We start from the raw sequence: 56,157 nt of genomic DNA, 5'->3' as shown, positions 1-56,157 counted from the left end.
GCAGTTCAAATGCGAATAATGCGCGTGGACTATCCTCAGGGTTGAGCTCGACGGACTTCGGCATGGCCAGGCCCCCTGTGTTTCTACAGGCGTTTCTACAGATTCTGTCCACATGTTGAAGAACTAAATGGCCTACCGAGCGTAGCCAGTCATCGGCATGCTTGGAAGCCCCAAGCAATCGAGAGAGTGGTAGTAGGCCATGGCTCCGGAGCTCGAACTACCCAAAAGGATTCCGCGCCAGCAAAGACGCCCGATTCAGCCTGATCAGGCGCAAATCGCCCTGAAAGGGGCCAGTGACCTTCAGCTGGCGCTCATGGATTACGACATCGAGTCGACCGTCTACTCGGGGGCCGGTATCGCGATGGTCTTCCTGGGAGACGACCTGATCGTCTGGACGGACGCCGAGGTCGGGTTCATGTGGTGGGGCGGCCACATGATCAGCCGCCACCGTCGCAAGTACTCCTTCAGCCCTCTCACCGACATCACCTCAACAGCTCAGAGGGTCGCCATGCGCTTCGCCGAGACGTACGCGACCCATGAGCACGCGTTGACCATCGCCCGAAAGCTGACCGAGGTCAGCTCCCAAGACCCGCTGAGCATCAGCGGTCATGCGATCTTCAGGGGTGATCGCACGACGCTGATAGCGCCCGTCTGATGTACGCCGGCCTTTCGTGGGCAGCCTCGAACCTGCCGGCCAGTCCAGCCATCCACGAGGCCGCACGCGCAGCCTGCGCGGTAGTTCGCCGAAGCGTGGAACTGGAGCGACCTCGCGCGCCACGCAAGGGTCACTTCCACGTCTGGGCCACCTGGGGCCTCGGTCGTGACGACATCGACGGAATCCTCCAGATGACCGGAGAGCCGCCGCTCACCGACGAAGAATGGGATCTGGCGAATGAACTCTGGCGAGCCGGTTACGGCGACACTCGCGACCGCCGGACCGGTGTCGGCGACGCGAGCGGCCACGGACGTCGAGAACCTGAAGACCATCGCCCGTGAGCTGGGTTCGTCGCTAAAGGTGAATCTCCGTGAGCCGGAACCCGTCGAGGGTCGGGCGCTCCTAGCGTCGCCGAAGTTTCAGACGCCAGAGCTCCAGATCCTTGGAGGTGACCAGGCGATTTGGGCGACCGTGGTCATCCGTGACTTCCCCGACACGCAGGACGTGACGTTCTTCGTCGTATCGCGGATGGACGTCAACGTGGTCCCGATTCGCTGGCCGCTGCGTGAGGTCGGCGAGGTCGTCTCCTTCCTCCGGGGCCGCGAAGTGATCCGGCAGCGGCAGGCCCAGTTCCTCTAGGCCTCGCTGGCCCCTCTGTGCCCACCCGAAGGCTTACCAGACGACCCCTCGTGCACGAACAGCGATCGTGAGGCGAGGCCGTACGCGGGCGAACGAGGGAGGCAACGCATACCGGGCGTGCCGGGGGCGGGCGAGCGAAGCGAGAGCGCCGGTTGCGTGGACGACCGCGCCCGCGAGGCTACGAGCCCAAGACCACGGCCTGAAGGACGAATTGTGGCCGCTTGCCGGTGTGCTGCGGCACCCCGGCTCCCCCTGATCGGGCGGCTCGCTCAGTCCGCCGGTGAATCGAAAGGGACGGGAGGAGGTGGGAGAGGGCGCGGTCACCAGATCACCTCTTGAGAAGGCTCCGGATTCGGCGGTCGCATCCAGCCGTAGCCCTTCTTGGCCTCGGGGGACGGTTTGGCCAGCACCAGCCAGTCGCACTCGGTCACCACCTGGCCGGGCTGACCTCCCTGGCCTCGGACCCGGAAGTAGGGGTCGAAGACGTCCGGCTCCTTGGGGCGGGGGTTGTAGGAGATGCAGGTCAGGCCGCGCAGGGACGGTGAGGAGTTCACCGCCTGGACGTGACCGCGTACCCAGGCGTGGACGGTGCGCTGTCCGATCCGCTTGACCCGGCGGTGCCCGGCCTCGGAGACGATGAGCTTGGCGCGGGTGACCGTCACGTCGTCCAGGTGGGCGATGACGTGGCCCTTGTGCGGGCCGGTGAGCGCGGTCACGCTCCACAGGTGCGTGCGGAGGTTGAAGTGGATCTGGAAGTAGCCGCCGAGGAGATCTGGCGGGTCCATCAGTTCTTTCATGCGCTTTCCCCGCGTAGGTGGGCGGAGAGATCGAAGTCGCAGTACGGGCACGAGTCGTCGTCGCAGAAGCGGGCCTCGATGATGGTGCCGCCACCGCGTTTGCCCGCGCTGATGGTGATGGTGTTGTGCCCGTGGATGTGGAAGGTGACGTCGGGAGTGGGACCGCGCAGGTCGGTATGGGTCATGTGGGTACTCCTGGGCGGGTCAATGGTCGAGGGGTGGAATGGTGAGGGTTGAGTGATTGCGCCACCAGCGGGCGATGCGGGGTCGCATGGGCTCGGGCGGCAGGATCTCCAGGTCTGCGGTGGGTGAGCCCGGCAGGGGGCGGAGCTGGATCGCGAGGGTGCGCGTGCGTGCGGGTGTAAGCCGGTGGTAGCGGTAGATCCAGGTGGTATCGAAGGCGCGGCTGGTCGCGAGGATCCGGGCGGGACCGGGTGACGGCGTGGCCAGGTGTGTCCAGTGCTCGTCCAGGAGTTGCAGGAGGAGACCGCGTAGCAGGTTCACCGCGGTCATTGACACCTCCGGGGGGAATCCCCGCGTGCACAGCTCGGGGAGACCGAAGCGGCTCAGCCCCCATGTCTCGGCTTTCAACGTCTCGCCGGTGCTGTCGCCCTGGGTGAGGAAGACAGTCACCCAGTGGTCGGCGGCGTGGAAGACCTCGCCCTCCTGGTCGAGGCGGTGGGCGTCGGGCACGATGTGGTGCGCCGCCATATCGGCCAGCACTCCGCGGGTATTGGCGGCCAGTACGCGGGCGATCATGCGAGACAGCTGGGCGGTCCGTGGCTGCTGCCCGGCGGGCGCCGCCACGGTGATGATCTGGTGGAAGCGGGCGGCAGCCAGCATCTGGAGCTGATCGTCGGGGCCGGCGAGGTCGGCCAGTTCCTCACGCCAACCGGACTCGGCCGCGGGCACCGTCTCCAGCTCCACCTTCGAAGAGCGCAGCAAGGTGAGCGCGTCGGCGGCGAGCGGGTGACCTTCGGCGTGGAGGCGTACGAGCTGGCCGGCGACCAGGTGGGCGGGCCGGCTGACGTTCAGGTCGGTCGCGACCACGAAGTGGCTGCGGACGTTGGCCGGGATATCGAGGGTGAACTGATCCATGGGCGTGTCTCCTTGGTGGAGGGGATGAAGAGGCGGGAGAACGGCGAGAGCGCCCGGCGGAAGCTGTCGCGGGCGCTCTCGGCAAGGGCCGACGCTGAGGCGTCGGGGTGATCACAGGGGCTGGCCTGGGTGCCGCCTGGCGAGGTCGACGTGTGGGGTGAACCCTTCGGTGTAGGTGAGGACCACCAGGTTCTGGCATGCCGTCAGCCCGTTGCGGAGGGTCTCCAGGAGGCCCGAACCGTTGAGCTCGCTGTCGAACACCACACCGGTCCCGGGCAGGTCAGACAGCCCGTTGTCCGCCACGTTCGACGCCAGTCGTCACAGGCAGGGTCCAAGCCCTGGGCGCAGACCGGCTCGTGCGGGTCCGCAGCGGTGCTGGTCGAGGTCAGATACACGCCATCGCCGTAGACGGCTCCAGCAGCGGGGAACGGCAAGGACGACTCCTGAAGACGAAGAGGAGGGACGACGTCGGCGAGGGCCGGTGCGAGCCGTCTCGCGCGGGCGACGGCCGCGCAGAGCGCCGAGTGGAGCGCCCGCAGCGGGCGAGGAACGAGCGCGCGAGGACGAACGACCTGGCGCGGCGGCCGGCGTCTGCGAGGCTCCGACGCCGGACCGCGCCGGTTACCGCTGTTCGCCGTCCTGGGTTGGCGTCGGGCCACGCGGCGTGATCGACGGTGTGGTCCAGAAGCTGGTCGCGGGTGGCGATGCTGGTTCATATGACGTCGTCGCCACCTGGCCAGGCGCCACCTGGCCAGGCGCCGTCAGGCGCCGCGCAGGTCTGGACGATGTACTCCTTGGCGGCCGGCCGTCGCCACAGCATCACCGCGCGGGTCTGCGAGCAGAGCACGCGCGGCTTCCCGCACGGCGGTATAGATCGGCAACACCGGAAGTTCCGCTGAGGTCATCACCGGTCAGGTGTGCGCCGCGTCGGCCGGAGGCCATCGGAGTCGAAGGGCTGGTGGTCATTGGGGTGCCCTTCTTGCGTTGATCAGGTCGGCGACGGTCTGGATGACGGTGAGCAGTTCGGCGTGGCTGAGGCGGGAGACGGTCAACGCGGCGTGGTCGCCATTGGCGGAGGATTCGGTGAACTCGACCGCGATGTGCAGCCCAGCCAGGTCGTAGGCGCTGGCCCGCTCGTAGCCGGGTGCGCGGCCTCGATCGGTGCCCTGCGACCAGGACAGGCCGTCGTCTCGGGGACCGCCGAGCCGGCGCTGCGCCGCGCGCAGGGTGCGCAGGCGCCTGGAGGTGAGGAGCTCGTCACGCCAGATGGCCTGTTCGAGCTTGCGGGTGTCCCGGCGAACCGCTGGCAGCAGACGCCGGACGATCTCGGCGGCCATCTGGGCGGAGGTCTTGGCCAGGGAGAACCGGATCGTGGGGCGTTCGAGCCCATAGCGGTAGGAGCGATGGTCACCGGGCAGTTCGTGAATGCCACAGACCGCGGCTTGGACCGGGCCGAGCGAGATCCGGAGCGCGACACCGTTGTGCTCGTGTAGCTCCCACCGATAGCCGTTGCCGTATCGGTCTTCGGCGATTGTCCACGAGCCGGGCAGCGCTTGGGCCAATGCCAGGAGCAACCCCCGCTGCTCGGCGTGCGAGAAGTGAGCGGAGCCAAGGTCACGAACGCTCATCGCCACCACCTCTCGGACGGGAAGGGGTGAACGCCGGGTCGATGGCCACGTGGTGCGTTCGGCCCTGGTCCGGCGGACGCGTGGCCTGCGGGAGGCTGGTCCACGCCACCGCGTTGCTGTCACGGCCGAACCGCTCGCCGGCGTGCCGCCGGGTCCGTGGCCCCGGCGCAGTGCCGCGCTGGCACCACGACGAGGCCATGGGAACCTCCGACTGGACAGCGGTCATGAGGTCCTCCGAGCGATAAAGCGGCCGATCAAGCCCAAACGAGGCGTTCGGCCGCGAGACGGGGAAGCGGGGTAGCTGATCGCGGGAGGGGCCGGGCAGTGCGGGCAGCGGATTTCGTCGCCGGTGATGGACCATCCGTCCTGCTGGGCGCTGAGCAGTGCTTCGGCCTCGTTGTAACTATCGGTGGTCGAGTCGTGAACCTCATCGCAAACGTCGCAGGCCACCTCGTAGACGATCCAGACGCGGAAGCTCATGCCGTCCTCCCGCCTGGGAGGCCGCGACGGGCCGTGCTCAGGACGTGATGGCCCCGTCGCCACCACCGTTGCGGCCGGACGGCGTTTACCGTGCGCTCGAACTCCTCGGCCGGCCGCTCGCCCTGGTACAGCAGCCCGGCCAACGCGAACTGGACGCTCTCGCGTGTACCGGCGCCCAGGGATGGGGCGATGAACTGCCGCGCCTCGACCGTCAGAGTCGCCAGGCGCAACCCGGTCGGCAGATCGAGCGTCACCAGCGCATCGGGCCGAGCTACTCCCGCCGCGCGGCGAGGACGGGAGAGCACGATCGGGCCGGTCCTCATGCGGTCACGCTCCAGGCGCCGTCGTGGAAGACCACCCAGCCCTGAGCGCCGGAGCCGGGCCGGTAGAAGTAGAACCCGTACCGGCCCTCCGGCTGGAGATACACCACAGCGCCGTCCTGCGGGCTCGTCGTGATCGCCTGGATGAGTGACGAGGTGAACGAGGTGTGCAAACCGGCCAGGGCGAGCAGGGCATCGAGCTCGGCGTCCCGGTCGAGTGGGCGGCCCTCGCTATCGCACCGCCGGTCGACGACATGCGCGTACTCCTCGCGCAGGAAGGTGACGCATTCGGCCAGCGCGTCTTGGAGGGTGAAGCCCATATGAACGGTGTACGTACGGCTCGGTTCGGTGTGCATTCGATCGATTCCTTTCATGTGAATTCCGATGGCGGCATAGCCCGGCAGGGCCGACTGCCATGCCGCTGCTGGGCGAGGGGTGCTGATGGGAAGGAGAGGAGGCTCACAGCGGGTGCGGCCATGGGCCCCGCGATTGCTCAGGGCGATGTGGCTTCTACGGGCCATGTCCCGGCCATGTCCGCCCGTTGCATGGCGAGGGTGAACGTGGCCCGGTGTCAGGCTGCGAACAGGGAGGTCTGGTCGACGAGCCTGGTCCACACGCCTGCGAAGCTCTTGCGCTGCTTGTCGTGGACACCGGCCGGGCCGACGCTCAGGAATTGCTCGGTGGTCGGGTAGCGGCCCACGTCCGGCGCGCGGATCTGGGCGCGCGTGATGGCGAACTCATCGGTCCGCGGTTCGGCCCTGTGGGTGCGGGCGAGGCGGTGCAACTCGCCTGCCATCTGGTCCCGGGTTCCTTCGGCGAGCGTTTTGACGCTTCGCCATGCGGTGCCCTTCTTGGTCGCGATGTGCCGGCGGGTCTGCTTATCCGTCGCGGGGTGATAGATGCGCCGCACGTCGTACAGGGCCCACGGCCCGCCGTGCAGCAGCTCTTCGGTGAGCGCGAGGACGTGGTGGAGCTGGTGGTCGATCGCGAACCGCAGGGCGCTGCCCCGGGAGAACAGCGTGGCACGGTGATTGAGGGCTATGGACCGGCGCTCCATGAGCAGGGCCAGAGCAGCGCCTTCCGGCTCTTTGCGCCACCTGTCGGCGAGATACTCGGGATCCGACAACGCGAACGGGCAGTACACGCAGCAACTTCTCGGCCACACCGTTGAGTAGATCTCGTGCAGGTAGCCGAGTGTGTCGGCGCGGGTCCACCCCCATTCAGCCAACGGGAACCGGGCCAGCCGCGACGAAGAGGCGTAGGTGGAGTCCTTGAGAATGCGGCCGCCTTCTTCTGCGGAGAACCCCAGTATGTGCTGGTAGGGTCGGCCGCCGAGATGGTCTTCTTTCCACCAGTCCAGCGGTTCTCCTTTGCTCTTGATCGAGCACGTACGCCTGTTGCCGGCGAACTGAGGCACGGTTCCGTTGCCCAGTTGCTCATCCCGCAGGCGCCAGGGGCCCGCCATGCGCATGTGCTGTGGCTGCCGCGAGTCGTCGAGCACCGCATACCGCGAAGCGGCGCGCTGACCTCCCCGGGAAAGCTGCACGTACCGGACCGAGAAATGCCGCATCAGCGGGAGAACGAACCTCTCCATGTGCTCGGCCGTCTCAGAGAACTCATCACCTGTCATGGCCGTCATCACGATCAGATCGTCTACGTCGAAATCGCGGGTCTGTGGTTCGAGCAGGAACCGAGTGAGCACCCCGACCGAGTCGACACCCATGCCGAGAGACAGGACGACCTTCCCCACCATTGACCTCCCTTCTTCCGTCGCTTCGGGGGGAAACGCCGAAGGCCGCAGCCTGTGCCCGGCTGCGGCCTTCGCGGCCGGGCAGCAGTCAGAACGGGGGCTCTGCCGCGTTCGTGCCGGCGCCGGCGGGGATGGGCGCACCCGTCCACGGATCCGAGGCCGGTGCCGCCGCCTGGGCGGTCCAAGGGTCGGAAGAGGACTGCGGCAGGTCGGCGGGAGAGTTCGGGACGGTGACGCGCTGGGCCTTGGTGACCTTGGCGGTGGCGTTGCCCAGGCAGGGGCCGATGTCCTCGGCGTCCAGTTCCACGACCGTCCGGCGCTCGCCGTCCGGCGTCTCGTAGGAACGCTGTTTGAGGCGCCCCCGTACGATGACCTTGTGGCCGCGCTGGAGGCTCTCGGCGACGTTCTCGCCTTGCAAACCCCAGATGTTGCAGGTGATGAACAGGGTTTCGGCGTCCTTCCACTCGCCGGTGGTGCCATCGCGAAACCGTGGTGTGGAGGCGACGCGGACGCTGGCCACGGCACGGCCCGAGGGGACGAAGCGAAGGTCGGGGTCGGCCACGAGGTTCCCGACGACGGTGATGGTGGTCTCGTTACTCACTGAGGTGCCCTTTCAGAAGAGGGGTGAGATGGTGGAGCGGCGGTCGGTCGGCCGCCAATGGGTGATCAATGACGCGACGGCGGTGGGTAGGTCGTCGACGTTGCCGAGGAAGGTGACCGGCCCGCCGCCGTGCAGCAGGTGGGCGCGGTCGGCGTAGGCGGCTATCGCCCATGCGCCGCTGGACAGCTGGGCGACGCCGCCCAGCGTCCCCTCCCGCCAGGTGCCCGAGCCGGGCGCTGCCCGTTTGTCCCGCCCAGCCGGACCAGGTAGGTGACCGCCAGTGCGTCGCGGACGGAGAGCAGAACGGCACGTACCAGTGGGTCGCCGGGTGAGTGGACGCCCCGTACGGAGGAGGTCATAGGCTGTTCCCCTGCGTCGCCGTCGGCGGTGCGGTGCCTGGGGCGTCGCAGGGGCCTTGCCGGCGCCGGTGGTCCTGGTGGCAGGAACGGTGGGCGCGGGGCGCCCAGGCCGCCAGCTCGCGGTAGACACTGCTGAGGGCGGGACCGGATCCGATCACCAGCAGGTCGGCGTGGCTGACCGGGCCGCGGCAGTACACACAGGTGGCCATCGGAACGCGGCCGCGGCTGGTGGGTTCGGTGGGCCACTCGCCCCAGCCGGGCATCCGGCCCTCCAGCATGAACTGATCGGCGCGCTCGAACGGAACCGCGCCGGGGATGCCGCGGGTGTAGGGGGTCTCCAGCCACACCGTGCCGCGGGCATGGTCGTAGATCCTCAACAGGGCCGTGTGCAGCCGGTCGGGATCGTGCCAGACCTCCGCGCGCCAACGATCGTGCATCTTGACGTGCAGGCGGCAGTCCGGCACGTACCACCATCCGGTGGTCGTGGCGCTGTCCGGTGCTCTGACCAGGTGATGGCCGTTGTAGGTGGTCAGCCGCACGACTCCGCCTCCTGAGCAGGACAGCGGTGCGCGGCGGCGGCCTCCAGCAGCGCATGCAGAAGATCACCTGCGGCGCGGATTCGGCTGCCGCAGCGCAGGCAGGCCAGCGCCGAGCCGCGGCGTCGGCGACCGGCTGCCGTGCGGATCTGGAACTGCGTGGGATCGAGCCTCAGCAGCCGAGCGGGGACACCGTCGACCAGGACGTGCAGCCGCTGCTCGCCCGCCTCGGTCCGCAGGTGCACATCAAGCACGACCGGATCGCGCGGGCCGTCGGCCTGCGTGTCCGCCGTGGCAGGGCGGCCGGCGTAGATGAACGCGACGACGTCACCGGCGTCGATGTAGATGATCAGCGTTCCGTCGTCACGCTCGAACCGTTGCACGGAGATCTCCCCGGCGCCGGGCTGAGCCCGGGACAGCAGCTCGGCCAGGCCACGGCTGGTGAAGGTCTCGGCCTCGTCTTCGCTCGGCGGGCGACTCAGGCAAGCTGGCTGAATGGAACGGACGCCGGAAGCCGCGGGGACGGCCTGGAGGTGACGCGTCATCATGGACCTTTCTACGTGTGTGAAGGGGGCGGGAAATGCGAGGGCCCCGCGTGGCGGAATGCCAAGCAGGGCTAGATGGTGCGGAGAAGGGGAGGCGTCAGCCGCGAGCGGCGTGCTGGAGGGCCTGCAGTGCGCGCGATTCCATCTCGTGTGCGGTGTCGGCGTCGGTGAGGGTTTGGGCGACCGAGGTGACCGCGTGCATCACGCCGCCGGCGGTGAGGTCGCCGCCCTTGATGAAGTGGCCCAGGATCGCGTCCTGCTGCTGGTCGGAGAAGCGGAGTTGCTGGGAGACGAGGTGGATGGTCTCGGCCGGGCGGACGATCGGGACTCCGGCCTTGGCCTCCATCGTGGTCACGATCTTCTGCACGTAGGCGGGGGTCATGAAGCGGCGGACGGCGTCGGTGGTCTTGGCGGTGATGAGCTCCAGGTTCTTCTGGTGGGTCTGTCCGCTCCAGTCGATGACCCCTTCGTCGAGCTTGCCGCCCAGGTGCACGGCCCGGTGGGAGTCGGCGGTGATGGTGTGGCCGTTGTCGCAGACCTGGAACACGATCCGCGGGGTGATCGCGGCGGCTCCGCACCCGGTCTCGGAGTTGGTGATCACGAACCCGGCCCAGACCACCGGGTTGGCCGCGCCCTCCGCGCCGGTGAACGGACTTCGGTAGCCCTCCAGCAGCTTGGGCGCCAGGACCTGGACGGCCGGAGAGTAGACCCGCACGTACATCCGCTGCTCGGTCAGGTCGCAGCCCTGGATCGTGATCGGCACCCCGGCCTGCTCCACACCGTCCAGCGCGGCGGTGAGCACGTCCAGATGGTCGACCCGCTTGTAGGAGTCCGACAGCAGCGCCCGCGCGATGCCGGGTCCGCCGCCTGATCCTCGGAACCCGCGGATCAGGAACTTGTGGTCGCGCGGTACGCGGTCCAGCCAGCCGTTGACGTTCACGTCCCACAGGTCGATCGCCTCGTCACGGCATTTCCGCAGGTAAGGCAGGTTGATCTTGAGCTTCTCGGCGATGCCCTTCTCGCACGTGGCGGTCGGCCGGTAGACGCCGTCGGTGCTGGTGACACCGGTCGGGGTCAGGATGGGCTCGGTGCCGGAGATGATCAGGCGACCGCGTTCAGCGCGCAGCGCGGTGGGCGGGGCGACGACGTCGACCTTGCGGCCTTGCTGGTCGCGCAGCAGCGTCACCAGGTCCTTCAGATCGGCGTGCCGGGTCGTGAGCACCTCGGCTGGTGCAGGCGTGGTCATGGACGCTGGTCCCTTCCGGTCCGGGGGAGGACGGAGGGCCCGCCCTCCCGGCGGAAGAGCTCCATGCGTCGGCCGCCCGCGGAGGGCAACCCGGCGGTCCGGCGTGGACAAGATGTTTTCCGACGAAGGAGGAAAAGATCTCTGTCCCGGCCGGAACGAGCGCAGCGAGAGCCGGGTTGCCCTCCGCCAGGACGACGCAACACCAAAACCGCCCGGGAGGGCACAGCCCGACGCCCCCAAGCGGAAAGCGGTAGAGTGCTTCGTCAGCCTCGGCCTTCGCTAAGGGCTTGCATAAGGACAGTCGCGGCGGTCTGGGCGGATGCCGTGAGTTCCTCGATGAGATGCGGTGCGATGGAGCCTTGGCCGAGTGCGGCCCGTTCGACGATTGCGAGGAGAGCCTCCGCCTGAGCCGGTGTCGTGAAGGTTCGACACGGCGCATGGCTCAACACCTCCTGGCAGGCATAAGCGTCGCCGGATTGCGCGGCTTCTTCGATGAGCGCGCGCGGGAGATTCGCCAATTCGTGGTTCAGGGCGAGGGCGAGGTCGACGGCGGTGAGGCCGAGCCGGATGCGGAACATTGTAATGTTCTGGTCTGATTTTGGTAGGCGTCCGGCCGTGGCCAGCACGGTCATGAGGTCGGCGTGGATTGGGTGTGCAACTCTCGCACGAGCGTGGATGCGTAGGCACGCGGCGACGGATTGTTCCCACGGTTCGGTGGTCTTGCTGGTGTCAATGAGCGAGAGGGCGGAATCGGTGTTCCCGTTGATGCTGTGGGTGATGATGCGAGTTTGGCGGCCTTCGCGCATGTGCTGATCGGGCTGGTCGTAGTGGGCGGCGTGCGTTGCGGCTTTTGCCCAGTGCCCGGCGGCGACCAGTGCACGGGTTCCATCCTGACGTAGGACATTGCGGAGCCACGTCTTGACCTTGGCGCCGTCGGCGGCTGTGATGGTGAAGCCGTCGAAGCAGATCGATGTGCCGTGGACCTCAGCGCTGCCGCCGTGGTTGACTGCGCGGTTGATCTGGTCGAGTGTCTGGAACATGGTGTCGGGGTCACCGGCCCTGCCGTCGAGACGGGCGAGGTTGATCAGTGGCTGGAGCGAAGCGATGGCGGTGCGTCCTTCGAGTGGCCAGGCGGCGTGGAAGATTTGGAATTGCTGTTCGCATAGCTGTGCCGCGTAGGACGGCATGGCACTGTCCGCTGCGATCAGTGCGGCCAGGTTCAAGGCCGAGCAGGCACGGTCGATCCGTTCCTCGACTTCGGTGGGAAGGTGGCAGGAGGTGGCGTGGTCACGGACGTGGCGGACCCGGGTTTCCAGGTCGAGGCAGCGTAGCCGGGCCTGAGGCACCAGCGGGAGCCGCATCATCGCCTGGTCGAGACTGGCCAGGGTCTCGGTCGATGGCGATGCCGTAGCGGTGCCCGGCCGGACGGTCATCCTGCGGGCTGGCGCGGGCGGGCCGAGGATGGCGGCACGCGCGGACACGGCCAGGATGCTCTGCTGCCGAGTGGAGATGCCAAGCCGGTTCCAGTGGAAGATGATGTGGTAGCTGAGAATCTCGCGGAGTCCTCGCCGAAGGGTTCCGGTGCGGGATTGGGATGCGAGGGTGCGGCCGGTCTGGCGGAAGGCATCGGCCCATCCAGCGGCGGAGGCGACAGGCCCGCCGGAGCCGAACAGCGGTCCTTCAGGTGTTGTGTCTGCATGCATCAGCGTGATGAGGCTGTCGCTCAGGCCGGTGATCTTGCGGGCTGGGACGTCGGCTCGGAGCGGCCGGTCCTGGGAGACGCGGTCCCAGACGTCGGCTTGCTCGTACCATTCGAGGTCGGCGGATTGCAGCAGGATGCCGCAGAGAAGCAGGGATAGCTCGCGGCGGCCGAGGCCACTGTGGTCACCTTGTAGCAGGGCTATGATGGCGTGACTGTCGGCATCAAAGAGATCGTGGGCGGCCTGCATGGCGGCGGGGCCTCCGAACGCTGCGGTTTCGGTCTCGTAGATGCCAGGCCACCAGCGGCGGATCCGGCCTGCGGCGGCGAGGGCATCCAGCGCGGCACCGAGGCACGGTCTCATCGCCTGGCCGTCAGCTCCTGGCCGCAACCGCAGTCTCCAGCAGGGGTGTTTGCGGATGAACCACCATGCGCTGGTCAGGCTGTCGGTCTGGACGCGGTGCAGGAGCGGCGCGAGATGGTCGGCGGCGGCTTGCTCGGCGGAGTTCCAGTCGGTGAATTCGAGGTGGATCTGCCACCAGGGTGAGGCGGCCTGCTCGGCGAGGGCCGCACGTCCGGCCTGCCGGTAGATCTCGATGGCGTCGGCGAGGGCTGGTGGTGTGATTCCGTCCGCGAGGTCGGCATCTGGCGGGGCCCCAGCCAGGGCGTGAAGGATCGCGCGTTCGGTGGCCAGTACCGCGGCTTCGCGGGCGGGGTCTGTGTTGGGGATGCGGGGGATCAGTGGATCAGTAGGCATGCGTCCCATTCCGACGTCGGCGCGGTGTCGTGTGCGGCGGTGTGCAGGGCCAGGGCGGTTCCGGCGCCGCCTTCCAAGAATCCTGGGCCGGTGGTGGTATCGCACTGGGCGTGCTGGGCGAGGGCGGCGGCCAGGTGCGGCAACCAGGCGGCGAGTGCCGGGGAGGTGGCGTCGCGGGCGGCTCGCCAGGTGGTCTGATAGAGGCCGGCCGTGCCGTGGCACAGGCCGGCGTCGGTGATTAGGGCGCGCTGGGCCGGGTCGCTTAGGCAGCGGGTGAGGTCGTTTTCGTAGCGGGCCTGCAGCCGATGGTCGGCGGTGGCGATGGCGGCCAGTTGGCCTGCGCGGGCGATCCCAGGGGTGCCGTAGCACCAGCTGGGACGCCCTGGGGCGCGCTGGGTGGGGCGGCCGGTGCGCAGGTCGGCTCGGGAGATCCATTGCGGCCACCACGGGCCGCTCTTGCTGTCTTGCCGCCAGGATTCCAGCCAGGTGCAGATGGTGGTGATGGCCTCAGCCTGGCCGGTGACGGTGATGCCGAGGCGCATCGCCTGGCTCAGCAGGGCGAGAGGGCCGGTGATGCCGTGTGCGATCCCGAGGTTGGCGTGGCCGCCGGGGTAGGCGTCGGAGAATCGGCGGTGCGGGTCGTGGCCGACCCACCAGCCGGGCAGCATATGTCCGTCGACGGGCAAGGGCCGGGTCAGCGTTACCAGAGCCTCAAGGACGCGCTCAAGCGCGTTTCCGCCGGGGTCGCGGCGCAGCAGCAGCGCGCCGATCCCGCTCAGGCCGAAGAAGACGTCGTACTCGCGAAAATGCGTGAGGTCGCCGCGCTGGACGCGGGCATGGACCGCGTCGGCGCGGTGGTGGGCGAGCGTATCCACGTACCGGTCGAGGTCGGCTAGGCCCGCCCGGTACCGGCTGGTGCCTGCGGCAGCGGCGTCCAGGATGAATGCGATAGCGGGCGCTCCGAGGTACAGGCCGGTGGTGTCACTGGCGCTGATCTGGCCGGCGGCGGCATGGGTGATCCAGTGGTGTGCCTGCTGCCAGGTGCCGTATCTCAGGTGCGCCCGTTCGATGTGCAGCAGCGCGGTCCCGGCGATGCCTTGGGTGAGGGATTGGGCCATCCAAGGCCGGCTGTCGGGCGGTGGTTCGGGGGAGGCAAGGTGGGCGGCGTACTGTTCGGCCGTCTCGGTCAGGGAGGCCGCGGAAATCGGCGGGGCAGACACCTCATTGCCCCGTTCGGGCGACGGTGTGGCGTAGAGCGCAGGAGCGGGCGAGCTGGTTGCTGACGCGCTCGCGGTCGGGGTCGACCCCGACGGCGCGGATGTTGTGCAGGTGAAGCAGCGGACGCAGTACCGTCAGCGGGTCGCGCTGGCCGGCCAGTTCCTGCCGGTAGGCGGCGAGCGCGGTGGCGCGGGTCTTCCACGCGGCGATCACTTCCGCCCCGCCGGGCAGGGCGGCGAGTGCTTGGAAGGAACCCGTGGGGTCTGCCAGGCCCAGGGCTTGGTCGCGGAGCGCGGGGTCCAGCCGTACGTGTTCCCGCGGCAGCTCGCACAGTAGCCGGTACAGTCCTTCGGCGGCATGGGTGGCGAAGGCCGTGGCCAGGTCGACCATGCTCGCCGCAGCGATGGCCTGTGGGTGCGTCCCGGAATCGGTGGCTAGGCCGATCTGGGCGAGGGCGGCGGCCGAATCGGCGGCGAACACCTCGTGGGCACGATCCAGTGCAGTGCCGTGGCCGTAGCGTCCCGGCTGCGGGTGATAGGTCGCCAGCGACAAGTGCGCCAGCAGGCGAGCCCGGAAAAGCCCCTCTGCCCACACGGTGAGGTGTTCGGTGGCCGTGCCGTAGGCGAGGAGGTCAGGCAGGGACAGGTAGAGGGCGAGGTAGGGGTCGGCCTCGGGGCGGCTCAGGACGCGGTGACGGCGGAACCACCAAAGCGCCGCCGCCTCCCCGAGGCCGTCGAGCATGACCGGCAGGTGCCCGGTCAAGATCTCCTCCCAGCGCGCCGGGTGCCCATGCAACTGCGCGTACAGGATCGGCGCCCTACCGGGAAGGTGCCCGGCATCAGCGGCGACCAGGACGGTAGGGACGGCGCCTGGCCGAGTGGCGTGTCGCGACGCCGCAGAGGGCGGGCCGGCGGTCCGGCCAGTGAGGCGCAGAGGGATGAGGACCTCGTGGGCACGGCCGAGCCAGGCGAGGTCGTCGGCGTGGGGGGCTTCGCGGAGTTCCAGGCGGCCGGCGCGTTGAAGGCGGGTACGTAGTAGCAACCGGTGCAGGCCATGGCTGAGATCCATCGGCTGACGCCGGTCGTGGTCGACTACGGCGACGTGGACGGGCACCCGCCAGCGTTCCCGCCATGCCTCAAGCCCGTTCTCCCATGCGGTCATTGACGCGTCCCCTCCCGGAAGGTCGTCTGCCGACAGCAGCCACCGTGCCGGGGACAGGACCGTCCGCTCCCGGTAGCGGACGCGGGGAAGGTAGGGCAGGTGGGCGGCGGACCCGAAGTGAAACGACCGGTACATCGCGCATCGGGAGGTGGCGATCTCCGACAGGAACCGGGCCAGCGCCGGAGTGTGAACGCTCGCCTCCAACGCGTGTGGGGCGCGCGGCTCAACGCGCTGTCCGGTGGAGATTCGCACGAGGGAGAACCGGTCGGGGGCTGCGGTCACCGCGAGATCCCTCAGCGAGATCAGGTGGTCGTCGCTGGCGTGATGCTCGCACAACGAGATGAGGTGCGGCAGCAACTGTGCGGTGCGGGTGATGTTCTCGTTGCGGCGTTTGCGTGGCGGGAACGACAGCTGGGCGGCGATGGTGTCCGGCTCATGCGCGGTGAACGTTGCGGCGATCAGGTCGCGGTCGTCCGGTGGCAGCAGGTGGGCGTGGCGGCCGGCCATGCTGCTGCCCGGACGTGGTGTGCCGGTCACGATCAGTGTGAAGTGGCCGCGGTCGAGCTGCTGGGTGGATGAGGCGTGGATCTCCACGGCGATCTCGACGCGCGGAGGCAGGATCATCTTCGCGGTGTTGCCTCCCGTCAGGTCCTCGATGATCCGATCGGTCAAGACGATCTCGCCGCTGCCGTCGATGGTGGCCCGCTGGATCAGCGCCAGGAGCTTCTCGTCCCGTTCGGTGGCAGGCCGGGCGGCACGCCCCCATCCCGAGCCCAGATATTCCGCAGGCAGGCCCAGGCCGCTGTCGGCGACCAGCTCTAGGACCGGCACCAGCGTGCCAGTGCCGTAGCGGGCGCGGAAGCGGGCGTGGTAGTCGCGCCAGGGCGCGGACCCGAACGGGTAGGGCGATAATCGGCACAGCGCGGCGGCGGCGTCGCCGGCTTCGCGCGCGACGTGCTCTGGTATCTGGATGTCCCCGTCCACGATCGTGTCAACGGCCCAGAGTACGTGCACGCTGTCGGTGGGGGCTTGGATCAACGTGCTCAATCGCGCGGCCACGTCAGGCCCTGGGAGTTCAGCTGCGGCGGTGGACAGGTCCTTGTGCACCGCGTACAGGGCGCGTACCAGGTTACCGACGTCGCGGAGGTCTTCGGCGCGGGCGGTCTGGAGCGTCGTGCACACATAGTCGAGCGGGTCGGGGCACGTCATCGGCGCCCACAAGCTGCTGATTAATATGTTCTGGCTCACCAGCTCGGTGAGCATCCTCCGGATCTGCTGCATGGTGGCGTGCGGGAATATCCCGGCCAGCAGTGTCGCCAGCTCCCCGAACGCCACCGGCTCGCGAGCGGCGTCCACAGCGGCGTTCACCGGACTGCTGTAGCGCACCGATACCTCGATCGGCGCCAGCGCGTGGGGGTCTTGGTCTGGTGCCGGACCGGGCACCACGAACCGGTCGCCGCGCACGCCCCCGGTGTTGTTGGCGACCACGGTCAGCCGCTCGAGCAGCTCAGGGCACTGCTGTAACCGGGCCAGGACGTCACCGAGCCAGGCGGCGTCCGGGCGGACGACCGTACGATGCGTCTTCCCCCAGCGCACCTGGGTCCTGGCGCCGATCCGGGCCAGGCAGACCCCGGCGAACAGGCCGAACGGGGTCGCCCGGCACTGCCAGCGCAGCAGGTAGGACGCCATAGCCACCACCGCCCGGCGAACCTGCCGGACATCGGGCTCCTCGCAGGCGAGGAGCGCGTCGATCGCCGCGATCAGCGCGGGGCTCGCCAGGGCCAGCGCCGCCCGGACCTCAGCGTGGCCCACGACCTGCGCCAGCCACGCGAGGCCCCGCGCGCTGGCATCCGCCGCGAACAAGTCCAGGTCTTCGGGCAGATCCAGTCCTCCCGGATCCGTGCTGGCGCGCAGCAACGCGCCGCTGCCGCCCCACTGAAAGGATGATCGTCGAGTGGCCACCCCTCGGCCCTCCTGCCATGGCCGCAGGGGCTGCCGGTACGCCGTGCGGCCTACCGGCAGCCCGGATTTCGTCAGGACAGGTCGTCGGGCGCTGAGTTGCACGAGCTGGCGCTACCCGCGCAGGTGTTGCCGCAGCCATCATCGGTCGGGCAGTCTGCTCGGCTGGGCGCGGCGAAGGCCACGACCACACGTACGTCCAGCTCGAACTCCTCATCAGCGCCGATGAGCGGCTCGGCCAGTGCCGTGCCGCCTGAAGGCAGGTCGAACATGGTGACCACTCTCCTTATCGGGTTGGGGGGCGCAGGAAGCCCTGGCCGGAGGCGGTGGACGCCGGCTGCGGCCAGGAGATCACGACCCTGCTGCGGACCTTGTCGATGACCCGCCCAGCGGGCAGAACATCGTCGGGAATCTCGGCAGGGTAGATGCGGTACTGCGGGCCGGGGCCGCCACGGTGCTCCCGGCTCCAGACCCGCAGCTGCTCAGCCACCATCTCGGCAAGGTGGGCGGCGGCCGGCCCGTAAGCGTGCACGCCGAACTCCGCCGACGCCGCCACGTTCTCCGCCGTGCGCGTGGTGATGTAGGCGAAGCTGGCGCCGTCGACGACTGCCAGAGCGGCCGTGCGGTTACGTGGCGGCGATACCACGCCGGTGTCGCGCTCGGGGTCGACCAGAACCCAGCAGAACCCGGGCAGCGTCGTGGCGAGCCACATCTGCACTGTGTCCAGCGGCTCGTACGCCCCGATGACAGCGCCGCTCCACACCTGCACCCGGGGTGTGTCGAACGCACCCTCCAGCAGGCTCGGATCGGTGTCGAATTCGTCGTCGAACCGCAGAGTGACCTCACCGTCCCGCAGCACCAGCAGTTTGGCCTGGTGGGCTCCCGCGCCCTGCACTGCCACGAACCCGAACAGCTTCGACGACACGCTGACCAGATGATCGCCGGCCTTCTCGAACGCCACCGTGCGGGTCAGCCCGCGCATCCTCAGCGCCACCATCAAGCGGCCGTCCTCGGCCAGCTGCTCCACCCAAGCCGGTGGGGTGTCCCAGGCCCCGAACGTGACCAGGATCCGGTCGTACGGCGCGTGGTCGGGCACCCCTACCTCGGCGTCGGCGAGTACGACGTTCACCCGCGAATATCCAGCCGCATCCAACATCCGGCTCGCCCGGTCCGTCACCCACTCGTCGATGTCGACCGTGGTCACCCGGCCGGACGGGCCGGTCAGCTCGGCCATCAACGCCGCGTTGTAGCCGCCGCTGCCGAGCTCCAGCAGGTTCATGCCGGGCGTGATCTGCGCCTGTCCCAGCATGAAAGCCTGGACATGCATGTCCGACACCGAGCTGAGGGCATTGCCGTCGGTGTCCCTTTTGGTGACGACGGACTGGTAAGGGTCATACGCCTCCTCGGGGCCCACTTCCGGGATGAACAAATGCCTCGGTACGGTGCGCATGGCGGCCTCGACCGCCGGTGAGACGATCGTGCCGTCCTTGATGAGCTCCTCGACGGCCTGACCGCGCAACTGCGCGACGCGGTCGGGGTCGGCGGTCTCTTCGGTCGGCGTCATGTCAGTCACAGGGCTGTCCTCGTGGGTGGGTCGTGATCGTGGGTCGTGGCGCACGGCGCGTCGCACCGCAGGCGAGCCAGCCGGCGGCACAGCTCGGACATGTGTGCGCGCTTCCTCCCCCGGCCGGATCGGTTGAGCAGAAGCCTTCCACGACCCAGTGGTGATCGCGGGCAACCCGTTCGACGACCTGAGCGACCCGCCGGGCGACGACCGTCCGGTGCCCACCGGTTCTCCCTTCCCCGCCTGTTGCCGGGCTACGCAGAAGGCATACGCGCACAGCACCGCCGAACGCCAGGAAGTTCACAGACATTCACACCGGCCGGCCCGCGACCTTGACGCTGGCCGGGGGCGGCCGTCAAGGTCGGATGGTCACGCTCGACAACGGTCTCGGTTGGGAGTCCCCATGCCTGAAACACCCAACATCCCCACCAGCGCAGCCGACGGGGACGTCGACTTCGTCGGGATCGACGACGAATCGCCCGCCAACAAATGCCCAGCCGTCCTCGTGGTTCCCGGCACCGGCGACATCCTGCAGATCGGCCGACGCATCACCGACCCCGCCACCCTCGCCCAGTTCGCCCGGCACACCTCGATCGCCGACGACGAAGTCGCGATCTGGACCCCGGCGAACCTGAAACGGAGCCTCCTCGATGCTCTAACCGGCGCCTACGAACCAGGCCAGACCGGGCCGGGCGAACCATCCTTCGAACAACTGCTGGCCGCGACCGAACGCTCCGTCGTCCACCTGGAGGCCCGCGACACCTACGACCCCACCGACCCGGCCTTCGTCAAATGGCAGCAGGACGGCGACACCAGCTACCCCTGGGAGACCTGGATCGAGCTGATCGGCGAGGCTGTGGCCCGCGGCGTCCGATTCCGCCGCCTGAGAATTGTGTCCGAGCCGGTCAGCGACTACATCCGCTGGGAACACGCCATCAGCTATGGCAACCTCAAAGCGGGCGAGGAACTGCGATGGCTGCCCCGCCACAGGGCCTACGACCTGCCACACCCCGTTGCCGACTTCTTCATGTACGACCAACGGCTCATCGCCTACAACTTCACCGCCGGCGACGGCACCGACACCGGATGGATGGAATACGTGGCCGACCCGCGCAAGATCCTGCCCATCGTTGGAATATTCGAGATGCTCTGGGAACGCGCCATCCCGCACGCCGACTACACGCCGTCCTGACCGTCCAGCCGGGCGAGCGCGGCCCGGATCCTCCTCGTCGCAGCCTCCCCGGTCTCCGCAAGCGACCACAGCCGATCCCACGTCGCGACATACAGCTCAACCTCGGCGGGCTGGGTCACCGACAGATACCCCGACACCAGTTCCACAGCCACCAGATGACCGTCAGTGATGTCGAACGCCTCCTCCGGATGGACCGCCCGCCGGTCGGCATCGACCGGAATGATCCCCAAGAACACGTTCGGTCGTCGCCGGACCTGGAGCAGATGCCGCAACTGCTCACGGTGCACATTCCGCGTATACGGCCGATACCACAAGACGGGCTCCTCCAGGAGGAAGAACCAACGGGCGTCCCGCCGGCCAAGCAGCCTCTGGCGGTCCATCCGCTCCGCCACCGCACGCGCGACCTCGCCGTCCGGATCAACCGTCTCCACCGCCTGCTCGACGATCACCCCGGTCAACGCCGCACGCGTGTAGGCCTCGGTCTGCACCATGCCGGGCAGGACCTTCGGCTGATACGACCGTGCCAGGGTCAGCTCCTCGTACTGCTGCCGGATCGACTTCTGCGCCGCCGCCAGGCCGCCCCTGTTCAGCTGCTCATACGGAATCCACATCCTGGCGACGGCCGTCTGCTCCTGCAGCAGCTCCGCCATCCGGCGCTCAGACGCGCCACAGATGGAACACCACAACCGGACATGCCGGGCTGAGATCGTCCTCCGCCCGTTCTCAATCATTGAAACCTGCGATACGGACTTCCAACCGGCCAAAGACGCAAACGTCCGACCCGAGATCTTCCGGTCTTCCCGCAAACCTCGCAGCTTGCTGCCCAAGAGCTCTCGTGCTGCCTGAGCGGAAAATGATGGCGACGGAGGCATGATGTGACAATTATGCCCAGCCCAGCGACTGAGGCGCCCCAGAGATTCCGGTGCCGCCGAACACACGCACGCACGGCGTGGAGAGGCGAAGCTGTACCGCGCTAAGCGCGCCACGTGGTGGCCGTCTGCATGACCGCCTCCCTATGAGAGTTCAACCGTCATCGGTAATTCCAAGGGAATCGATTTGGCCAATGCAATTCGACAAATGGACCCAGAGCCGTGGGCTTCGGATCGGTCAGGCGCTGAGTTTCAACGCCATCACGTCGGCTACCTCTGCATCAGGGAAGGGTTGCATCGTGTCGACCACCTGCCACCCCAGGTGCTCGTACATGGCGTGAGCTGGAGCGTCCGGGAGGGACAGCAGAATCGCCCACGGCTCGGGGCGGTCGCTCAACAGCTCGTCGAGGAGTCTTCTGCCGCACCCCTTGCCGCGGTACTGGCGGACCAGATTGAGCTCGACGACGGCGAAGTTGTCGGTGTCGACCAGTTCGGGGGAGGGGCCGGGGCCTCCGCCCCACCATCGGCCGGCGGGGACACGGAACCCGAAAGCGAACCCCGCCAGGGTGTCGCCGTCCCGAGCGGACACCAGGTGGAATCCTGCGCCGTTCATCTGTGCGCGGGTACGGTCCAGGTACCTGTCCCTCTGGTAGAGCGGCCCGGAATTGTAGGGCGGCTCCGCGTGGATGTCCAGGTAGGCATCGACGTACTCCTCGCTTAACACTTCCGCCGCCTGGTCACCGTCGTAGTGCCGGAAAACGACGCTCATCAAGTCCCCTCGGATCTCGGTAACGCGAGTAACCTCCGGTATTCGACCACAGAAGGCCGGGCCTGCTCCATCGCAGGGACCGCCATGGCGACCGCGGCGGCGTTGTGGAGCACGAACCGGTTGATGTGGCCTGAGGTCAACCTGGTTAGCACCGCGTTGGCATGTGCGAGCCCGGAGTCGATATGGCCGCGCTGTACTTCTGTGAAGGCGCGTTGCAGCTCGACCTGAGCGCGTTGGCGACTCCACTGAGCCGGGTTGGCGTTGATCGTTTCCTGCTGGGCGGTGTCGACGTTCGGATGACCCGTGATCGTGTAGATCAACGACCGGGTGTACAGGACCCGGGACTCCGGCCACCCGTTGACCGACGCCCGGTCCGAGGTGATCTCTGACGGGAGATGACCGAAGTCCCGGGCCTGCTGATCGATGTCGGCGCAGGCGTCGGCTGCGTTGCCGATCAGAGACTGGGCGTGGGCCCGAGCACCATAAGCCTCGCAGGAGGCGACGGAGGGACGGCCCCGGGTAAGGTCCAGCGCGGCGGTGGTGCGAGACAGCACCAGCTGCACTGGCCGGCCCTCATGTAGAGCCTGGACGGCTTCGCGGGCGTACACGAGCGCGAGAAGCTCCCGGTCGCCTGTTTGTTGCGCTGCCCGCTGTGCCGACTTCCACCAGTGGCGCGACTCCCGGGACTGTCCCGCGCAACCGAGCGCGTAGGCCATCAGCATCATCATCGACGTGTTGACCCGCAGCCACCGAGATGTCTCAGAGGTGCGCATGGTGGTCATGGAGTTCTGAAGTGCGAGCAGGTCGACAGACAGGTCGCGGATGAAGTCGCCCATTTCCGGTGAGAACACCATGTAGCTGTACTCCCAGGCTGTCTCCTCCCAGGTCGCTACCCCGGGCCGTCCCACGCTCTGGTCCAGCAGCACCCGCAGATGTTCGAGTCCGTCCGAGACCGAAAGCGCGGATACAGCTCCTGCGGCGGCGATCCCGCTGAGAAGGCGACGGCGGAGCTGGTCCATGGCCTCAGCATCCCACTGGGGTCGACCCGCAGGGATTGCTGTGGAGGACGGCTTATCGACCGCGGCGGCGTACAGGGCTAAGAGAAACCCTCCCGCCTCGAGGGCCTCGTCCAGGCGTTCCACCACGTCAGCGGATGGTTGACGCTCGGCTCGCTCGATTTTCGCCAAATTGGAGAAGTCGGTCAGAGCGATCGGCGCGAGGTCTTCAAGGGACATGTTCCGCAATAAGCGCCAATGCCGTATCGCGGCGCCCAGTGTGTGCCAAGGCGAGAGAGACGGGTCCACGGGCTTTGGCGCGCGTGACATGGCAGCTCCCTTGTCCTGGGCCCCCATTTGGCCAGTTCGGATTGGACAAATAGATGCCTTGGAAACGACTTGCTACCCCGTCAGCATTGCACAGGGCCATACACGCCGCAGGGCAGCGATAGTGCAACGTCACTCAAAAAGCGGGGCCCGTCGAGGTGAGGGCATACACCTGACGGGCGCCTTGGTCGCAACGGGAGGTACGACCCATGGGGCACATTACATCGGCTGGTGCGCCGTGAACGACGAGCAGACGCCGCCATTGGTGAGGCGTTCCCCCGATCGGGCGAGGGCGCGGAGCCAGGGGACCGACGACTGTCGTCCCAAGATCGACATCATGACGCCGCATGTGGCGCGGATGTATGACTACTACCTGGGCGGCAAGGACAATTACGCCGCCGACCGCGAGGGGGCCGACGCAGTGATCGCCAAGTTCCCGGAGGCGCGTCAGCTTGCTCTGACGAATCGGGATTTCCTGCGCCGCGCCGTCGAGTTCCTGGCCGGGGACATGGGCATCCGCCAGTTTCTGGACCTCGGGTCCGGCTTTCCGACGCAGGAGAACGTTCATCAGGTCGCTCAACGCGTGAACCCAGCGGCGCGGGTCGCGTACGTCGATCTGGAGGAGGTCGTGCTGGTCCACGGCCGGGCGCTCCTGGCCACCGACGAGCGCACGATCATGGTCGAGGGAGACATCCGAGATCCGCAGGCCATCCGGTCGAACCCTGATCTGCGAGCGCACCTCAGCTTCGACGAGCCCATCGCGGTCCTGCTGATTTTCGTGCTGCACTTCATCCAGGACGAGGAGCGGCCACGAGAAATCGTCAGAGCTCTGATGGAGCAGCTGCCCCCGGGGTCCTGCCTCGTGGTCTCCCACGCGACGCCTCGTGACGACCTGGTGCAGGGCGTCGAAGCCTACGACAAGGCCAGCTCCCAGGTCGCGCTGCGCACCGAGCCGGAAATCCTCGCGTTCTTCGACGGGTTGGAGCTGGTGGACCCGGGCCTGGTGCCCCTGGTCCTGTGGCGGCCCGAATGGCCTGAATCGGAATTGCAGCTCAAGGACAAGAAGCTGCCGGCGCTGTGTGGCCTGGGGGTCAAGCCGGCATGAGCGCGTCGATGTCCGGTGGCGCCGGGCCGCGAGCCTGCATCCCGCAGCAGAGGGCTTCGCGGGCGGCTGAGCGTCTTCATCGGGAGCTCGCTGAGCTGAGCATCCACGCCGACATCAACACCACAGACCGGGTCGCGTTGCTGTCGGTCTGGGCGGGCCTGCTGGTCTGGGTGCGTAACGGCACCTACTCCTGGTGGTCGGGCCGGTTCGATGGGCGCGGCAACTGCGAGTACGCCTCCGGTCCGGTGGGCGACCCGGTGACCGCGGCCCGCCGCGTTGCGGCGCGGTACGTCGAGTTGCGGGACGGCCATCCGGACTCGGCTCGGGTCATGGAGGTGTTGAACCACGTCCCCGAGCCGCTGGAGATCCCGCGGGTGAGTGATTACGCGATCTTCGGGGGACATCGGCGGGCGCTCATCGCGCCGGTGTGACGGCCAAGCCGCAGAAGGTGCCGTGGATGAACGGCATCGGCCGTGAAGGCTTGCAAACGCCCGCAGATACGCCTGGGGCTTGATATATCTGGAGAGTCTGTCGTTATGGCTACAACGAACGTCCAGTTCGGCGAGCTGCCGCTTACGGTGATAGCTGCCGTCGAGAGACGGATCGGGGGAATCGTCGAGACCCGGCCGGTCGCGGGTGGGGCCGGCAGCGTGGTTTCGGCCTACGCGGAAACCGTCTACGGGGGCTACTACGTGAGGGGGCTTCCGGTGGGTCACCCGCGGGCCTGGACCCTGAGCCGGGAGTTCGACATCAACCCGTTCGTTGTTCCGGTATCCCCTCGACTGGAATGGCGCGTAACTCTCGACGGCTGGGATCTTCTGGTTTTCCAGTACGTGGAGGGCCGTCACGCCGACTATTCACCGGCGTCGGCGGACCTGGCTGTCGTCGTCGACATCATGTGGGCCGTGGGACGGCTTCCTTGTCTCGACGTCAAGGCGAGGCCGGCCGAGGAACGATGGGCCCGCTACAGCGAGACGCCGGAACTGTTCAAAGGTGACCGTCTGCTGCACACCGCTTGGCACCCGAAGAACGTGTTGGTCTCGCACGCTGAGGCGCACTTGGTGGGCTGGACCTCGCCTACCAAGGGAGGTGCGTGGATCGACCCCGCATGCTGGGTCATCTGGCTGATGCAGGCCGGCCACGATCCGGCGGCTGCTGAGCGCGCCGCCTCTCGTGTGCCTGCCTGGGGCACCGCCTCGCCCGAAGCCTTGGATGCCTTCGCCATGGCGCAGGCCAACTTCTGGGGTGACGTCGTTCATGACGAACCCGGCCAGTTCGCCAAGCAGGTCGCCGCCGCGGCGCAGCGCTGGACATTGCACAGGCAGTCCCTGCGCTGACAGACCGCGTGACGACGTGGCGAGTCCCCACATCCCACGTCGTCGCGCGTCCATACGTCCCGCTGTTCGGGTCAAGCGGGGCGGATCCGGTCGCGCGGCTCGTCCACCGTCTTGGACTTGAGCCCGGCCGGGTCGCGGTGGCCCCGGCAGCCCTGACCTTCGCCGGGGCCACCGATTCCCTTTTGCCAGGCGGCTGGCGGTTCGGTTACGGAACGCGATTAGGAAGGCATCATTTCGTGCTGTTGAAGATCATGAGCCAGAACATCCGGCATGGTGCGCACCTGGACGGCCGGTGGTCGCGCCTGGCCGAGATCATCCGTGGCCAGAGCCCGTCGATCCTGCTGCTCCAGGAATGCCAGGGATGGCTGGAGAACGACATGCGGCAGGTGATCGCCGCCGAGCGGGATCTGGGCATGCGGGTATGGGTCGGCTACTCGCGTACCCGGGCGCATACCGTCGTCGCGCACGTGCCCGAGTTGCCGGTGGTGGCCTTCGAGAGCAACCCCTACACGCTGATGCAGGGCTATGGCGCGGCCCGTTTCGCCTTCCCCGGTCTGCCGGTGCCGCTGGTGGTGATCAGCACGCACCTGACGGCCTACTCGGTGGAGGCGGCTGCCGCGGAGGCGCAGCTGCTTGCCGCGCGGGCCTACCGGTATGACGGGTTGGGCGTGCTGGGCGGGGATCTGAACTGCTGCCCGGTCGGTGACCCCGAACCTGACTGGGAGCTGGTCCAGCCCTACAACCGGATGAACCGCTGTCTTCCGCGTGCCTCTGCGGAGGAGCCGTGGCGGGCCAACACGATCGTCGGGGACAAGCTGGCCGCCGCCGAGATGATCGACGTCGCCGCTCACCTGGCCGATCTACGGGGCGATGCGTCCTTGCGGGCGGCCACGGGCACGGGCCTCGTCCGGGTTGACCAGTTTCACCTCACCCCGGCCCTGAAGGACGCGATCGTCGACTACTACCAGGTGGATCCCGAGGGTGCCAGCGACCATTCCGGCATCGTGACCGTGCTCGACACCGACCGCATCGACACATCACAGATACGGCCTTTCACCTGAACACGAACATCCAGGCCCACCCTGCGTCGGCGGCGTGCTCATCGTGGGCCTGGCCATCAAGAACGCACGGCCCGTCGGCCGTGATGTGCCGCCCCCCGCTCAGGGGTGAGCGGGATGGTCCGACTTTCGGCGTGTGCTCGCCACGGTAGGAGCCCGTGGCTGGAACCCGGCGAGCCGCGATGTCACAAGGAGGATGGCACGTGATCAGATGCATCGCCTTCGATTTCGGCGGCACGCTGGCCCCCAGGCACTCTAAAGCGGTAGACCCGGATGCGATCGTCGTCCTGAGCTTGCTTCGCTCCCGTGGCTATCGGCTGGTGCTGGCCAGTAACACCCTGCCGCACCAGGATCGTCGTGCGGCCCTCGTGCAGGCCGGCGCCGACCGATTCTTCGCCGAACTCATCCAGTCGCATCAATTAGGGTTCGCCAAACCTCAGCCGCAGTTTTACAAGGCCGTGGAAGAGGCTGCCACCGTGGACAGCCCGGGCCAGATCCTTTTCGTGGGAAACAACATCATCAAGGACGTCGCCAAGCCCCTCGAATGCGGGATGCGCGCCGTACTGATCCGATCTGAACCGCTGGCGCCTTGCGAGCGACTTCCCGCCAGAGCGCTGCTGATCTCAACTTTGCATGAACTGCCCGGACTGCTGGACCATTTGGAGACCGGATGCTGATCGCCTCGTGGAACCTGCGCAACGGCGGAATCGATGCCGGTGACGCCGGCCGACTGACCCGCCAGCTCGGCCTCCTGGCCGGCCTGGAGGCCGACGTCATCCTGATCCAGGAGGCCAAGCACTGGCTGCTCAATGGCGCCCACGGCCTGCACCTGGCCGAGCGAGCGCTGGACATGCGCGGGTATGTGGCCCGGGCCGCCCGACATGACTGCCACCTGGTGGTGCTCATCCGCCCTGGCCGCGGCCTGGAGGTGCTGCGGGAACGTCATGAACGGCACCCGCCGTTCTGGCATGCCCAAGCGCGAGTTGAATGCCGCATGGCAGCCATCGGCCACCCGCTGATACTGGCCTCGGCGCACTTCGCGCCGTTCAACCCAGCCATCCGGGAGGAGGAGGCGCGTGCCAGCACTGATTTGGCGAAAGGCTGGGCGGTGCTGGGCGGTGACTTCAATGACCCTGGCCTGGGTGACCCCGCCGTGGACTGGCGAGCACTGCCGGGATACAAGCAGGTGAGGCACGGCCCCGACGACCGGGCCGCCGCTCGCTCGCTGCAACAGGCCGGATTCGTCGACGTCGCCGGTTTCCTGTCCGACCAGCGAAATGTTCCGGACTTGCGCGCCCCCACCGCGGGGTTCGGGCAGGATTCGACTCCCATCCGCTGCGACCGAATATACGTCTCAAAGCCACTGGAACCGGCCATCACCGACTACCAAATGGTCGAACAAGACGATTCCGATCACCATCTGATAACCGCTCGCCTCGATCTGGGATAAACGCGGGCTGTCTGCAGGTGATCACCTGCTCCACACCGCTGGGACACCGCCGCCCCCGACGTCTTGGACGCCTTCGCCGCGACGGAGGTCAGCTTCTGGTCCTCGCCCGCCCGTGCCCTACCTGACCCATGGGCGTACTGGCTCAGCGCTGAGCATCGCACCGGTGAACGGGCGCTGACAGAGCGTGCGACGACATGGCCGGATCCCCACGTCCCCTGTTGTCACATATTCGCCCGCCCCGCGCTGTTCGGGTTGAGCGGGGCGGATCCGGCTGCGCTGCTCACCCACCGCCATCGAGTGAACCCAGCCGGATCGCGATGGCTGCGAGGAGTTCCTTCGCCTTGCCAGGGCCGCCGTATTAAATCGCGTATTCAAGCACGGCATCTGGTATGCCATGTATTCGGTCCATATTTTTTCGGAGCGATTTTTATGAAGGTCATTTCAATGCTTCGAGGGCGGTGTCACCTGTGACAAGCTCGGAGATCCATGACAGATGGGCACATCAGGTTGAGGCGGTCGCGGCCGTGGAAAAGGCTCTGGCCTGCGGCGGGCGTGCCACCCTGGAAATGGCGTGCGGAACGGGCAAGTCGGTCGTCGCCGCTCAAAGCGCCGGGCGTCTGGCGGCTCATGGACGCGTACTGGTCGCGGTGCCGACGCTGGAACTGATCGTCCAGATGTTAGGAGAGTTCCGGGACCATGGTGCGGTTGATCTGGGCGAGGTCGTGGGCGTCTGTTCCAGCGACGAGATACGTCACATGCCACGTGGCGTGGGTGGGATGACCCTACTTGCTCGGGTCACCACGACGGCGGCTGATTTGGCCGCATGGACTGCGGTGAAGGGCCGTGTGACGGTCCTGACCACCTACCACAGCATGCCCGTGGTCGCCGCCGCGCACGCCGACCATGCCATGCCGCCGTGGGACCTGGTGATCGCCGACGAAGCTCACCGCACCGCGGGCCGCGTCGGTGGAGCCTGGACGCGGATCCACGATGATGTCGCCATCCCCGCCGATCGCCGCCTCTACATGACGGCGACTCGCAAGATCTTCGAGGGTAAGGGCGATGTCCCGGCGTTCTCGATGGATGATGAGAAGGTCTTCGGTCCGCTGGCCCACCGGTTGCCGTTCTCCACGGCTTTCGCGCGTGACCTGATCGCGGACTACGAGATCGTGGCCGCGGCGGTGACCGACGAGCACATCAAATCACTCACCGACGATCCGGATGTGCGTCTGCAACTCGCCCGGACCGCCGTCAGCGCTCAGATCCTGGCCACGCAGATCACGGTGTTGCGTGCCGCTGCCGAGTACGGCGTCCGCCGCGCGATCACGTTCCACAACCGCGTGGCCGATGCGCGAGCATGGGCACAGACCGTCCGGCAGGCATGGGAGATCATGGCTGCCGGTCAACGGCCGCGGTCGGTCAGCGCCTACTTCGTCCACGGAGATCAACAGCCACAGGACCGCAGGACGATCCTTGAACGGCTGCGCAGAGATGTTCACCACCCTGACGAGTTGCGGATCGTGTGCAACTCCCGGGTGCTCACCGAGGGCGTCGATGCCCCGGCTGTGGATTCGGTGGTCTTGGTGGATCCCCGTACCTCGGTCATCGACATTGTTCAGATCGCCGGCCGTGCGCTCCGCCTGGATCGCCCTGGCAAGATCGCTCGGATCATCGTCCCGGTGCTCCTGGAACCGGGTGAGGACGCGGAATCGGCCATAGCGGGATCGGCCTTCGCCGAGGTATGGCAGGTACTCCGCGCCATGCGCGCCCTGGATGATCGCTTGGCGGCCGACCTGGACGCCGGGCGGCTTCGCCTGGGCAACACCCACATACTCAGCTCACAGGATGATGGCCCGGCGGCCGATGACATTCCGGCACCCGGCTGCGATGGCGGGATCCCCAAATGGCTGTCCTTCTCCGGGATCCCGGTGCCCGACGGGTTCGCCAACGCGATCGCACTGCACGCCGTGAGGTCGGCGGCATCGAGCTGGTATGAGTTCTATGGCGCCGCGAAGCAGTACTTCGAGATCAACCACGATCTGGATCTGCCGGTCAGCTACGAGGCTCCATCAGGTCTGCGTCTCGGGCAATGGGTTCGTAACCAGCGCAAAATCCGCGACAAGCTCCCGGAGGAACGGGTACGTCTTCTTGACGATATCGGAATGCTGTGGACCAAGAAGGACCTCGCGCGGCAGTGGTCCTGGGGAAAAGGGCTTGCCGCCGCCCGGGCGTTCGCCGCCGCCAGCGGAGGAATTCTGCACGATGTTCCGAGGGCTTTCGTTCACGATGGATTGTGTTTAGAGCGCTGGCTTCTCAGACAGCGCAAACAATATGGCGAGGGAAAGCTGCCGGCGGAGCTGAAGAAGTCGTTGGATGCCATCGACCCGACCTGGCACAGCAGCAACGCCCTCTGGATGGCCTACTATCAGGATGCTCGCCTATATTTTGAGAAGCATGGCGATCTGCGTGTCGGCGACACTTTCATCACCGACAATGGGCGCGACCTTGCCGGATGGCTCAAAAAACAGCGTCGAGAAAGGAGGTCGTTGAGCAGGGAGCGCCAGAATCGTCTGAACGACATAGGAATGATCTGGTCGGTTCTCGAGGACGACTGGGAGCGTGGCCTGTCAGCTGCGCGAGCCTACGCGGCCGAGCACGGCGACCTGGACGTCGTCGCGAGCTGGGTCACCGACGACGACTTCCCTCTGGGGGATTGGCTGCGCCATCGCCGGGGACGCGCGAACAGATTGCCGGCTGAGCAACGTCAAGCCTTGGAGGCGCTGGATCGCGACTGGGCCTCACGGCGAAGCAGAGGACAAAGCTGGGAAAACTACCACGCTGCAGCGGCCGCGTATGCCGAGGAGCATGGGCGCCTGCCCGCGCAGGGAAGAAGGGGTCTTCCACATCCAGAGGGTCTGGACTTCCGCCCCTGGCTACGAGAACAGCGTCAGCTGGCTCGCCGCGGCACCCTGCCCCCTGAACGCCGTGCCAAGCTGGACGCCCTGGATGCGGAATGGCTGCAGAAGCTGACACAGCAGCAAAAATGGGATTTGAACATTCACGCAGCCGCAGCCTATGCGCAGCACCATGGATCTTTGCCGTTCGGCCGCGGCGCCCCGGCCCCGAATGGGCATGACTTTCGGAACTGGCTCAACTCCCAGCGCGAGCTGGCCCGAACCGGCTCCCTTCTCAGCGCACGAAATGCCGCACTCACAGAGCTCGACCCCAACTGGTTGAACGGTCCTCCCAAAACGGTCGCCCGCGATGCCATTTCGAGCATCGTGTCGGCTTCTACGACCTCCAGGGGCGGCGCAACGGCGAAGCCGGTCCCGATGCCCGATGTTCTCCTCGGACGATGAGGCACTCATACAGGCCGACGATGGGCGGAGCCCCAAGCCCGCTGATCGGCACCGGGCCCTTCCGGACGTGCAGCTCGCCGTCGCCATCGTGCAGGCGATCCTGTCGGCCGGAGTCGAGGCGGGTGCCTGGCGGACGCTCTGGGACCTGCAGATCGCCGCCGGTGTCTACGTCAAATCGCAACCGGCCGGGGACGCCGATGCCGAGCAGATCAACCTGTTTTAGCCGCCTCGCCGGCGAAGATGTCACGCACATGCCCAAACAGTGCCTTGGCCTGCAGGCGGCTGTCCTCGGCCAGCCCCGGTACCTCCCCGACCTGCTGTTCCGACAGCCACGCGACCTCGGTTTCGGGGGCCTGGACGTCGGCGAGCCATTCGGAGACGAAGACGTGATCCTCGTGCATGTGTCTGGCCGGGGTATGGCTGTCAGGGCTGGCCCGCATGCTGACCACCCACCAGGGGGCGACGCCTGCGGGGTGCGGGAACCCTTCCGGCAACGGGAGCCCCGGCGCGGGCAGCAGCCGCACCTGGCAGCCGAGTTCCTCGAGGGTCTCCCGCTGGGCGGCCTGGGCCGGCGTCTCCCCAGCCTCCACGTGACCGCAGGGCGGCAGCCACCCCTCAAACCGCGGGTGCCAGATCACTCCGGCCAGCAGTTCACCGGCCTGCGGCGAGCGCCGGAACACGAAGTTCGTCGCGGTCAGCTCCACCACCAGACCCTGCTGCGCGGGAAGATCACTTACCCCGTCGATTCCCGCCCCATCGCCGCTCATAGGCCCCTCAGCTCACGTCGTTGCCCATGCGGCCCATCCGCCTGGGCGGTGGCCGACAGCCTGCCACATCACCTCCGCAACCGCCCCGGTATCGCGGCTTTGATCTGGAGAGACCCATGGAGCCCGTCTGGAACGGCCTGCTCACCTGCGACTACGAACGGACACGGCCCGAGGCCACCCCGCTGGAGTGGGACGTCTACACCACCTCGCTGATCACCTGGCCGAGGGTGCTGATGGACGATCCCCGGCCGTACGGGCGGCTCCGCCGCCCCGGCATCGTCGACATCGACCAAAGCGACCACGAGCACCTCACCAGCCTTTGGCACGCCCGCCTCGCCGACCCCGAGTTCGTCCGCGAGCTGATTGCCCAGACCCGGCACGACCGGGACACCGCCCACGACGCCCTGGACGCATGCTCAAGCGGGGGTGACAGTGAGGTGCCCCAGAGATTCCGGACATATCGCCCGATAGGGTGGTAATAGTCCGAAGGAGATGGGAACGTGCCGAAAGGTTCCAGGCGCAGGTTCAGCTAGGAGTTCAAGGACGAGGCCGTGCGCATGGTCCTCGACGGCCCTCGCACCATTGCCGAGGTCGCCAGGGAGTTCGGAGTTCACGACACCGCTCTGGGCAATTGGGTGAACGCGAATGGAGAGCATTCACCCGTGGTGTCATGGCCAACGAGTTCGACGTACCAGCACCCGCATGACAGGAGACCCGCGACCTGACATCGCCCCACGTTAAACGAAACCGTCCGGGCCAGGCTACGCCGTCAGCTTGACCCGGTGACTCCCATCGGGCGGCGAGCTGCTCGGGAGCAGGCTCCCGAGTGCTTCTCGGGGGCGCTGGGCGAGGGCTGCTTGGATCCGTGTTGCTTTGGTGTGGCCGACCCGGAGTTCTCTCTTGATCCGGCGGACGGAGGGGATCTTTCCCCGATCGAGGTCGCCGGCGTAGATCTCGATCGCCGCGAAGACATCCGGGTCGAGGGAAGGCGGCAGAGGGGGTTGGGGGGTGTTGGCCGAGGTGGACTTCTCGGATCGATCCGGAATCGGGTCGGTGGCCTCTTCTCCTGTGCGTTGCTTTCCGGAGGGGGGGCGGCCGTCGCGGAGGAGGCGGATGAGGAGTTCGAAGGAGCCGACCGCGACCAGGGCGGGCCAGCCGGCCACGATGGCCCCGACGATGCCGTGGCCCAGGCCGTTGGCGACGTTGGCTCCGACGGTGGCGCAGACGCCGATGGCCAGCAGGCCCCAGGCGTGCCAGGGTGCTCTGCGGTTCTTGCGGGTGTAGTGCAGGATCACCAGGGAGCAGGTCGCGACCAGCCCGTCGACGGTGAGGGGGAGTGCTTGGGCGGTGGCTCCGGTCTCGCCGTAGCGGGTGACGAGCAGGAAGGCATGTCCGTAGCTGATCACGGCGGCGATCCCGGTGACCACCAGGACGGAGAACGCCGCTCCCCAGCGGATCGCCCGGTCCCCGGTGGTCTCCTGACGTGCTTCGCCGATGCCGGGAGCGGGTCTTGAGCGCAGGATGGTGTCGGTCTTGTCTTGAGGATCGTCGGTCAAACAGGTCTCCAGATGGTGAGGCTGGACGGGGAAGGGCACTGATGTTGGAGGGGCGGTTCAGGCGGCTGTTCGGGTTCGGAGCTCTGACAGCGGGAGAGGGCGGGAGCGGCCTGCGCGGCGGTCACGCAGGATCGCGACGTCGCCGAGTTCGTTGCGAAGGTCTTGCTCGGCGGCTTCGACGGCGGCGAACCCTGTGGGATCGACGGCGAGCATGTGAGTCCACTGGCGGATTCCCGCTTGCACGCAGAAGCCGCCGCAGGGGCAGCGACACGCTGGGCGGCGGCCCAGGAGCCGATCCCGCCCGACCACTGCACCACCCGCCACGGCTCGGTGCCGCTGTGGATCGGGTCCGGGATCACGCCGGGTCACCGGCCTGCTGTCCGTTCCCGGCCTCGTCCGAGCCGGGGGCGCTGGTCGAGAACGCTTCCGGATAGTGGAACCGGGCCTCGGCGGCGGTCATCTGACCGCGGGCCTGGTCGTAGGGGAGCCGGTCGGTCCATCCGGCTCCGCCCAGTGCGTTGCGGGAGTTGGCCATGGTGACCACGTCGAGGTGGACGCTGTTGACGCCGTTGGCCACGGTGAGGGACTTGGAGTTGACCCGGACGATCTCGTACCAGCGCCGCCCGCACTTGACGAAGTCGCCGCGGGAGAAGTCGACGCTGGACCAGACCCTCCGGCCCTGCTGCTCCTGGAGCTTGGCGATGTGCGCCTTCCAGTAGGTGATCTCCTCGGCCAGCAGGGTGATCTGTGACTCGGTGATCGCGCGGGCGGCCGGGCCGACGGCGATGAGAACCTCGGCGGTGTTGCCGGTCTCGTTACGGGAGAGCACGCGGGAGCCCTCCGGGCGGACGGCCAGCCGCTCCTCCAGCGAGCGCCCGTAGTCGCCGGTCCAGTCGGTGGTGACCGTGATCTCCCACCGTTGGGTCTCACCCTGCAGGTAGCGCTGGTGGCGGCGGACGTCGGCCTCCAGTCGCTCGACACGCCGCTGGGTGGTGCCGAGGTCTTCGCGGCCGGCCTGGTATGCCGCTGCGGCCTTGGCTCGCCCCGCCCACCGTTCGCCGCGCTGCACGTGTTCGCGGCCTCGGTCCTCCCTGGCGTTGCGCCTGTCCTCCTGCCGGATGGTCCGGTTGTAGGAGTGGTGGCCGATCAGGTGCGGCTGTCCGAGCGGGATCCGGCTGCGTTCCTGCCTGACCTGGTCGATCATCGCGTCGCCCTTGGTGAGGGCGTTGCCGGCGTAGCCGCGGAACCGCTCGGTGCGTTCCTCGGCGCGGTCGTAGCGCTCGGCCTCCAGTTCGGCGAAGCCGGTGGTGGGCAAGGTGACGTTGTCGACCTCGACCTTCACCTCGTATCCGGCCTGACGCAGCGCGGCGGCGCACCGGTCGATGTAGTGCTGCTTGGCCGGGCGGCGGCGGGTGGAGGCCACGTACCAGTACGCCTCGCCGTGGTCGGGGTGGTCGTCCAGGTGCCTGGACGGGCGGAAACCGGCGTTGTGGATGATCTCTCCTGAGCCGTCGCCGGGGGTGGTGCCGTAGACGACGGTGCCGGTCTGTAGCGTGTGACTGATAACGATCATGAACTTGCGGGTCCTTCCGTACATGGGAGCGTCTCGCCGTGGTGAGTGGGGTTGAGGGGGTCTCAGCCCCAGTTGTCGAGGTATTCGGGTTCGGGATCGGACCAGGAGCTGATCCGCTGGTGGCCGTAACGCCAGGTCACCGCCCGGACGTGTGCCAGCGCCCACTGTTCTCCGGGATGCCTGGGCAGATCCCGGACGTCCTGCTGGGTCGCCGCCCACGCGGCCAGAGCACGGGCCAGGTCCCAGAACTGGAATCGGCCACGGATGGCCAGCGCGAACTCAAGCCGGCCGTCCGGTCCCCGCGACAGGCTGAGCCGGGTGGCACGGATCCGCTGCGCGGTGGTCATGGCGGCAGAGGCCTTCACGCTGCCCCCGTCCACGAGGTGAGGTTGTGCTCATCGACCCATCGCCGAGCGGAGACCTCGTCGGGGAAGTACGCCGGCTTCCCGTTGAGGTACCGGGGCAAGGTCCGCTGGCCATCGGGACCACCGCGAGCAGGAACGTCGTCGGGGTGGGGCTCCAGTGGGGCAACCGCCTGCCCGTAGTTGCACATGTCGCGTGCCACCCACGGCAGCCCCTTGATCACCTCGACTCCGCCCTCGGGGCCTTGGGCGTAGTAACGTCCCGGCTGCTGGGGATCCCACTGGAATCCGCACATGTAGTCGCGGGAGTCTTTGTGGATGCAGGCCCCGTCGGGAGTCGGCAGGGCATGCCCGCACACCGGGCACTGCTCTGGGCACGCCGGGGCGGCGCCAGCGGTATTGGTCATCGTCGTCTTCCTTTTCTGCGAGGTTCTGTAAGGCCCCGGATCAGGGGCGGGTCGGGCCTGCGGTTGGGCCGGGCGGTCTTTCACGCTGTGTGGTTGAGCGGGAGGAGGTCTTCCACGACGCCGGGGTGGGCTCGGTCGACGCGCTCCAGCAGTTCGGCACGCCAGGCAAGCGCGTAGTCGATGCAGTTGCCGCAGTGGCCGTGCTGGTGCCCGGGTGGCGGGCTTCCCATCGGGCGGCTCGTGACCAGGCGAGGCTGTCGCTGGAGACGATCTGGTCGGCGGAGGAGATCAGACCGGTGGTCTTGTAGCCGAAGGTGTGCAGCCGAAGCCCCGAGCGGGCGAGCCGGGAGATCATGAGCGCGACGGGCAGGGTATTGCCCTTGCGGCAGATCGAGCCGAGCCCGACGATCGGTTCCTCACGCAGGTCGATCCCGGCGGCCTGCCACTGCTCCAGGTGGTCGAGGTATGTTGACCGAACTAAGAACCTCATCTCGCCTTGCTTGATCGGGCGGAGACGGCCAAATTCGTCTGCGTGCTCGCGAACATTCCTCGTCCCGAACCAGCTCAGCTCGTGGTGCAGCGATTCGGCGCGGTCGTTGCTGGAAGTGGTGCGGTGCCGTGGCTGCTGTTGGAGGAGGGCGGCGCTGAACACCCGGGCGTCAGCGACTTCCTCCGACAGATGGTGGCCAGCGACTACGGGGCCAGCAGCGTCCGGTCGTACGCGCTCGCCCTGCTGCGCTGGCTGCGGTTCCTGCGAGCGGTCGGGGTGCAGTGGGACCGGGCCGGCCGCGAGGATACGCGGGACTTCGTGCTCTGGATGAGAGCCGCCGCACCGGCCCGACCGGCGAGCACGCGCGTGCCCGGCACCGTCAACCAGCGGACTGGGAAGCGGTACCTCGGCAGCACCTTCGCCCCGGCAACGATCAACCATAACCTCGCCGTGATCAGCACCTTCTATGATCACCACATCGGCCAGGGCACAGGGCCGCTGATCAACCCGGTTCCTCCGCGCACAAGCGCCCGGGGTGGCAGGGCAGACGCCCACCACAACCCGCTCGAACCGTTCCGGGCGGGTCGCCGCGGCGTCTATCGCCAGCGTGTACCGCAGACGGCACCGCGGGCGATGCCCGACGGCATGTTCGACGAGCTGTTCGAGGCGATGCGCTCTCATCGCGACCGCGCGCTGCTGGCGCTCTACGTCTCTTGCGGCTCGCGCCCGGCCGAGTTGCTCGGCATCACCGGCGCTCACCTCAACTACGGCGAGCAGCTCGTCGGCGTCATCCGCAAGGGCACCCGGGCGTTGCAGTGGCTGCCCGCCTCGCCTGACGCCTTCGTCTGGCTGCTGCTCTACCAGAACGACTTGCCCGGTGAGCTGATGGCCGTTGACCAGCCTGTCTGGTGGACGCTGCGCCGACCTTGGCGGCCTCTCGACTACGACGCACTGCGCGCGGTGTTGCGCCGGGCCAATGCCGAACTCGGCACCAACTGGACGTCGCACGACCTGCGGCACACCTACGCCGTCCGCATGGCTAACGACCCCAAGGTTCCGCTGGTCAGCCTTCAAGTGCTGCTCGGCCATGTCCACCTGACCACGACGCAGCGCTACCTCAGGCCGCACCTGGATGAAGTGCTCCAGCACGCCCGGGAGTACTACCGGCGCCAGGCTGGCGATGACGTCGATGAGTCGGGCCCTTCCCTCGAACTCGGCTACGACCACGGCGACCTCCAAGAGCTGTTCGGCTGGCAGGAGACCGTTCGATGAGCTCTGCCCTCACCCAAGACGTCGACATCGCGCTCACTGAGCCGGACGCGGCCGGACCGGTCGTTGTGTCCTGGCCGGCGACGATGTGGACGCGCGAGGAGGTCGTGAAGCGAGCGCGAGCGCTGCCCGTGGGTGCTCAGGACACCGACAAGCGCAGCCAACGGGTGAAGAGCACGGACCGTCTGCTGTCCTGGCTTGAGGCTTTCTCCGGTCTCACCTGGCAAGAGCGGTGGAACGCCAGCGGCAGCGAACAGGCCCTTGCCACCTGGAGCGAGGCTCCAACAGGCTTCATTTGCAGGACCTCCGATCGGCCAGTGTCGAAGTTCGTGGGCCATCGGGCAGCGGTGGTCGGCCTGAACGCCTTGCTCTGCCTGGGCGTGATCAGGCCGAGTTATCGCTTTCTGTTCGCCAGCAGACTCAAGGGCACCTATGACCACATCCGGGAGCTCAGTGACCCGCAGTTCTTCGCCGAAGCCTTCGCGGTCTGCCAGCGCGCTGGCGTTCGCGACCGCCACCAGCTCGACGCTATGCGCCATCTCTGCCGGATTGTCATGCACACCGGCCGAGGCCCGCGCGAGCTGACCACGGACGACCTGCTGAGCTACTACAGCGCCGTGCTGGAGATCCGGCAGGCGAACAGCATGGCGCTGAGCTGGGACATCATGCGCGAGACAGGCGTGTTTCCAGCCGGGACACCGACCTTGCGCGCCACGCGCTGTCGAGGACAGCTCACCATCGCTGAACTGGTCGACGCCTTCGACGTCCAGTGTCAGCCGGTTCGCGAGCTGCTGATCCGCTACCTCAGCGAACGCGCGCCCTCCATCGACTACAGCTCCCTGACGGGGCTTGTCGGCAACCTCGTGGGCGGCTTCTGGAAGGACCTGGAGCAGCACCACCCGGGCGTCGACTCTCTGCATCTTTCCCCGGAGGTCGCCCGGGGCTGGCTCGAACGCGCGCGGGTCAGGCGCGGCGGTCCCGGCAAGGGCACTGCCCGCATCGATCCCTACGGCTTGCTGTTCGTCGTCCGGGCCTTCTACCAGGACCTCGCCCAGTGGGCTTTGGAAGAGCCGTACTGGGTCACCTGGGCCGCTCCATGCCCCGTCCGTGATGAGCACGTTCGCGGCTCGATGAAGCACCAGCGGACCCGCCGAGCGAGGATGCATCAGCGCACCCGCACCCTGGCGCCGCTCCTGCCCCAACTGGTCCATAGCGTGGAGGCCCGGCTGCGCTACGTCGAGCGGCTGCACACCGCTGCACACGAGACTCCGATTAGCGCCACATTCGCCCTCGACGGCGAACTCTTCCAGCGCGTCCAGGCCAAGCACGATGCTGAGGCTGGCGGTCAGGCCGGCGCACGTCGGCTGCGAGTGCTGCGGATGGCCGACGGCCAACGGCTTGACCTCACGCAGGACGAGGACGAGGCGTTCTGGACCTGGGCGATCGTCGAGACGCTGCGCCACACCGGAGTCCGCGTCGAAGAGCTGCTTGAACTGACGCATCTCGCCCTGGTGACCTATCGGCTGCCTGACACTGGCGAGGTCGTCCCGCTGCTCCAGATCGTCCCGTCGAAGCAGGACGCCGAGCGCGTGCTGCTTGTCTCTCCCGAGCTTGCGCACGTGCTGGCGCGGATCATTCAGCGTGTCCGGGCCGGGCAGGACCACGTTCCCCTGGTTGCGCGCTACGACCCGCACGAGCGCGTTACCGGCGCGCCCCTGCCCCATCTGTTCCAGCGCTGGCAGGGCATCGAGCACAGGGTCATGTCCCCGGCGGTCGTGAAGCGTCTGCTCGGCCGGGCGCTTGAGCGCCTGGCGCTGCGCGGACCGGACGGCAAGCTGCTGCACTACACTCCGCACGACTTCCGGCGCATCTTCGCTACAGAGGCGGTGGCCGGCGGCCTGCCGATCCACATCGCTGCGAAGCTGCTCGGCCACCAAGATCTCAACACAACACAGACCTACGCGGCGGTCTACCAGGACGATGTCTTTCGTCACCATGCCGCATTCATCGCGCGCCGCCGCGCCGAGCGCCCCGGCGAGGAATACCGAGAGCCGACCGCGACCGAGTGGGCCGAGTTCGAGCGCCACTTCACCCGCCGCAAGGTTGAATTGGGCTCCTGCGCCAGGCCCTACGGAACGCCTTGTCGGCACGAGCACGCCTGCCTCAGATGCCCAATGCTGCAACCAGATCCAGCTCAGGCCATGCGCCTTGCCGAGATCATCAACAACCTGCATGAGCGGATTCGCGAGGCCACCGAACGGGGCTGGCTTGGCGAGGTCGAGGGGCTCCAGGTCAGCCTCGCCGGTGCCCGGCAGAAGCTTCAGCAGATGCGCAAGATCAGAACTCAGGCCGCCACGATTCCTCTGAGCCCCACGCGACGTGCCTGACACCTCGGTAGTCCGGAGAAGATAGTCCCGGGGACGCCTGCCTTGCAGCACCGGCATCCACGGCAGATCAGGTTCGAGGCTGCGCAGCTCCAAGCCGTTGACGATCGTCGCCCGCTGATGCTCTGCAACCGACAGCCCGGTCCTGGCCAGCGATTCGTCTTCGCACGGCCAGTCGAGCTGAGCGATGTGACGCGGCGGGCCGATCTCGTCGTGGTAGCGACGCACCATCCGCGCGTAGGCGCTGGCGCCCAGGCGCCAGCGCCCATACCGGGTGAGTTCGGTGTACGCCCCGGAGTCCAGGCCCCACACCCCGCCGCCGGCCAAGCGGGGAAGAGAGGAAAGCGGCGAGAGCGAGTGCTGGGAGACATACAGCGGAACCCGCACCCGGGCCAGCCAGTCCGGGTGATGGGTACCGAGGAAGAAGCGCATCAGGCCGCCTTCGGGGCATCGCGGCCCTGAGCGGCGGCCGGCGGATGGGGCAGCAGACGAGGATCGGTCGAGATGTGCGTGGACAACGCGACCAAGCCGCGGCGGACAGGTTCGCCTCCCGCAGCCACCTCGACAAAGACCTCATCCAGCAGAGCGAACGCCTCGGCATCACTCTCCGCGGCTACCTCCAGGGTCACCTCGACGGTCGAGCGGTAGCGGAAGATCGGCCCAGCGGGCGGGTACGGCAACGCCGACAGGTCGACGGTGCTGTGCCGGCCGGCCTGGTCGATCACCGTGAACACGTTGGCGGCCGAGCCCGGAGCGCTGCGATCGGCCCAGGCCAGTTCCGCCGCGTGCCGAGGTGATTCGGCGTGCTCGTCGATCTCCCAGCGCACGAGGTAGTCAGGCATCTGCCACCTCGCCCGTGTGAGCTTCGGAGGCGAAGGCGATTTCGGCGAGGCGTTCCTGCGCCTCTACGAGCGGCGGTGCCGCGGGTGGACGATCCGTGGAGGAGTTGTCCCTTGGGGACGTGGAACAGCAGTGGGTGCCGCGTGGTGCGGCCGCCGTCTGCTGGTTGGGGGTGGTGGTCAGCATGCGATCTCCTGTCGCGGGAGAAGACAACCGCTCCCGGCCGGTGAGCCGGCCAGGGGCGGCAGGGGGAGGTCATGCGGGTCGGAAGCGGGCCGGTGAGCCGTGGCCCGCACATGTCCGGCTCGCAGGTGATCGGGGATGGCTCAGTCGAAGTGGATCTGCCGGAACACCTCGTCGAGCGCCTTGATGGCCTCGTCTTCCGGCATCTCCTCCAGCCGGGCCAGCGGCCCGAGGTCGACGTCGTGCCGGTCGGACAGGTGGGCCTGGGCGATGGCCTCGCGCAGGATCTTGCGGGTTTCGGAGCTCATCTCGGTCATGACGTGTTTCCTTCCAGGAGGAGAAAAGGAGTCGCTCCTGGCCAAGCGGCCGAGGCGGGACGGACGGCATGGGGGGAGGCGATCGGGTTGGCCGGGCTGACGCGCCTGAGGTCACACCCGGCCGGGGGTTAAGGTCGATCGGGGCAACCAGCCCTTCGCTGATGCCGGGATCGTGTTCGGCCGGTCGTCATCGCAGGCCGGACACCGGTCGAGGGAGGCGTGGTCACCGGCCGGCCCGCCGGCAACGGCGAGGTGTTCCTGCGCCGCGATGAGCGGTTCTTCCGCGGGCGATGATCGTTCATCGAGTCGTCCCTTCACGACGGGGAACGGCGCAGGGCAGGGGTGGTGGTCAGGCGGCGTCGGCGTAGACGTCGGCGGCGTCGAACTCCTCGGCGAGGTCGTCGGCGATCTCCTTCTCCACGTGGGCGGCCAGGGGGACCTCCTGCGGACCCGGCGTGGCGTCCTCGGGACCGGATGCCGGCGCCGGGCCGGCGGAGGCGTCCGGCTCGGCAACGGGGCCCGGTTCGGACTCCTGCGTCCCCTGCGGCGGGTGCTCGACGTCGTCGATCGGCTGGTCATCGTGCTCCTCGGGGTCCTGGCCGGCTACCGCCGTCTCGGCACTGGTCTGGTCGGTGTCTTCTCCCTCGATGGGGTCCTCGGCGGGGTTGTCGCCGCGGTAGGGAACGCCGTCGGCGACGGCCTTCTCGATCGGGCTGGGCTCGTAGCCGTGCTTGGCGCCGATCTCGGCGACGAACCGCAGCCACGCCCCGGCGTCCTCGCGGGTGCACGGGGAGTACTTGTCCTCGCGCCAGGTGTTGCGCCGCTCCCCATCACCGGTGATCTCCCGCTCGTAGGCGGTCGCGATGGGCGCGAGCGCGAGCATCCACAGGCCCGGCTGGGTACTCTTGGCCACCGTCTCCGGCGCGGGGGCGCCGAAGAACTCGAACAAACGGGAGTGACGGGCGCCGCCCAGCGCGCGGCACAGCGGCTCGGGCATCGTGACGAGCTGCCCGGTCACGAACCGGGCGATCGTGGACGCCACGTTCCTAGGCGGGGCCTTGAGCATCAGGAACTCGCGCAGCCACTGCTGCCGGACCGTGCCGGCGGCTACCCACGCCTTGTTCCCCTCGACCACGATCTTCCGGTCGGCGTTCGGCCTGGCCTCCTGAGCGACGGGCGCGACGACGGCCGGCTCGGGAGGGCTGGTAGTGCCGGTCTCCGCGAACACGTGGCCATATGTGACCGGATCCAGGCAGTAGTGGTTCGGGGAGGCGCTCATCCATGAGCCGAGCGACGCGCCGCGGCCGGGGCAGTCCGCGTGGGCGTCGGCGTCCATCTGCTGGGAACCGTTCAAGAGGCGAGACAGCGGCACGGCCCCCTCGGGCCGCTCGGTGGTGACCGTGATCCCCGACTGCTCCAGTTCGGCGACCATCGTGGCGCGGCGTGCTTTGGCTTCCCGTTCGTCCAGCAGGCGCTGCACCGTGTACTTCAGCGGGCCGTACCGGCTGCGGCGGATCACCTCCATCGCCTCGGGGTCGTCCTCGAACGGCTTGAGCAGCGCCAGCTCCTCCAGCGTCCACTCGTAGTCCATCCCCGCGGCGATCTCCTTGGTCATGGAGGTGAGACCGCCGGCCCGCACCCCGGCCTTCACCTCGCCCGCGGACAGGCCCGTGGCCTTGCGGATCTCGGCTCGCGTCATCCCCGCCTGCGCCGCCGAGAACAGCGCTTGGGCCTCCTCGTGCACCGTCAGGCTCGTGCGGAACCTGCTGCTGATCAGCATGTGCAGGTACTGAAGGCCCTCGTCATCGGCGGTGTCGGCGGAGAAGAAGTACGGCACTGCCGCCAGGCCGACCTTCAGCGCGGCGTCCAGGCGGACATTGCCGTCCACCACCCGGTAGCCGCCGTCCGGCTCGATGGTGATCTCCAGCGGCGTGATGATCCCTGCTGATGCGACCGAGCGGCAGAATGACTGGTCGGCCTGCTTGTCCTCTCGGACATTTCCGGGGTGGGAGACCAGCAGCTCCACCGGGATCACGGGACGCTCGGTATACGCCAGATCCTCGCCTCGCCAACCCTCAGCGGCCAGGTCCGCGTTTTCGGGGACGTCCTGATCGGCGACTGCGCCTTCCAGAACGTCGGGATCGGTTGCGACTTCGGTCATGTGCCCTCCACAGGCTCATCGCGCCAGGCTGGCCTGGCCACCGCCTTGCTGCGGCGGCCGGGGGACACAGGGACGGTCCCTGCCCGGCTCAAGGCGCCCGCGACGCACGCAGCCGGGAACGCAACCCGGCGGTCCCGGCACGGCCAAGATGTTTTCCGCCAGGAAAAGATCTTTGGGCGAGGCCGGGACGAGCGCAGCGAGAGCCGGTTGCGGGCACGGCAAGAGTGGCGCAGCCTTGGGAGCCGGGCAGGGACCTGGAACCCACGGACGCGTGCGCTCCACGGTGCCGAACCGACGGCGAGAACCGCTGATGCAGCCCCAAATGCTGACCCGGCGGCGCGGCCCGCTGGGCTTCCCTCAGTGAGATCTCAGTCGTCTCCGGAGACGATCACCGGTTGGCGTTTGATGATGGCGAAGACCGGGGTCGAGGGCCCGACGTAGGCGCCGGTGACGTTGTAGTCGATCCACTCGCCGGCCTCCTCTTCGTCCATGCCCCACCCCAACAGGACCCGTAGGCAAAGAGCCAGGTCGTACAGAGCGACGACCCGCCGCGAGTTGCCGAACCAGCCCTCGGCCATACCGATCAACGCGTCCTCGAAACCGTCGGCCAGCAACGCTTCGCCGTCGCTGCACTCGGCCAACCGGTCCCGGATGTCCTCAAAAGACGAGTCAGTCATGCGCGCCCCCGGCCTTCCCGCGGCGGGATCGGCCGCCTCGACGACGGCCACAGGCCTGCGGAGCCATCACGAGCGGCAGCCCGCTCCTGACGTCGAACGGCTGGCCGGCCGCCACCGCGGCCTTGAGCTGGTCCTGGAAGTCCCTGGCCAGGGCCGGGACACGAAACGAGCGGCCCTTCCTACGACCGGCCACAATCCAGCAGACTCGGTGGACCGGACCTCGCGGGCCCTCGTGTCTGCCGATCCAGTCACAGATCCAGATCTTGTAGGTGATCCCATGCTGGTGGCTGCGGGCGTGAGAGGCTGTGCGGCCAATGGGTGATGGGTTCATGTGGGGATAAGCTCCCTTGCTCGATGAGGGGCAAATGTCTTGGGGGAGGGGTTTGAGACCTGCGCTCGCCGGGAGTGGGAGGTGCACCGCCTCCGGCCTCGGCATGTACAGGGCAACGCCATCTCTAGCGATACGCCGACGTATACGAACTATGCGTACGTTATACTCACGTATATGTGCTGGTCAATGGTGAACCGCTGTGGCCGCCTCATCCTGGAGGTGTGGCCCCGTTCCCCGTCCCACACGAAGTCGAACTCCGCGTGGGACGGCCTGCGGGATCTGTCCAGGCGTCGGCGATGTGTTCTGGGGGTCAAGGTCGCGGGCTCGAACTCGGCCTTGGTTGCCGGGGAGTGTGGTGCGCAGGTGCGAGGGTGGCGCCGACGTTGCCAGGGCGCAGACTCACGCACGGTTCATCGGGCTTATCTATTAAGTCCGGGCCATGCCTTCGAGCTAGTGCGAAAGCTCCGTGGCCGCTAGGATCGTCACGCTCCGAACGTCGGAGATCACTGAGTGTGAAGACACAGGCGGGAACCGATGATCGACTCGTTCGTTGTGCTCGATCCAGCCATCTGGCTGGCGGGTGTGATAGCCATTGGCGCCCTGGTGGCGCATGTGGCGTTGCGGTTCAGGATCTCAGTCATGCTCTCGCTGAGCTGACCCGCTGGTCAGGTTGGCGCCTGGGGGCGACGGATGCCCCCAGGCGCTCCCTCCAGGGATGATCGTTGACAGTCGGCCATGCCCTACATAGACAAGCCGTTGCGATCCCTCCAGGGGTCGTCAGTTCCTGTCGCCGAGGATCGTCGATCCAGGTCAGAGTAGTGGACTGCCACTCCGACGTCTTTCGATGGGGCCGTGGCCGGCCCCTGGTGGCGACTTTGGGTGAAGCTGCGTTTTTGTCGGGGGTGGCTGCTATAAGTGGTCAGTTGTTTGCTCTGTGTGCCGCGTGATCGGGAGATCCCTGTGCGTTTTCGCGTTGACGTGTCTGCGGACACCGCACAGATTGCCTGGCCGGATGTGTACGGGCCGGCCCGGGGAGTCGTGTACGACCTGCTGCGGAGTCAGGATGCGGTGCTGGCCGGTGAGTTGCATGACAAGGGGTGGGCGGGAACGCCGATCAAGCCTGTCGGGATATCCCCTCCCGTTTTCCGGGACAAGACCCGGCGTAAGGGGGTGTGGGGGTCGTCGGGGCTGGGCTCGGTGTGGCTGGGCTCGCCGGTACCGCAGATCGCCGCCTGCCTTGTGGCTGGGCTCGCGGGGCGTTCGGAGATCAGATGGGGGGCGACCCGCCTCACGGTCCGTGGGGTGCAATTGGAGGCGCCACCTGCAAATTTCCAGTCGGGAACCGGGGAGTTCTCCACACGGTCTCCGATCTTGGTGAAACGTGACGGACGGTTTCTCCTGCCAGAGGATGCCGATTATCTGGAGCGGCTTACCCATAATTTGCGGCATCGGGCCGATGCGCTCGGTCTGCCCAATGCGGTGGAGGTCGAGGTGTTGGAGGCGGGGCCGCGGCGGCGAGATGAGGTGCAGGGGAAAATGCGCATCGGGGCGACGGCGAAGCTCCGTGTCCGGGCGGCGCCGGAATTGCTGCAAGCCTTTCACGAGGGTGGGATCGGTCTTAACTGTACGCAGGGCTTTGGGTGGCTGCGGTGAGCGGGGCGTTGGTGCTGACCGGTCATCCGGTGCAACGGTGCGGGGCGTGGGCGGTGGCGATGCTCGCTGGAGTCCCCGTTCGCACGGGCAAACCGGGGGGCGATGCACCCTTTGAGGTGACCGCGCGTGAACTGGATGAGGTGAGCGGGCGGATCGCCGAGGATGTCGCACGTGCCGCTGTAGCCGCGCAGGGGTCGGCGGAGTACGACTGGTGGAAGGTGCTTTTCGCGCTGTACCCGAATTCACCCCCGACCCATGCGAAGCGCCAGCGTGACCGCACGTCCATCAAGGCGGAGATGGTCAGGCTGCTGGGCCGAGATGCGGCGGCCAGTGAGATGCGGCCGTGTGTGTTTTGCGGAGTGCCGTCGTCGACTTTGTGGGCGAAGTCGTTGATGCCGATGTTCGACACGGTGCGTGCGGTGAACACGTTGCCGCCGGGCGTGGCGGGATGGCCGGTGTGCTGGGCGTGCCGGGTGGCGCTGTGGGCTCTGCCGTACGGGGCGTGGGTGACGGCAGGGTCTGCAACCGTTCTGACCTGCGATGATCGCCAGATCGAGCGGGAGTTCGTTCGGGGGAACGTCGATCGAGCGGCAAAAACATTGCAGATGGGCTGCAGTTCGCTGCCAGCGGGTGCGGGCCCTGAGGCGGTGGTGGTGGAAGCGCTGGCCGTGCACGCGCGGTTTGGTGGCGTGGCGCGAGGTGACGGCCGGGCAGCGGCGGCTGCCACGTTGTGGATGTTCAAGAACGACAATCAGGAGCCCTGGCTGCGCGTGAGCAGTACCCGGGCCGGGGTCGGCAGGTTCCTGCGGATGGTGCAGGCCGACTCCGACGCAAGGGCTGGGAAGCAGCGTTTGCGTAGCGCGTTGGTCCGCCGTGACCGTTCCGGCGCTGTGGAACTGGACGGGGACACCGCAGTCGCCCGGCTGCTGTTCGAACCCGACGGGTATCCGGCGGATCGGCTGCTGCATGAGCTGGATCGCCGGCTGCGAGCGCCGGATGACCTTTCTCAACGCGCCATATGGCAGTGGTGCGCGTTATCCCGCCTTTATCTGGAGGTGATGCACGAGATGAACGCCGCCAAGTACGCGCCGGTCGCGGACATCTTCGTTAGATGGATCGGCCAGGAATCCACGCGTGGCCGGTTCAACGAGTTCCGGTCCGCATTGAGTTCCGGATGGAAGCTGCATCGGCTGTACGTGAACGCATCAGCGCGGCTTTTCCTGGACGGCAGCGTTCCTGCCAGTATTCGCGACGGGCTCGATGCCAACATTGTCGACTCCCTCTTCGAGCAGTCCGAATGGCGTGGCCGGGCCGGGCTTTACACCGTCGTCCTCAGCGAGTTGATCAAAGCCGGTGTGCGGGTCGGCAAGAGCGACGAGGCCGATGACGACACCGATGACGACGCGGCGGAGTTCGCTCCCGAGCAGAACGGCGAAGAGGAAGAGGATCACGGCTGATGAGCTACCTCGCTGGCAAGATCGTGCTTTCGGTGATCGCGGGCGCCCCCAACAACGGCAAGGGGCAGCAGACGACCGAGACGCCGGTGAAAAAGGCGTTCATCCGCGGCAAGCACTATCCCTATGTGTCCGCGCAGGCGTTTCGCCGCTGGTGGCGGGACACGATGGCCACCCTCGGATCTGATCCCTCCCCTGTGGAACGGGTGGGGAAGGCGCAAGGTAAGGCGCAGAAGGCGACCACACAAGGCGCCCCGATCCTGTACGCCGACGATGACCTGTTCGGCTACATGAAGACCTCCAAGGACAAGGACGGCGGGACAACCGTCCGAGACAGCCCACTCATGGTCGGAACGTTCCTATCTGTCGAGCCGGCCCAGCCGACGAGCGATTTCGGGGTGATGGCCCGGGGCGTGGAGGACCCGGTGCTGCACTCCCACGAGTTCTACACCGCCGATCTGGCCGCGCCGTTCCTGCTGGACCTGCCGCGCGTGGGCACGTTCACCCTGCCCGGGCAAAACGGCTCGGGCCGGGCGAACTACTTGAGCGAGGAGGCCGCCCTTCGCCTTGCCGCGGCGGCTCAGGCAGGGGCCTCCACCTGTGTCTTCCGTGGTCAGTCCGCGCTGCGGCTTCCGCTGCCGATGCGGCGTGAGCGGGTGGCCGTCCTGCTGCAGGCGCTGGCGGAGCTGACCGGCGGTGCCAAGAAGGCGCTGCACTACGGGGATCGCGTGCCGGCGTTGATCGCGATGGTCCCCATGGCCGGTGGCGTCAATCCCCTCGGGTTCGTCATCGACGGAGCCGAAGAGCGCTACAGCGGCTTGCAGGTACGCGCTCAGGCCCTGCGGGAGGAGCTCACGGCATGGGATGGTGAGTGGGAGGCGCCGGTGCGACTGGGGTGGCGTCCAGGCTTTCGGGAGCAACTGCGCAAGGAGTTCGAGACCGAGGCCACAGACCTGCTCGACGAGGGGAAGGTCGTCGTCTCCCATCCACGGTCTTTGTTGCTGGACCTGGCCCAGCAGATCCGGGACGGCAGGCACGACGCCTGGTTCGACGACCCGGCCAGGTGACCCCGTGGTAGAGGATCAGCGGGTGCCGATCGAGGCGGTCCGCATCGAGTTGTACGCCCCGGTGGCCTCGTTCCGGGATCCGATGTTCCCCGGAGTGAGTCGTTGCCTGCCGGTGCCGCCGCCTTCCACGGTGCGCGGGATGCTCGCGGCGGCCACGGGGAACCCGGCCGAACCGGTCTGTTTCGGCATGGCGGCCTGCGCGGATGGCCGTGGGGTGGATGCCGAGACCTATCATCCGGTCGCGGCTGATGGTTCCAACCCTCCAGTCCGGGGCCGGGTGGGGGAGGGTAAGGGCGGGATGACCGTTCGGGAGCGTCCCTTCCTGGCCGACGTGCGGGTGACATTGTGGGTACCCGACCCTGACGGGCAGCGGATCGCGCGGGCGTTGCGCCGTCCGGTCTGGGGGCTACGCCTGGGCCGATCCCAGGACCTGGTACACGTGCGGAGCATCTCCCGCGTCATGCTGTACCCCGCAGGGGAGGCGGTGGTCGGGCACGCGCTGGCACCGCTGGGCGGACATGCCTCCGCCCGCGCCAGTGTGGTGCGGCTGGCGGACCAGGTGAGCCTGGACCGGATGCGCACGATCTACCGGGACTATCTGTGGTGCGCCGACCCTGCAGGCCGCGAAGCGACGCAAGGCGCCTACCGCGACGGTGACCAGGCAGTCTGGCTGCATGCCGCCGACTCCCAGCACGATGAACCGGCAGAACTGCTGCAGGTGCTGGCCAAATCGGCCAGCCACTCACCGCTGGGCCGCCCCGAGCTGCTGACCGAGCACAGCCTTCAGGTTCGGCGGGCGGCCGATGATCTGGCCGATCGGATCAGCACGGCCGGGGTCCTGGCCGGACATCCCCGATTCTGGTCATGGGTGGCGACCGCAGCGCTGCTACACGATGCCGGAAAGGTGGCCGAAGGCTTTCAACGCCAGCTACGCCCGAAAGGCGAGCCCTGGGGAGAGCGCCACGAGGTACTCTCGCTGGCGTTCGTCGAGCTGCTGACCCGGCACCTGCCGGAGCAGGACCGGCAGATGATCGCCACAGGCGTGCTCTTCCACCACCAGATGCTCATCGGCGCGGAGTGTCTGGCCGACCGCTATCCCCCCGAGGCGGACTGGCAGAGCAAGTTCGGACTCAACAACAACGCCTTCCCCGGCCAGCCCCGGATCCAGGTCTCCACCTCCAGACGCGCCGCAGCCCTGGCCTGGTACGCCAGGCAATTGGGCGTGCCGGCGCCGCAGGAGGCCAGAAAGCTGTGGGACCTGGCTCGTGACGCGTTCGCCCGGACGGCGGACTGGTGGATGCGCGAGGTCCCGCCCGCGGAAGGCCTGCTCGCCGTCCTGGTACAGGGAGCGGTCACGCTGGCCGATCACTCGGGTTCCGCTCACGTCACCCTGCGCAAGCACATACCGCTCCCGTCCCGCTACCTCGACGGCCTGGCGAGCCCGTATGCGCATCAGATCCAGGCGGGTGGCCATGATGGGCATCTCATCGTGCGCGCTCCCACCGGCAGCGGGAAGACCGAGGCCGGCCTGGCATGGGCCTCCCGCCAGTTGGAGAGCATGCCCGGCCGTCCCCGGCTGATCTGGCAGTTGCCATACCGCGCGTCCATCGACGCCGCACGGACCCGCTTCCTCCAGGACCTGAACGCCGACCCCGACGACATCGCGATCCTGCACGCCACCGCCGCCCAGACTCTCCTCGCCGAATGCACCAGCGACGATCAGCACGCCGGCCGGGCACAGGCACGCAAAGCCAAGGCCCAGCGAGCGGCGATGCGACTGTTCGCCCAGAGAATCCGTATCGCCACCCCGCACCAACTGCTGCGAGCGGCGATAGCCGGTCCACGCTACTCAGGCGCGCTGATCGAGCAGTCCAACGCGGCCATGGTGCTGGACGAACTGCACGCCTACGACCCGGTGACCTTCGGGCGGATCTGCGCCGCGATGCGCCTATGGGCCCAGCTCGGCAGCCGCGTCTGCGTGCTGTCGGCAACACTGGCCCAGCCCATGATCGATTTGGTGGCCGAGTCTCTGACACCGGCTCCGGTGACAATCATCGACGCGCCCCAGGAGATCGCGCCGGACCGTCATCGCTTGGTGGTGGATGAGGAACCGATCTGCTGCCCGGCCAGTGTCGCGCGTATCCACCAGTGGCTGGCCGAGGGGCACGGCGTGCTGGTGGTGGCCAACACCGTGGCCCGTGCCCAGTGCATGTACCGGCTACTTACCCCGGCGGCGTGCGCCACCTATCCCGATGACCCGGACGCGGCGATCCTGCTGCACTCACGCTTTCGCCATATGGACCGCGACGCGATCGAAAAACGGATCCGGCAACGCTACCCCGAGCGAGAAGAAGGAGAACGCGAACGACGCGGTGGGCTGGTCATAGCCACCCAAGCCTTGGAGGTGTCCCTGTGCCTGGACTTCGACCGTGGCGTCAGCGAACTCGCACCGGTCGAAGCGATCGCCCAGCGTGCCGGCCGCGTCAACCGGCGCGGCCGACACCCAGACGGAGCCGTCGAGTTCCGCGTACACCTCACCACCAAAACCTGGCCATACGAAGAGGCGGCGCTGAAGGCCGCGCTGCTCGCACTCCGAGAACACCCCGGACCGATCATTTCAGAGGAGACGATCTCGGCCTGGCTGAAGACGGCCTACGCCACCGAATGGGGCCGCGAATGGGAGAACCGAGCACGGGAAAGCCGCGATGCCTTCAGTACTTCCTTCCTCACCTTCACCACCCCCTTCCATGACCGTGCCGAGTTCGCCGACAGGCTGGCCAGAGAACTCGACAGTGTCGACGTCCTGCTGGAGAAGGATCTTGCGCGCTATCACCAACTGGCCGCCGAGGATCCGTTGCTCGCCCACCGGCTGCTCATCCCCATGCGATACGGCGCGGCCGTACGCCATGGAACCCGCAGCCGGGAGCTGCGCCTGTTCGTGACCCCGCTGCCCTACACACCGGAGGAAGGCCTGCTTCTTCCCTCTGGTGAGGACCCGGCGCCCCCACCCTCGGAGACGGTTCTTTGAACGACTTCATCGACGACGACGATGTCAGCGGGCTCGGCGGTGTACACATCAAGTACCTGATGCACTGCCACCGACAGCTCTGGCTCTACATGCACGGCTATCGCCCCGAACGGAGCAACGCCTCGGTGCAATACGGTGAGGCCGTCGACGAGACCACCTACACCCGCCGCCGCGCTCTCGACCTGGGCGAGGCCAAAGTCGATTGGGTCACCACCGGAGCGGTCATCCACGAGACCAAGTCCTCCCGCGCGCCCTCCGACCAGCACCAGGCCCAGGTCCGCCACTACTGCCTGCTGCTTGAGCGCCGCGGCGTCAACGTACGCGGCGGTGTCGTCCACTACCCGCAGATCCGCCGCACCGTCGAGGTCACCTGGGACCGCGCGGCGCGAGCACTCGCCGAGGAAACCGAGTCCCGCGCCCGTGATGTGATCGCCTCGCCGACAGCGCCTGCCCGGCTCAATCGGGCGAGATGCCGGGGATGTTCTTATCTCGACTACTGCTGGAGCGGCTAATGAGCGCTGTCTCGCGGACCTACTGGTTAACCGAACCATGCCGGGTACGTCGGGAAGACGGCAGTATCCGCATAGAACGCGCCGACAGCACACCCGTCCGCATCCCCATCACCGACATCCGCGACCTGGTCATCTTCGACCACGTGGACCTCAACACCTCGGCTGTATCAGTGCTGAGCAAGCACGGCGTCATCGTGCACGTCCTCGATCACTACGGCAATTACGCCGGCGCGCTCACGCCCGCCGAAGAGAACTCCTCCGCCCACGTCCTGCGTCGCCAGGTGGCACTGACCGCCGACGAGGAGACCAAACTGACCATCGGGCGGGCGCTGGTCGCCACGACCGCGCACAACATCCGCTGGTCGCTGGAGACCGACCTTCTCGACGAGCCTCTCGCCCGGCTGGATGAGCAGCTCACGGCCTGTGAATCGACCGAGCAGCTCATGGGAGTGGAAGGCAACTTCCGGCGCACCGTATGGGGCGTCTTGGACACCATGCTGCCACCATGGCTGCGCCTGGAGGGACGAACCCGCCGCCCGCCCACCAACGCCGGAAACGCGTTCATCTCTTACATGAACGCCATCACCTATGCGCGGGTTCTCACCGCCTTGCGATGCACCCCGCTGCATCCCGCCCTGGGTTTCCTGCACGCTGACACCGACCGCCGGCGCAATACCCTCGCCCTCGACCTGGCCGAACCGTTCAAACCGTTGTTCGCCGAGCGGCTGCTACGCAGAGCCGCCGCCCAGAAAACACTTCGTGACAGCGATTTCGAAAGCGGCGTAGGGTACGCCTCGCTAAGCCGTGACGGCCGCAAGAAAATCGCCGAGATGATCCGCGCCGAACTCGCGACAACGGTGTATCACCGCAGGCTACGACGGAAGGTCTCCTACGAAGAACTCATCCACCTGGAAGCACTGAAGCTCGTCCGGCTCTGTCTGGAGAACGAGCCCTACAAGCCATTCCGGCCGTGGTGGTGAACGATGTTCGTCATCGTCGTGTACGACACCCTCGCTGAGCGCAACCCCCAGGTCCTGAAAACCTGCCGCCACTACCTGCACTGGGTACAACGCAGCGTCTTCCAGGGCGAACTGTCCACCGCCCAGCATCGCAGGTTCACCAATGCCATCAGAAAAGTGATCGACACGACCTACGACAGCGTCCTGATATATCGTATCCAGACCCCGATGCTCGTTGAGACCGAAAACATCGGACAGACCATCGGCAATACCAGCCCTATTCTTTGATCATGCTCTCACCTGCAGCGTTGCACTACCGCCGGACCGCTGCAAACAGCCACCTCACACCGCCACCCAGTACAGCGTTGACCTGCGACTTTACCGTCGGGTCGCTGATCATCCCTGGAGGGATAGCAACGGGAGGTCGGCGGCGGTGAGCGTGGTCTCGGTGGCGAGTCGCTGATCATCCCTGGAGGGATAGCAACCCGGTCAGGTGCCGAACCTGCTGCCCAACGTCCTGTCGCTGATCATCCCTGGAGGGATAGCAACACGGGCGAGTCGGCACCGCCGAGCTCGTGGCCGTGTCGCTGATCATCCCTGGAGGGATAGCAACACCTTGGGAGGCATGAGTGACCACGGCTGAGACCCCGGGTCGCTGATCATCCCTGGAGGGATAGCAACTCCTGCCAGAACCCGCGACATTGGGAGCTGGTGCCCCGTCGCTGATCATCCCTGGAGGGATAGCAACGTGACCTGGAAGCCGCAGACCGCACAGTCCGGGAGGTCGCTGATCATCCCTGGAGGGATAGCAACCACCGGGTCTCCCAGGTCAAGGTGGCTAGCCACCTCCAGTCGCTGATCATCCCTGGAGGGATAGCAACTTTTCCCGTCGATCGCGTCGGCGGCGATCTTGCTGGGTCGCTGATCATCCCTGGAGGGATAGCAACACATGCTCGACCGGTCCGCGAGGTGGACACCAAGTCGCTGATCATCCCTGGAGGGATAGCAACTTGATGGTGAGGTCGCCTCCCACGGTGTTGCCGATGGTCGCTGATCATCCCTGGAGGGATAGCAACACCGGCGGAGGCGAGGCGGCCGGATCGCCCGGCGGGGTCGCTGATCATCCCTGGAGGGATAGCAACATCTGGTCGACCACCTCCGGGCCCCGGGTGTCCCAGTCGCTGATCATCCCTGGAGGGATAGCAACCCGAACCCGACCCGACCGAGAAAGCTCCGTTCTGGTCGCTGATCATCCCTGGAGGGATAGCAACACGAGTTGCAGACCGGCGGCCGGTCGATCCCGCTTGTCGCTGATCATCCCTGGAGGGATAGCAACAGCACGTTCACCACGCGTTCGGCGACATGGTCGTGGTGGTCGCTGATCATCCCTGGAGGGATAGCAACCCGTGTCGGCGCTGGGCGCCTTGGCGTGGACCACGTCGCTGATCATCCCTGGAGGGATAGCAACGTCTCTCCTCACTTCCGGCGTGGCCGGCCTGTGGATGTCGCTGATCATCCCTGGAGGGATAGCAACGTACTCCGGTTGCTGCGGCGGCCCGTGCGATCGGGTCGCTGATCATCCCTGGAGGGATAGCAACGGCATCGGGGGCTGGTGACGGCGAACACGTGCAGGGTCGCTGATCATCCCTGGAGGGATAGCAACACCGTTCTGCAACCCGAATCGCCCCGTCCAAGGAAGTCGCTGATCATCCCTGGAGGGATAGCAACACGGGTTGGCCGCTGGTGAGGTCCACGTGGTCGGCAGTCGCTGATCATCCCTGGAGGGATAGCAACCCGCGCGCGCCGCTTTGCCCGCGGTAGGCGGGGCCGGTCGCTGATCATCCCTGGAGGGATAGCAACGGGAGGGGGATGGGGGTCAGCGGGTCTCGCGGGCGTCGCTGATCATCCCTGGAGGGATAGCAACTTCGGGCTGCCCTTGCCCGCCTTGCCGTATCCGGTCGCTGATCATCCCTGGAGGGATAGCAACCGGATCAATGACTGGCAACGCGAATGCCTGCTGTCGGGTCGCTGATCATCCCTGGAGGGATAGCAACACGACGGCGCGACCGAGGCCCGGTCTCGCCGCAAGGGGTCGCTGATCATCCCTGGAGGGATAGCAACGACAAGTCGCGTGCGTTGGCGAGGATGCCCACCAGTCGCTGATCATCCCTGGAGGGATAGCAACTGCCCTCCTGGACAGCAGACGGCGACACGATGTCATGGTCGCTGATCATCCCTGGAGGGATAGCAACAGAACGTCGCGGGGGCGGCCGTCCGGCGTGATGTGTCGCTGATCATCCCTGGAGGGATAGCAACTCCTCGGTCTTGGTCTTGATCTCCTGCGAAAACTCGTCGCTGATCATCCCTGGAGGGATAGCAACATCAGAGGTTGCGTCGGTCGAGGTATTCCTCCAGTCGCTGATCATCCCTGGAGGGATAGCAACCGGTGGGGTGCGGGCTGGACAGCAGGTAGGCCATGCGTCGCTGATCATCCCTGGAGGGATAGCAACGCGTAGACGCGTTCGGCGATGACCAGGTGGGCGTACTGGTCGCTGATCATCCCTGGAGGGATAGCAACAGGTTCGCGTCGGCGTCAGCCGGTGTAGGACGACGCTCGACTTGGGCATGTAGACGACCCTGACGGTGTCCATGTGGACGACATGGAAGACCCCGCCGGGTGGGTGCCGGGCGGGG

55 protein-coding genes, 2 pseudogenes and 1 CRISPR repeat array (1 of these 58 only partly in view) are annotated in these 56,157 nt (G+C 67.4%); of the genes and pseudogenes, 23 read left to right on the top strand and 34 right to left on the bottom strand.

Going from position 1 to position 56,157, the window contains the following annotated elements:
* Positions 1-64, bottom strand: the 5' portion of a protein-coding gene (locus AB0H21_RS36895) for a helix-turn-helix transcriptional regulator (RefSeq protein WP_358526119.1). It extends 791 nt beyond the left edge of the window; the window shows 64 of its 855 coding nt (coding positions 1-64); the start codon lies at positions 62-64; its stop codon lies off the left edge, out of view.
* A gap of 249 nt (positions 65-313) precedes the next feature.
* Between AB0H21_RS36895 and AB0H21_RS36890 the strand changes: the two genes are divergently transcribed.
* Both AB0H21_RS36890 and AB0H21_RS36885 read left to right on the top strand, forming a co-directional pair.
* Positions 314-655 carry a hypothetical protein gene (locus AB0H21_RS36890; protein ID WP_358526117.1) on the top strand — a complete coding sequence of 114 codons (342 nt, stop codon included), beginning with the start codon at positions 314-316 and terminating at the stop codon, positions 653-655.
* A gap of 237 nt (positions 656-892) precedes the next feature.
* Positions 893-1,294, top strand: coding sequence for a hypothetical protein (locus AB0H21_RS36885; protein WP_358526116.1), 402 nt, complete (start codon positions 893-895; stop codon positions 1,292-1,294).
* 320 nt (positions 1,295-1,614) lie between these two features.
* Here the strand turns inward: AB0H21_RS36885 and AB0H21_RS36880 are convergent, their stop codons facing one another.
* The 18 genes from AB0H21_RS36880 to fxlM all read right to left on the bottom strand — a co-directional run bounded on the left by AB0H21_RS36880 (position 1,615) and on the right by fxlM (position 19,012).
* Positions 1,615-2,091 (bottom strand): hypothetical protein, encoded by a 477-nt coding sequence (locus AB0H21_RS36880; RefSeq protein ID WP_358526115.1) that lies wholly within the window; start codon positions 2,089-2,091, stop codon positions 1,615-1,617.
* Positions 2,088-2,276: a hypothetical protein gene (locus AB0H21_RS36875; protein WP_358526113.1), complete on the bottom strand. Its 189-nt coding sequence runs from the start codon at positions 2,274-2,276 to the stop codon at positions 2,088-2,090. The genes AB0H21_RS36880 and AB0H21_RS36875 overlap by 4 nt, the downstream gene beginning before the upstream one ends.
* Before the next feature lie 19 nt (positions 2,277-2,295).
* The gene (locus tag AB0H21_RS36870) at positions 2,296-3,189 is read right to left on the bottom strand and encodes a hypothetical protein (RefSeq protein ID WP_358526112.1); all 894 of its coding nucleotides are present in this window, start codon (positions 3,187-3,189) and stop codon (positions 2,296-2,298) included.
* A gap of 111 nt (positions 3,190-3,300) precedes the next feature.
* Entirely contained in the window at positions 3,301-3,492 is a 192-nt protein-coding gene (locus AB0H21_RS36865) for a hypothetical protein (RefSeq protein WP_358526111.1), read from the bottom strand.
* 659 nt (positions 3,493-4,151) lie between these two features.
* On the bottom strand, positions 4,152-4,817 hold the full coding sequence (locus AB0H21_RS36860; protein ID WP_358526109.1) for a hypothetical protein: 666 nt from the start codon (positions 4,815-4,817) through the stop codon (positions 4,152-4,154).
* A gap of 222 nt (positions 4,818-5,039) precedes the next feature.
* Positions 5,040-5,297 (bottom strand): hypothetical protein, encoded by a 258-nt coding sequence (locus AB0H21_RS36855; protein ID WP_358526108.1) that lies wholly within the window; start codon positions 5,295-5,297, stop codon positions 5,040-5,042.
* The gene (locus AB0H21_RS36850; protein ID WP_358526106.1) at positions 5,294-5,620 is read right to left on the bottom strand and encodes a hypothetical protein; all 327 of its coding nucleotides are present in this window, start codon (positions 5,618-5,620) and stop codon (positions 5,294-5,296) included. The genes AB0H21_RS36855 and AB0H21_RS36850 overlap by 4 nt, the downstream gene beginning before the upstream one ends.
* Positions 5,617-5,973, bottom strand: a complete 357-nt coding sequence (locus AB0H21_RS36845; protein ID WP_358526105.1) for a hypothetical protein — start codon at positions 5,971-5,973, stop codon at positions 5,617-5,619. Before AB0H21_RS36845 ends, AB0H21_RS36850 begins: the two co-directional genes overlap by 4 nt.
* Before the next feature lie 215 nt (positions 5,974-6,188).
* Entirely contained in the window at positions 6,189-7,370 is a 1,182-nt protein-coding gene (locus AB0H21_RS36840) for a hypothetical protein (protein ID WP_358526103.1), read from the bottom strand.
* Positions 7,371-7,455: 85 nt separating this feature from the next.
* Positions 7,456-7,968, bottom strand: a complete 513-nt coding sequence (locus AB0H21_RS36835) for a single-stranded DNA-binding protein (RefSeq protein WP_358526102.1) — start codon at positions 7,966-7,968, stop codon at positions 7,456-7,458.
* Between the two features lie 355 nt (positions 7,969-8,323).
* Complete coding sequence (locus AB0H21_RS36830; protein ID WP_358526100.1) at positions 8,324-8,866, bottom strand: hypothetical protein; 543 nt, start codon at positions 8,864-8,866, stop codon at positions 8,324-8,326.
* Positions 8,857-9,411 (bottom strand): hypothetical protein, encoded by a 555-nt coding sequence (locus tag AB0H21_RS36825; protein ID WP_358526098.1) that lies wholly within the window; start codon positions 9,409-9,411, stop codon positions 8,857-8,859. The genes AB0H21_RS36830 and AB0H21_RS36825 overlap by 10 nt, the downstream gene beginning before the upstream one ends.
* 94 nt (positions 9,412-9,505) lie before the next feature.
* On the bottom strand, positions 9,506-10,654 hold the full coding sequence (locus AB0H21_RS36820) for a DUF932 domain-containing protein (protein WP_358526096.1): 1,149 nt from the start codon (positions 10,652-10,654) through the stop codon (positions 9,506-9,508).
* A gap of 263 nt (positions 10,655-10,917) precedes the next feature.
* Complete coding sequence (locus AB0H21_RS36815; RefSeq protein WP_358526094.1) at positions 10,918-13,110, bottom strand: thiopeptide-type bacteriocin biosynthesis protein; 2,193 nt, start codon at positions 13,108-13,110, stop codon at positions 10,918-10,920.
* Positions 13,092-14,228 carry a lanthionine synthetase C family protein gene (locus AB0H21_RS36810; protein WP_358526093.1) on the bottom strand — a complete coding sequence of 379 codons (1,137 nt, stop codon included), beginning with the start codon at positions 14,226-14,228 and terminating at the stop codon, positions 13,092-13,094. Before AB0H21_RS36810 ends, AB0H21_RS36815 begins: the two co-directional genes overlap by 19 nt.
* A gap of 103 nt (positions 14,229-14,331) precedes the next feature.
* Positions 14,332-17,451: a lantibiotic dehydratase gene (locus AB0H21_RS36805; RefSeq protein WP_358526091.1), complete on the bottom strand. Its 3,120-nt coding sequence runs from the start codon at positions 17,449-17,451 to the stop codon at positions 14,332-14,334.
* A gap of 71 nt (positions 17,452-17,522) precedes the next feature.
* On the bottom strand, positions 17,523-17,720 hold the full coding sequence (locus tag AB0H21_RS36800) for an FxLD family lanthipeptide (protein WP_358526090.1): 198 nt from the start codon (positions 17,718-17,720) through the stop codon (positions 17,523-17,525).
* 14 nt (positions 17,721-17,734) lie between these two features.
* Positions 17,735-19,012, bottom strand: coding sequence for a methyltransferase, FxLD system (gene fxlM, locus AB0H21_RS36795; RefSeq protein WP_358526210.1), 1,278 nt, complete (start codon positions 19,010-19,012; stop codon positions 17,735-17,737).
* A gap of 403 nt (positions 19,013-19,415) precedes the next feature.
* On the opposite strand from fxlM, the gene AB0H21_RS36790 reads away from it, so the two are divergent.
* Positions 19,416-20,204, top strand: coding sequence for a DUF6879 family protein (locus tag AB0H21_RS36790; protein WP_358526088.1), 789 nt, complete (start codon positions 19,416-19,418; stop codon positions 20,202-20,204).
* On the opposite strand, the gene AB0H21_RS36785 is transcribed toward AB0H21_RS36790, so the two are convergent.
* From AB0H21_RS36785 to AB0H21_RS36770, 4 genes and pseudogenes are all read right to left on the bottom strand, one after another.
* Positions 20,189-20,854, bottom strand: a complete 666-nt coding sequence (locus AB0H21_RS36785; protein WP_358526208.1) for a DUF5753 domain-containing protein — start codon at positions 20,852-20,854, stop codon at positions 20,189-20,191. The genes AB0H21_RS36790 and AB0H21_RS36785 overlap by 16 nt on opposite strands.
* A pseudogene (locus AB0H21_RS36780) lies at positions 20,855-21,076 on the bottom strand (helix-turn-helix transcriptional regulator); the annotation flags it as partial. It lies immediately after the preceding gene.
* A gap of 235 nt (positions 21,077-21,311) precedes the next feature.
* Positions 21,312-21,842, bottom strand: a complete 531-nt coding sequence (locus AB0H21_RS36775) for a GNAT family N-acetyltransferase (RefSeq protein ID WP_358526087.1) — start codon at positions 21,840-21,842, stop codon at positions 21,312-21,314.
* On the bottom strand, positions 21,842-23,167 hold the full coding sequence (locus AB0H21_RS36770) for a helix-turn-helix transcriptional regulator (RefSeq protein ID WP_358526085.1): 1,326 nt from the start codon (positions 23,165-23,167) through the stop codon (positions 21,842-21,844). Before AB0H21_RS36770 ends, AB0H21_RS36775 begins: the two co-directional genes overlap by 1 nt.
* 235 nt (positions 23,168-23,402) lie before the next feature.
* On the opposite strand from AB0H21_RS36770, the gene AB0H21_RS36765 reads away from it, so the two are divergent.
* The 8 genes from AB0H21_RS36765 to AB0H21_RS36730 all read left to right on the top strand — a co-directional run bounded on the left by AB0H21_RS36765 (position 23,403) and on the right by AB0H21_RS36730 (position 31,696).
* On the top strand, positions 23,403-24,269 hold the full coding sequence (locus AB0H21_RS36765; protein ID WP_358526084.1) for an SAM-dependent methyltransferase: 867 nt from the start codon (positions 23,403-23,405) through the stop codon (positions 24,267-24,269).
* Positions 24,266-24,700, top strand: a complete 435-nt coding sequence (locus AB0H21_RS36760; protein ID WP_358526082.1) for a hypothetical protein — start codon at positions 24,266-24,268, stop codon at positions 24,698-24,700. The genes AB0H21_RS36765 and AB0H21_RS36760 overlap by 4 nt, the downstream gene beginning before the upstream one ends.
* 105 nt (positions 24,701-24,805) lie before the next feature.
* Positions 24,806-25,606, top strand: a complete 801-nt coding sequence (locus tag AB0H21_RS36755) for a hypothetical protein (protein WP_358526080.1) — start codon at positions 24,806-24,808, stop codon at positions 25,604-25,606.
* Between the two features lie 236 nt (positions 25,607-25,842).
* Positions 25,843-26,667: an endonuclease/exonuclease/phosphatase family protein gene (locus AB0H21_RS36750; protein ID WP_358526078.1), complete on the top strand. Its 825-nt coding sequence runs from the start codon at positions 25,843-25,845 to the stop codon at positions 26,665-26,667.
* 200 nt (positions 26,668-26,867) lie between these two features.
* On the top strand, positions 26,868-27,341 hold the full coding sequence (locus tag AB0H21_RS36745) for an HAD family hydrolase (protein ID WP_358526077.1): 474 nt from the start codon (positions 26,868-26,870) through the stop codon (positions 27,339-27,341).
* On the top strand, positions 27,335-28,114 hold the full coding sequence (locus AB0H21_RS36740; protein WP_358526075.1) for an endonuclease/exonuclease/phosphatase family protein: 780 nt from the start codon (positions 27,335-27,337) through the stop codon (positions 28,112-28,114). Before AB0H21_RS36745 ends, AB0H21_RS36740 begins: the two co-directional genes overlap by 7 nt.
* A 467-nt stretch (positions 28,115-28,581) precedes the next feature.
* Positions 28,582-31,473 (top strand): Helicase associated domain protein, encoded by a 2,892-nt coding sequence (locus AB0H21_RS36735; protein ID WP_358526073.1) that lies wholly within the window; start codon positions 28,582-28,584, stop codon positions 31,471-31,473.
* 67 nt (positions 31,474-31,540) lie between these two features.
* Positions 31,541-31,696, top strand: coding sequence for a hypothetical protein (locus tag AB0H21_RS36730; protein ID WP_358526071.1), 156 nt, complete (start codon positions 31,541-31,543; stop codon positions 31,694-31,696).
* On the opposite strand, the gene AB0H21_RS36725 is transcribed toward AB0H21_RS36730, so the two are convergent.
* Entirely contained in the window at positions 31,683-32,240 is a 558-nt protein-coding gene (locus tag AB0H21_RS36725; RefSeq protein ID WP_358526069.1) for an NUDIX domain-containing protein, read from the bottom strand. The genes AB0H21_RS36730 and AB0H21_RS36725 overlap by 14 nt on opposite strands.
* Before the next feature lie 116 nt (positions 32,241-32,356).
* On the opposite strand from AB0H21_RS36725, the gene AB0H21_RS36720 reads away from it, so the two are divergent.
* A complete protein-coding gene (locus tag AB0H21_RS36720) occupies positions 32,357-32,719 on the top strand; it encodes a hypothetical protein (RefSeq protein ID WP_358526068.1) in 363 nt (120 codons plus the stop codon).
* Between the two features lie 66 nt (positions 32,720-32,785).
* Positions 32,786-32,965 (top strand): annotated as a pseudogene (locus tag AB0H21_RS36715) (transposase); the annotation flags it as partial.
* Positions 32,966-33,001: 36 nt separating this feature from the next.
* Here AB0H21_RS36715 and AB0H21_RS36710 read toward each other — a convergent pair.
* The 5 genes from AB0H21_RS36710 to AB0H21_RS36690 form a co-directional block, all read right to left on the bottom strand.
* Complete coding sequence (locus tag AB0H21_RS36710; RefSeq protein ID WP_358526066.1) at positions 33,002-33,796, bottom strand: DUF2637 domain-containing protein; 795 nt, start codon at positions 33,794-33,796, stop codon at positions 33,002-33,004.
* Positions 33,797-34,151: 355 nt separating this feature from the next.
* Positions 34,152-35,369, bottom strand: coding sequence for a DUF3560 domain-containing protein (locus AB0H21_RS36705; protein ID WP_358526064.1), 1,218 nt, complete (start codon positions 35,367-35,369; stop codon positions 34,152-34,154).
* Positions 35,370-35,431: 62 nt separating this feature from the next.
* On the bottom strand, positions 35,432-35,749 hold the full coding sequence (locus AB0H21_RS36700) for a hypothetical protein (protein WP_358526062.1): 318 nt from the start codon (positions 35,747-35,749) through the stop codon (positions 35,432-35,434).
* A complete protein-coding gene (locus AB0H21_RS36695; protein WP_358526061.1) occupies positions 35,731-36,138 on the bottom strand; it encodes a hypothetical protein in 408 nt (135 codons plus the stop codon). The genes AB0H21_RS36700 and AB0H21_RS36695 overlap by 19 nt, the downstream gene beginning before the upstream one ends.
* Positions 36,139-36,178: 40 nt before the next feature.
* Positions 36,179-36,628, bottom strand: a complete 450-nt coding sequence (locus tag AB0H21_RS36690; protein ID WP_358526059.1) for a hypothetical protein — start codon at positions 36,626-36,628, stop codon at positions 36,179-36,181.
* Positions 36,629-36,634: 6 nt separating this feature from the next.
* Between AB0H21_RS36690 and AB0H21_RS36685 the strand changes: the two genes are divergently transcribed.
* Entirely contained in the window at positions 36,635-37,900 is a 1,266-nt protein-coding gene (locus tag AB0H21_RS36685; protein ID WP_358526057.1) for a tyrosine-type recombinase/integrase, read from the top strand.
* Complete coding sequence (locus AB0H21_RS36680) at positions 37,897-40,284, top strand: site-specific integrase (protein WP_358526055.1); 2,388 nt, start codon at positions 37,897-37,899, stop codon at positions 40,282-40,284. The genes AB0H21_RS36685 and AB0H21_RS36680 overlap by 4 nt, the downstream gene beginning before the upstream one ends.
* A 428-nt stretch (positions 40,285-40,712) precedes the next feature.
* On the opposite strand, the gene AB0H21_RS36675 is transcribed toward AB0H21_RS36680, so the two are convergent.
* The 5 genes from AB0H21_RS36675 to AB0H21_RS36655 form a co-directional block, all read right to left on the bottom strand.
* A complete protein-coding gene (locus tag AB0H21_RS36675; RefSeq protein ID WP_358526054.1) occupies positions 40,713-41,123 on the bottom strand; it encodes a hypothetical protein in 411 nt (136 codons plus the stop codon).
* Complete coding sequence (locus AB0H21_RS36670; RefSeq protein WP_358526052.1) at positions 41,116-41,307, bottom strand: hypothetical protein; 192 nt, start codon at positions 41,305-41,307, stop codon at positions 41,116-41,118. Before AB0H21_RS36670 ends, AB0H21_RS36675 begins: the two co-directional genes overlap by 8 nt.
* A gap of 140 nt (positions 41,308-41,447) precedes the next feature.
* Complete coding sequence (locus AB0H21_RS36665) at positions 41,448-41,621, bottom strand: hypothetical protein (RefSeq protein WP_358526051.1); 174 nt, start codon at positions 41,619-41,621, stop codon at positions 41,448-41,450.
* 349 nt (positions 41,622-41,970) lie between these two features.
* The gene (locus AB0H21_RS36660; RefSeq protein ID WP_358526050.1) at positions 41,971-43,782 is read right to left on the bottom strand and encodes a hypothetical protein; all 1,812 of its coding nucleotides are present in this window, start codon (positions 43,780-43,782) and stop codon (positions 41,971-41,973) included.
* Between the two features lie 368 nt (positions 43,783-44,150).
* Entirely contained in the window at positions 44,151-44,510 is a 360-nt protein-coding gene (locus AB0H21_RS36655) for a hypothetical protein (RefSeq protein ID WP_358526049.1), read from the bottom strand.
* An 814-nt stretch (positions 44,511-45,324) separates the two neighbouring features.
* Between AB0H21_RS36655 and AB0H21_RS36650 the strand changes: the two genes are divergently transcribed.
* From AB0H21_RS36650 to cas2, 8 genes are all read left to right on the top strand, one after another.
* Positions 45,325-45,447: a hypothetical protein gene (locus AB0H21_RS36650; protein ID WP_358526047.1), complete on the top strand. Its 123-nt coding sequence runs from the start codon at positions 45,325-45,327 to the stop codon at positions 45,445-45,447.
* Positions 45,448-45,828: 381 nt separating this feature from the next.
* Positions 45,829-46,443, top strand: a complete 615-nt coding sequence (gene cas6 / locus AB0H21_RS36645) for a CRISPR-associated endoribonuclease Cas6 (RefSeq protein ID WP_358526045.1) — start codon at positions 45,829-45,831, stop codon at positions 46,441-46,443.
* Entirely contained in the window at positions 46,440-47,900 is a 1,461-nt protein-coding gene (locus tag AB0H21_RS36640; protein ID WP_358526044.1) for a hypothetical protein, read from the top strand. Before cas6 ends, AB0H21_RS36640 begins: the two co-directional genes overlap by 4 nt.
* The gene (gene cas7i, locus AB0H21_RS36635) at positions 47,900-48,964 is read left to right on the top strand and encodes a type I-B CRISPR-associated protein Cas7/Cst2/DevR (protein WP_358526042.1); all 1,065 of its coding nucleotides are present in this window, start codon (positions 47,900-47,902) and stop codon (positions 48,962-48,964) included. Before AB0H21_RS36640 ends, cas7i begins: the two co-directional genes overlap by 1 nt.
* A gap of 22 nt (positions 48,965-48,986) precedes the next feature.
* Positions 48,987-51,992, top strand: a complete 3,006-nt coding sequence (gene cas3, locus AB0H21_RS36630) for a CRISPR-associated helicase Cas3' (protein WP_358526041.1) — start codon at positions 48,987-48,989, stop codon at positions 51,990-51,992.
* Entirely contained in the window at positions 51,989-52,504 is a 516-nt protein-coding gene (locus tag AB0H21_RS36625) for a CRISPR-associated protein Cas4 (RefSeq protein ID WP_358526039.1), read from the top strand. Before cas3 ends, AB0H21_RS36625 begins: the two co-directional genes overlap by 4 nt.
* The gene (cas1b, locus tag AB0H21_RS36620) at positions 52,504-53,484 is read left to right on the top strand and encodes a type I-B CRISPR-associated endonuclease Cas1b (RefSeq protein WP_358526037.1); all 981 of its coding nucleotides are present in this window, start codon (positions 52,504-52,506) and stop codon (positions 53,482-53,484) included. The genes AB0H21_RS36625 and cas1b overlap by 1 nt, the downstream gene beginning before the upstream one ends.
* A 3-nt stretch (positions 53,485-53,487) precedes the next feature.
* Positions 53,488-53,751 carry a CRISPR-associated endonuclease Cas2 gene (cas2, locus tag AB0H21_RS36615; protein ID WP_358526036.1) on the top strand — a complete coding sequence of 88 codons (264 nt, stop codon included), beginning with the start codon at positions 53,488-53,490 and terminating at the stop codon, positions 53,749-53,751.
* Positions 53,752-53,851: 100 nt separating this feature from the next.
* Positions 53,852-56,041: direct repeats of the CRISPR family, unit length 30 nt; unit sequence GTCGCTGATCATCCCTGGAGGGATAGCAAC.
* Between the last annotated feature and the right edge of the window lie 116 nt (positions 56,042-56,157).

Origin of the sequence: Sphaerisporangium sp. NPDC051011 (assembly GCF_040653595.1) — a bacterium.
Taxonomy (GTDB): domain Bacteria; phylum Actinomycetota; class Actinomycetes; order Streptosporangiales; family Streptosporangiaceae; genus Sphaerisporangium.
This window is presented reverse-complemented; position numbering and strand designations above follow the sequence as displayed.

Excerpts from the sequence above, each read along its gene's own strand:
- AB0H21_RS36890 (WP_358526117.1), top strand. The coding sequence starts at position 314 with ATGGATTACGACATCGAGTCGACCGTCTACTCGGGGGCCGGTATCGCG.
- AB0H21_RS36885 (WP_358526116.1), top strand. The coding sequence starts at position 893 with ATGAACTCTGGCGAGCCGGTTACGGCGACACTCGCGACCGCCGGACCG.
- AB0H21_RS36880 (WP_358526115.1), bottom strand. The coding sequence starts at position 2,091 with ATGAAAGAACTGATGGACCCGCCAGATCTCCTCGGCGGCTACTTCCAG.
- AB0H21_RS36875 (WP_358526113.1), bottom strand. The coding sequence starts at position 2,276 with ATGACCCATACCGACCTGCGCGGTCCCACTCCCGACGTCACCTTCCAC.
- AB0H21_RS36870 (WP_358526112.1), bottom strand. The coding sequence starts at position 3,189 with ATGGATCAGTTCACCCTCGATATCCCGGCCAACGTCCGCAGCCACTTC.
- AB0H21_RS36860 (WP_358526109.1), bottom strand. The coding sequence starts at position 4,817 with ATGAGCGTTCGTGACCTTGGCTCCGCTCACTTCTCGCACGCCGAGCAG.
- AB0H21_RS36855 (WP_358526108.1), bottom strand. The coding sequence starts at position 5,297 with ATGAGCTTCCGCGTCTGGATCGTCTACGAGGTGGCCTGCGACGTTTGC.
- AB0H21_RS36850 (WP_358526106.1), bottom strand. The coding sequence starts at position 5,620 with ATGAGGACCGGCCCGATCGTGCTCTCCCGTCCTCGCCGCGCGGCGGGA.
- AB0H21_RS36845 (WP_358526105.1), bottom strand. The coding sequence starts at position 5,973 with ATGCACACCGAACCGAGCCGTACGTACACCGTTCATATGGGCTTCACC.
- AB0H21_RS36840 (WP_358526103.1), bottom strand. The coding sequence starts at position 7,370 with ATGGTGGGGAAGGTCGTCCTGTCTCTCGGCATGGGTGTCGACTCGGTC.
- AB0H21_RS36825 (WP_358526098.1), bottom strand. The coding sequence starts at position 9,411 with ATGATGACGCGTCACCTCCAGGCCGTCCCCGCGGCTTCCGGCGTCCGT.
- AB0H21_RS36820 (WP_358526096.1), bottom strand. The coding sequence starts at position 10,654 with ATGACCACGCCTGCACCAGCCGAGGTGCTCACGACCCGGCACGCCGAT.
- AB0H21_RS36815 (WP_358526094.1), bottom strand. The coding sequence starts at position 13,110 with ATGCCTACTGATCCACTGATCCCCCGCATCCCCAACACAGACCCCGCC.
- AB0H21_RS36810 (WP_358526093.1), bottom strand. The coding sequence starts at position 14,228 with ATGGCCCAATCCCTCACCCAAGGCATCGCCGGGACCGCGCTGCTGCAC.
- AB0H21_RS36800 (WP_358526090.1), bottom strand. The coding sequence starts at position 17,720 with ATGTTCGACCTGCCTTCAGGCGGCACGGCACTGGCCGAGCCGCTCATC.
- fxlM (WP_358526210.1), bottom strand. The coding sequence starts at position 19,012 with ATGACGCCGACCGAAGAGACCGCCGACCCCGACCGCGTCGCGCAGTTG.
- AB0H21_RS36790 (WP_358526088.1), top strand. The coding sequence starts at position 19,416 with ATGCCTGAAACACCCAACATCCCCACCAGCGCAGCCGACGGGGACGTC.
- AB0H21_RS36785 (WP_358526208.1), bottom strand. The coding sequence starts at position 20,854 with ATGGCGGAGCTGCTGCAGGAGCAGACGGCCGTCGCCAGGATGTGGATT.
- AB0H21_RS36775 (WP_358526087.1), bottom strand. The coding sequence starts at position 21,842 with ATGAGCGTCGTTTTCCGGCACTACGACGGTGACCAGGCGGCGGAAGTG.
- AB0H21_RS36770 (WP_358526085.1), bottom strand. The coding sequence starts at position 23,167 with ATGTCACGCGCGCCAAAGCCCGTGGACCCGTCTCTCTCGCCTTGGCAC.
- AB0H21_RS36760 (WP_358526082.1), top strand. The coding sequence starts at position 24,266 with ATGAGCGCGTCGATGTCCGGTGGCGCCGGGCCGCGAGCCTGCATCCCG.
- AB0H21_RS36755 (WP_358526080.1), top strand. The coding sequence starts at position 24,806 with ATGGCTACAACGAACGTCCAGTTCGGCGAGCTGCCGCTTACGGTGATA.
- AB0H21_RS36740 (WP_358526075.1), top strand. The coding sequence starts at position 27,335 with ATGCTGATCGCCTCGTGGAACCTGCGCAACGGCGGAATCGATGCCGGT.
- AB0H21_RS36725 (WP_358526069.1), bottom strand. The coding sequence starts at position 32,240 with ATGAGCGGCGATGGGGCGGGAATCGACGGGGTAAGTGATCTTCCCGCG.
- AB0H21_RS36720 (WP_358526068.1), top strand. The coding sequence starts at position 32,357 with ATGGAGCCCGTCTGGAACGGCCTGCTCACCTGCGACTACGAACGGACA.
- AB0H21_RS36705 (WP_358526064.1), bottom strand. The coding sequence starts at position 35,369 with ATGATCGTTATCAGTCACACGCTACAGACCGGCACCGTCGTCTACGGC.
- AB0H21_RS36695 (WP_358526061.1), bottom strand. The coding sequence starts at position 36,138 with ATGACCAATACCGCTGGCGCCGCCCCGGCGTGCCCAGAGCAGTGCCCG.
- AB0H21_RS36690 (WP_358526059.1), bottom strand. The coding sequence starts at position 36,628 with ATGAGGTTCTTAGTTCGGTCAACATACCTCGACCACCTGGAGCAGTGG.
- AB0H21_RS36680 (WP_358526055.1), top strand. The coding sequence starts at position 37,897 with ATGAGCTCTGCCCTCACCCAAGACGTCGACATCGCGCTCACTGAGCCG.
- AB0H21_RS36675 (WP_358526054.1), bottom strand. The coding sequence starts at position 41,123 with ATGCCTGACTACCTCGTGCGCTGGGAGATCGACGAGCACGCCGAATCA.
- AB0H21_RS36670 (WP_358526052.1), bottom strand. The coding sequence starts at position 41,307 with ATGCTGACCACCACCCCCAACCAGCAGACGGCGGCCGCACCACGCGGC.
- AB0H21_RS36665 (WP_358526051.1), bottom strand. The coding sequence starts at position 41,621 with ATGACCGAGATGAGCTCCGAAACCCGCAAGATCCTGCGCGAGGCCATC.
- AB0H21_RS36660 (WP_358526050.1), bottom strand. The coding sequence starts at position 43,782 with ATGACCGAAGTCGCAACCGATCCCGACGTTCTGGAAGGCGCAGTCGCC.
- AB0H21_RS36650 (WP_358526047.1), top strand. The coding sequence starts at position 45,325 with ATGATCGACTCGTTCGTTGTGCTCGATCCAGCCATCTGGCTGGCGGGT.
- cas7i (WP_358526042.1), top strand. The coding sequence starts at position 47,900 with ATGAGCTACCTCGCTGGCAAGATCGTGCTTTCGGTGATCGCGGGCGCC.
- cas1b (WP_358526037.1), top strand. The coding sequence starts at position 52,504 with ATGAGCGCTGTCTCGCGGACCTACTGGTTAACCGAACCATGCCGGGTA.
- cas2 (WP_358526036.1), top strand. The coding sequence starts at position 53,488 with ATGTTCGTCATCGTCGTGTACGACACCCTCGCTGAGCGCAACCCCCAG.